Raw genomic sequence first — 53,215 nt, forward strand, 5'->3', positions numbered from 1 at the left:
GCCGAGCTGGGTGTCCGGCAGGGTGACCGTGGCGGGGGCCACCCCCGCGCCCATCATGGTGGCCTCGCCCTTGTCGAAGCCGAACCGGTGGATCTTGCGGTAGTTCTGGGCGAGTTGGCCCTCGGGGTCGAGCACCAGCGAGGTGTTGAACAGGGTGCCGTCGGTGGCCCGCTCCACGATCGAGCCGGCGTGCAGCCAGGCGCCGGCCTGGCGCGCGGCCTCGGACATGACCTGGAAGGTGGGGCCCTCCAGCAGTTCCGCGTGCTCGTCGAAGAGGTCGTAGGCGAAGGCCCCGACCGGCCAGAGTTCGGGGAGGACCACGAGGTCGGCGTCCTTCTGTGCGGCGACGAGGTCACCCACACGTGTCCGACGGTCCTCGACCGTTTCATCCGGGTTGACGTCGATCTGGAGGAGCGAGGCGCGCACCGTATCACCGTCCATGGAATCCAGAGGGTTGTATGGGCCTACGATCGTCACCGCAAACCACTGCCACCATGCCCTGGTGCAGCGTAACTTGAGGGCATCCGACCCGCATGGCACATGCCCAGACCATTGAACGATCCGTACCGTCGAGGGGTCCCGTGACCGACCATCCAAGTCTTCAGCCCTATGCCGACGCCTGGACCCAATCCATCGAGGCCATATCGGAGTTGGTGGGTCCGCTCACTGAGGGGGAGTGGAACCGCCGCACGGAGATTCCGGGCTGGTCGGTGCGGGATGTGGTCTCCCACGTGATCGGGGTGGAGTGCGAGTTGCTGGGGGATCCCCGGCCCATCCACTCGCTGCCCCAGGACCTGTTCCACGTGACCGACGACTTCACCCGGCACATGGAGATACAGGTCGACGTACGTAGGCACCACACCGCGCCGGAGATGACCAGCGAGCTGGAGTACACCATCATCCGCCGGTGCCGGCAGCTGCGGAACGACAGCAGGTCCCCGGAGGCGGAGGTGCACTCGGTCCTCGGGCCCAGGGCGGGCAAGGTGACCCTGGAGCAGCAGCTGCGTTTCCGGGTCTTCGACGTGTGGGCCCACGAACAGGACCTCCGCAGGGCGTTGGACAAGCCCGGCAACCTGGACTCCCCCGCCGCCCTGATCGCCCGGGACGTCCTGGTGGAGGGGCTGCCCAAGGTGGTGGCCGGCCGGGCCGGGGCGCCCGCCGGGTCGGCGGTGGTCTTCGACATCAGCGGGCCGGTGGAGTTCCTGCGCACCGTACGGGTGGACGAGGAGGGTCGGGGCACGGTCGACGGCAGCCCCTCCCTGGGCCCGCTGGCCACCCTCGGTACGGACTGGGAGACCTTCCTCCGGCTCGCCTGCGGGCGGGTACGGCCCAAGGCGGTCGAGGAACAGGTCACCGTCGAGGGGGACAAGGACCTCGCCGACCGCATCCTGCACTCCCTCGCCCTGACGCCGTAACCCTCTCCCGTACGAGCCGTGCCACCCGTACGACGAGCCCGAGGGCCGTCACCGCCGGGGTGCCTGGCGCCCCGGCGTACGGTCGGCGGCCCCGCCGCTGGCCCAACCGCCCCCGCGCGGCGGGGAGTTGGGCCAGCTCGCACCCTCGGGCAGGGCCGGCGGCCGGCGTGACCTGAGGCGTGGGATGCCCCTCGGGGTGGTGGACCGGGGGGTTCACGCCGGTACGTGCACCGCCTCCACCCGGCTGGCCACCAGCCGCTCCTGTTCCCGGCGGTGGGCGCGGCGCCGGAGGCGGAGGATCTGCCAGGCGCCCAGTGCCTGGAGGACGAAGACGCTGCCGAAGGCGACCCGGTAGTCGTCGCCGCTGAGGTCCAGCAGGACGCCCACGGACAACAGGGTGGCCATGGAGGCGGTGAAGCCGCCCATGTTGACGATGCCGGAGGCGGTGCCCTGGAGGGAGGGCGGGTTGGCCGGACGGGAGAAGTCGAACCCGATCATGGAGGCCGGACCGCAGGCGCCCAACACCACGCACAGCGCGGCCAGTACGCCCACCGGGGCGTGCCCCGGCCAGTAGACGGCGGCGGCCCACAGGACGGCGGTGGTGGCCACCGTACCCAGGGCGATGGGGGCCCGCGCGGCGTGGTGGCGGGCGATGACCTGGCCGAAGACCAGCCCGACCACCATGTTGGAGGCCACGATCAGGGTGAGCAGTTCGCCGGCGTCCTCGCGGGACATGCCCTGCGCCTCGACCAGGTAGGGCAGCCCCCACAGCAGCAGGAAGAACATCATCGGGAACTGGGTGGTGAAGTGCACCCACAGTCCCAGCCGGGTACCTGGTTCGCGCCAGGCACCGGCTATCTGCCGCCGCAGTCCGCCCAGCCTGGCGCGGGGCGCCGGTTCGGGCGCGTGGCCCTCGGGGTGGTCCCGCAGGAACGCCAGCACCAGTACCAGGACCACCACCCCGGCGAGGGTGCTGCCCAGGAAGGTGGTCGTCCAGCCCAGCCGGTCCAGCGACCGGGAGAGCACCAGGGTGGAGACCAGGTTGCCGGTCATGCCGATCAGCCCGGCGAACTGGGCCACCACCGGCCCCCGTCGGGCGGGGAACCAGCGGGTGCCCAGCCGGAGCACGCTGATGAAGGTCATGGCGTCGCCGCAGCCCAGCAGGGCGCGGGCGGCCAGGGCCGTGCCGTAGGTCTGCGACAGGGCGAAGGCCAGCTGCCCGGCGGTGAACAGCGCGGCGCCGGTGATCAGCACCTTCTTGGTGCCCAGCCGGTCGACCAGCAGTCCCACCGGGATCTGCATCCCGGCGTACACCAGTAGTTGGAGGATGGAGAAGCTGCTCAGCGCGGAGGCGTTGATGTGGAACCGCTCGGTGGCGTCGATCCCGGCGACGCCCAGGCTGGTGCGGAAGATGATCGCGACGAAGTAGACCGAGACGCCGACCGACCACACCAGCACCGCGCGACGTCCGCCGAGTCCGCTGTCGGCGTCGGTACGGGGCCTGGGGATCGACGGGGTGGGTCCGGCGCTCACCGCACTTCTCCGCTGGCCAGGTTGCGTACCCAGCTCACGTGGCGGCCCACGGCCTCCACGGCCGCGTCGGCGTCGCCGTCCCGCAGGGCCCGGAGGATCTCCGCGTGTTCGGCGATGGTCTTGGCGATCCGGTCCGGGTGGGCGTGCATCACGGCCACCCCCATCCGCAGTTGCCGGTCCCGCAGCTGGTCGTAGAGGCGGGAGAGGATCTCGTTGCCGGTACCCCGGACGATCTCGGCGTGGAAGCACCGGTCGGTGACCGCGACCGCCGCCAGGTCGCCGGCCTCGGCCTGTTCCCGCTGGCGTTCCAGCAGTTCGCTGAGCCGCTCGATCAGGGCGGGGGCGGCGGGCACGGCCTTGCGGGCCGCGTACTGCTCCACCAGCAGCCGGGTCTCCACCACGTCGGTGATCTCCCGGGCGGACACCGGCAGCACCAGGGCGCCCTTCTTGGGGTAGAGCCGGATCAGTCCCTCGACCTCCAGCCGCAGCAGGGCCTCGCGCACCGGGGTGCGGGAGACGCCGACGGCTTCGGCCAGTTCGCCCTCGGTGAGCAGGGTGCCGCCCTCGTACTCGCGGTGGAGGACCGCCTGTTTGACGTGGGCGTAGACCCGCTCGGCGGCGGGCGGACGCTTGGCGCGGGGTGCCGCCGGGGCGTCGGTGGTGTCGTTGGCCGGAGTGGTGTGGGTGTCGGTACCGGAAGTGGTCGCCAGGGCCATGCACTCACCATAGATACAACATGTGCGCGTCCGGCAGGACTGTCCGCGATACGGAACGGCACATCGGTGTACGTGGGTTCACGGACGCGCGTACCGATGTCCGCGCGCCCCCTGCCGGGGGCGTCCGTACGTCAGCCCGCGTCCCGCACCCGCCCCAGGTCGGGCCGGTGGTCCCCCTTCGGCCGGCCCGGGGGTACGGGCGTGGGGTGGCCGCCGACGCGGCTGAAGAGGGCCCGGAGAGGGGAGAGGCCCGGTGACCCGGAACACCCCGCCGAGCCGGCCCACACCCCCCGGGTCACCGCCCCCGGGGCCCTCCTCCGTCGCGGAGCGCGGCGCCACGTCGCGTGCCCCGGCCAGCGGGCGAGGTCGCCGTTGGCCGCCGAGCGGTTGCCGAGGGGTTGCCGGTGGTCGCCGAGGGGTCGCCGAGGGGTTGCCGGTGGTCGCCGAGGGGTTGCCGTTGGCCGCCGATGGGGGCGCCGTTGGTCGTGCGGGTCGCGGTGTGGGCGGGCCCTCGGCGTGGTTGCCGGTGGTCGTGCGGGTCAGAGTCACCGGTCAGGGCGGGCCCTCGGCGTGGTTGCCGGTGTCCGGGGCGAAGGAGGCCTGGTAGGCGTCGAACTCGGCGCGTTCCCGGGCGACCTGGGAGTGGTCCTCCGCGTAGACGTGGTCGAAGATCGCCGTCGGGTCGGGGTCGGGCATCTCCCGTACGGTCCCGCGCACCCTGCGGGCCAGTTCCTCGCTCTCGGCGTCCACCGACGACCAGAAGTCCTCGTCGGCCAGCCCCTCCCGCTCCAGGTGGCGCCGCAGCCGCAGGACGGGGTCCCGTCGCCGCCAGGTCTCCCGCTCCTCCTCCGACCGGTATCGGCTGGGGTCGTCGGAGGTGGTGTGGGCGCCCATCCGGTAGGTGAACGCCTCGACCAGGGTGGGCCCCTCGCCCGCGCGGGCGCGCCGTAGGGCGTCGCGGGTGACGGCCAGGCAGGCCAGTACGTCGTTGCCGTCCACCCGTATCCCGGGGAAGCCGTAGCCGCTGGAGCGGCGGTACAGCGGCGCCCTGCTCTGCAACGTGGTGGGCTCGGAGATGGCCCACTGGTTGTTCTGGCAGAAGAAGACCACCGGGGCCTGGTGGACGGCGGCGAAGGTGAAGGCCTCGGCCACGTCGCCCTGGCTGGTGGCGCCGTCGCCGAAGTAGGCGATCACCGCCGAGGGCCCGCCGCCTGTGGGGGCGTCCATCGCGGCGCCCATGGCGTAGCCGGCGGCGTGCAGGGCCTGGGAGCCGATCACGATGGTGTACAGGTGGAAGTTGTTCTCCCCGGGGTCCCAGCCGCCGTGGTTCACGCCCCGGAACATCCCCAGCAGCTTGGTGGGGTCGACGCCTCGGCACCAGGCGACGCCGTGCTCGCGGTAGGTGGGGAAGACGTAGTCGTCCTCGCGCAGTGCCCGGCCGGAACCGATCTGGGCCGCCTCCTGCCCGAGCAGCGAGGCCCACAGGCCCAGTTCGCCCTGGCGTTGCAGCGTGGTGGCCTCGGCGTCGAACCGTCGGGTGAGGACCATGTCCCGGTACAGGCCGCGCAGCAGCTCGGGGTCGGCGTCGACCGTGTACGGGGGGTGGGGGCGGCGCTCGCCCTCGGGGGTGAGCAGTTGTACGGCGTCCTCCGGCGGCGCGTCCGTACCGTCCGGGGTGCCTCGCGGTGCTGTGGCGGTGCTGTCCACGGTCACGCCTCTCCTTGGTCCGTCCGACCCCGGGGACCGCCCGGTGGTGAGGGGACTCACCCGGTGTCCGTCGAGGGGGCCGCCGGGTGGGGAACGGGAGTCCCGCGTGTTCGGTTGCCGGGGCCCACGTCGGGGCCCACTTCCCAGTGTGCGGCGGTGTGGAGGCTCACGTCCTGTCCGTGGCGGTACACCTGCGGAGCGCGGGCGGCCCTGGAACGGCCGCGCGCTTTGCGCGGGTGCCCGAGCGACCTCTCGTGGCGGGCTTCGGTGGCCGGCTTACGACCCGGCTGACCCTTCGCGACCGAGCGCCGCCGTGGCCGCCATGGTCGTCGTGGCCGCCATGGCCTGCGTCGGCGTCCTCGGGAACCTCGCGCCGTCCCGACGCCGCACCCGCATCGGGACGTGGCCCCCGGGACGCGCGCTCACCACCGGAGCGGCACCGTACGGCCGGATACGGCGACACCGGGCGCCGGCCACGGCCGGGTACGGGGTGCCGTCACAGCGGCGAGGCCCACCCGGGAGGGCCGGTGAGCCCGGTCCGGGTGGACCTCGAAGGGGTGGGGGCGGGCCCGGGGCGGGCCGGGGCGTCAGCCGCCGGAGGCGCCCACGTCGTCGCCGCCCTCGTTGCCGTTGGAGGTGGCGCCCCCCTCGTTGCCCCCGCTCTGGGAACCGGTGGGGTCCGGGTCGCCGCCGTTGCCCCCGTTCCCGTTGTTCCCCCCGTTCCCGTTGCCGCCGTTGCCTCCGTTGCCCCCGTTTCCGTTTCCGCCGTTCCCGTTGTTGCCACCGTTGCCGTTGGTGCCCCCGTTGGCGGTGCCGCCGTTGGACGGGGTGCCGTCCGGGGGGTCGGTGTCGCTGGTCTCGGGCTCGGACGGTTCGGTCTCGGTGGTCTGCGGGTCGCTGGGGGTGAACGTGGGCTCACCGCCCACGGCCCCCTCGTCCTCGGTCTGGGTGGGGGAGGTGTCCGGTTCCTCGGTGTCCTTGGTCTTCGTCGGCGAGGAACTGGAGGGGCCGGGGTTGGGGTTGTCGTCGTCCTTGCCGCTCTGGAGGGCGAAGAAGATGCCGGCGGCGATGGCGATCACGGCCAGGAAGGCGATCAGCGCGTACTTCAGTCCGCCGCTCCTGCGCGGCTCCTGGTACGGGTAGTCGTCGTCCTCGTTGACCGGGCGCCCCATCACCATCGGGGCCTGGGTGGCGTCCGAGCGGTTGACGTCGGTGCCCATCGGGGGCGTGTGCCCCCCGCCGGTCGGCACGGTCGGGCCGGTGTTCCACAACCCGCCGGTGTGGCTGCCCTGTTCGTGGAGCATCCGCAGGCCGTACTGGGTCAGCCCCCGCATCTCCTCGGCCGTCTGGAAACGGTCGTCCGGGTCCTTCGCCAGCGAGCGGGCCACCAGCCCGTCCAGCTCGGGCGGTGCCTCGTCGGACACCTCGGAGGGCAGCGCCGGGACGTCCTGGACGTGCTGGTACACCACCGACAGCGGGGTCTCGCCGACGAACGGCGGCCGGCCGGTGAGGAGTTCGTACAGCAGGCAGCCGGTGGCGTACAGGTCGGAACGGGTGTCCACGGTCTTGCCGAGGGCCTGCTCCGGGGAGAGGTACTGCGGGGTGCCCATCACCATGCCGGTCTGCGTCATGGTGTTGGAGGCGCCGTGCAGGGCGCGGGCGATGCCGAAGTCCATCACCTTCACCGCGCCGTTGTTGGTGATGATGACGTTGGCCGGCTTGATGTCCCGGTGGACGATGCCGTGGTGGTGGCTGTACGCCAGGGCCTCCAGCACCCCCGAGACGATGATCAGCGCCTGGTCCGGCGGCGGTGCCTCGGCGTTGAGCAGCAGGTCGCGGATGGTGTGGCCCTCGACCAGCTCCATCACGATGTAGGGGATGACGTTGCCGGCGACCATCTCCTCGCCGGAGTCGTACACCGCGACCACGGCGTGGTGGTTGAGCCCGGCCACCGACTGTGCCTCGCGGGTGAAGCGGGCCTTGGACACCGGGTCCTCGGCCAGGTCGTTGCGCAGCAGCTTCACCGCCACGGTGCGCCCCAGCCGTACGTCGTCGGCGGCGAAGACCTCGGCCATGCCGCCCCGGCCGAGGCGGCGGGTCAGCCGGTAACGGCCGTCTCCGACCAGCCCGTTGTTGCCCCACATCTCGGGTGAGTCGGACATGGAGGGGCCCTGGCCGTCCGGGTCGTCGGGGTCCGAGGGGCCCCCGGCGGCTTGCGTCTGTGCCATCAGTCCTCGCCGTCCTGCCGTCCGTGCTGCCGATACCGCCGTCCCCGTGCGACCCCACCCGTGCCGGTCCCGGGCCGTCCGCCGGACCGCTGTCGTCCGCGGGCGCCTGCCCCGCGTGCGCACCGTCATGGGAGGCTACAGGTTCGGGTGGACGGCGTGGCTGACAAGCCATCCAAGTACCTGCCGGGGACGGCTCGCAAGTTCGCTGGGCGGTACGTCTGATGACGACAGGAACAGCACAGCTTCGAGACGGTGCCGTGACGGGCCGGGGTGAAGATGTCGTAGGGGTACCGCCTCCGCCACCGCCCCACCGGGGGGTCGAGGGTGACCTCTTGAGATAGTCAGAGGGCCGACCGGCGCACGTCGTGCGCGGAGTCCGCGTGGGGTCACGGAACGGGCAACAAGCTTGACGTGTCGGTGCCCTCGGGCAAACTTGGCCGAGGTGGCCGGGAGGTCGGTACGTCATCACCGGTAAGCGAGTAGGTCGAGCACCCATCAACATCACGGGGGCAGTGCCGCCGAGGGGGAAGCAGAGCTAATGAGCGACGAGGGCGCGCAGGCAGCGCACTACTTGGGTCGCACGGTCGGCAACGGGCGCTTTCAACTTCAGTCCCTGCTGGGCGCGGGCGGGATGGCCTCGGTCTTCCTCGCCTACGACTCGGTGCTCGACCGCCGTGTCGCGGTGAAGACCCTGCACACCGAGCTGGGCCGGGAGCAGTCCTTCCGCGAGCGGTTCCGTCGCGAGGCGCAGTCGGTCGCCAAGCTGACCCACACCAACATCGTCTCGGTCTTCGACTCCGGCGAGGACGAGATCGACGGCGCGATGGTGCCGTACATCGTCATGGAGTACGTCGAGGGCAAGCCGCTGCGCTCGGTGCTCGACGAGGACATCGCCCAGTACGGCGCGATGCCCACCGAGAAGGCCCTCAAGATCACCAGTGACGTGCTGGCGGCCCTGGAGGTCAGCCACGAGATGGGCCTGGTGCACCGGGACATCAAGCCGGGCAACGTGATGGTGACCCGGCGCGGTGTGGTCAAGGTGATGGACTTCGGCATCGCCCGTGCCATGCAGTCCGGTGTGACCTCGATGACCCAGACCGGCATGGTGGTCGGCACCCCGCAGTACCTCTCCCCGGAGCAGGCCCTCGGACGTGGGGTGGACGCCCGCTCCGACCTGTACTCGGTCGGCATCATGCTGTTCGAGCTGCTGACCGGGCGGTTGCCCTTCGACGCGGACTCGCCGCTGGCCATCGCCTACGCGCACGTGCAGGAGGAGCCGGTCGCCCCCTCCTCCATCAACCAGACCATCCCCCCGGCCGTGGACCAGCTGGTCGCCCGGGCGCTGCGGAAGAACCCCAACGAGCGGTTCGCCAGCGCCGAGGAGATGTTCCAGGAGACGCAGCGGATCAACGGTTCCGGTGCGACCTCCGGCGCCACCCCGCTGATCATCAGCGAGGGCCCCCGGGCCGCCGGCGCGGGCGTCGCGCAGTCGGTGTTCCCTCCGGTGGACGCCCACGGCACCCCGCCGCCGCCCGCCCACTCCGGGTACCAGCAGTACAACAGCGGGGGTTACGGCCCGGCGACCCCGGCCCCGTACGCCACCCCCGCTCCGTACGGCATGGGTTCCCAGACCCCGCCGCCGACCTACGGCCCGCAGGTCACCGGTGGTTCCGGTGGGAGCGGCGGTGGCAAGAACAACACCGCGGTCCTGGTGGCCGTGGCGGTGGTGGCGATAGTGGCGGTCACCGCGGTGATCGTCGCCATGACCCTCAGCGGCGGTGACGACAAGAAGCCGGAGAGCAAGCCGGAGAACTCGCCGTCGCAGCAGACGGTCGAGGAGCCCCAGGAGTCCTTCAAGCCGGAGGACAAGAGCCGCACCATCAGCGCCGAGAAGTGCACCGACGCCTACCGCCACTACACCGACAAGAAGAAGAAGTCGATGCCGGACTTCTACACCAAGAACCTTTCCTCGGTGAAGGAGTGCATCCGCAAGGCCGGTTGGCAGTTGGACACCAACATCTCGTACGAGGACGAGAACGAGTGGGGCAAGAACGCCGTCCTGGAGCAGACCCCCAAGGAGGGTGACGCGCTGGACCCGGAGAAGGACAAGATCACCCTCACGGTGTCCACCGGCAAGCCCAAGTGACCCGGCCGGCCCGCCGAGCGGGCCGGACCCGAGCGCACCACGAGGGAGGGCGCCCACCCCACACGGGGGTCGGGCGCCCTCCCTCGTGACGTGTCAGGTCGTCTCCGGTGAGCGTCTTCCGGCGGGCGGTCCGGCCGGTGACCGGCCCCCGGTCAGAGGTACGGTCCGCCGGAACGCGGGTTGGGGGTGCCGCCGGACTCGCCCTCCTCGGGCAGCACCCCCGGGGGCAGCGCCCGGCGCATCTGCTCCAACTGGGCCCGGGCCGCCATCTGCTGGGCGAACAGCGCGGTCTGGATGCCGTGGAAGAGGCCCTCCAGCCAGCCCACCAACTGGGCCTGGGCGATACGCAGTTCGGCGTCGGTGGGGACCTTGTCCTCGGTGAAGGGCAGCGACAGCCGCTCCAGCTCCTGGACCAGTTCGGGGGCCAGCCCCTCCTCCAACTCCTTCACCGAGCTGTGGTGGATCTCCTTGAGGCGGGCCCGGCTCGCCTCGTCCAGCGGGGCGGCCTTCACCTCCTCCAGCAGCTGCTTGATCATGCTGCCGATACGCATCACCTTGGCGGGCTGCTCGACCATGTCCGTCACCGGAAGCTCGGTCCTCTCGTCGCCCTCCCCGTCCTTGCCGGTGCCGGAGCTGCCGAGGGCCATCCCGTCGGGGCCCACGACCAGGACGTGCGCGTTCTCCGCAGACTGTTCGTTGCTCGGCTGTGTCATACCCCCATTCTGCACACCCGGGCAGGTCGTCCGTCGGGCGGCCGAGGGCCCGCGGTACGGCTGGTGGGGGCCGGTCCGTCAGCGGCTCGGCGCGCCCCGGCCCCGTGCCGGTGTCCGGCCTCGCGGCCCTCCGTGGGTGGGGGCTGGGTCAGAGGCGTACCGGCCGACGGATCAGGCGTCGTCGGGTGGGCCGGATGGATATGGGGTTGGGGGCCTCCCGCTCAGTCCCGCCACTCCCGTTCCTCCTGGCCCTGGCGGAGCCGTATCGCCACGAAGGCGAGCCCGACCCCGATGGACGTCAGCCCGGCCCCGAGGGGGAAGACCGCGTCCGAGGAGTCCCGGCTGTCGGCCGCGTTGCCCATGTCCTGGGCGGGGGCCGTCGACCCGGTGTCGGTCGGTGTCGTCGCGCGGGGGTGGGCCCGCTCCGGTCCCCGCTGGTCGCTGACCGTTGCCCGCAGGGTCGGCCGGGTGTGCGGGGGTACCGGGGTCCGCTGGCCCGGTGTGGCCTGGGCCTCCCGGTCACCCCTCTCGGGGGTCGTCGAGGGAGTACCGCCGGGGGAGGGGGTGCCGTCCGGGGCGGTGTGCCCCTGGTACGGGGCCTGGCTGGACGGGGCGGGGGAGGAGGGCGACCGGGGGTGGCCGCTCGCGGGAGGGATCCCCGCCTCCGGCGACCAGGGGGGAGTGGGCGCGGTGCCGTCGTCCTCCTCGTCACCCTCGCCGGGGGTGTCTCCAGGGAGGTCCTCGGGGGCGGTCGCGCCGTCGGTGGGGGTCGCCGGGTCCGGTTCCGGGGAGTCGGCGGAGGCGGCCGGGGCGGCGAGGGCCAGTACGGTGAGCACCGCGAGCAGCGTCAACAGGGCGCTGAGCGCAGGGTGGTGGAGGCGTTGCTGCTGTGGGTTCCCCACGGGTGTGCCCCTTGAAGCGGTGACGGTGGGCCGTGACCAGCGTCACATATCACCACAAGTCAGGCATCCGGGAAAGCCGCCCCACCCATGCTCCCTCTCCCCGGTACCGGGCGTCCCCCGAGGTCAGAGGCCCCGGAAGCGATCGACCCGCTTCCCCCGTACGGCCCACCCCGGCAGGAGCCGGGCCCGTGCCCCCCGGGGCGGTGCCCGACGTCACGGAATCCCGGGACGTACGGCCCACCTCCGGCGACGGGAGCCGCCCCGTACCCCTCCACCAACTGCGAGGCGGGCGCCCCACGTCACGGCCACCGGGGGCGAGGCGGCGCCCCCCTGCACGACCACCGAAGGTGTACGGCCCGTACCCCCCTTGCCGGCGGCGAGGGGGCACCCGTTGTCACGGTTCCCCGGCGGTGAGGCGGTGCCCGTTGTCACGGCCACCAGGGGCGCGCACCGTACCCCTCACCACTGCCGAGGCGGCGCCCCCTGTCACGGACACCAGCGGCCTCCGACCCACCCCGGAGGGCACCCCCGGAGGGCCGTACCGTCAGGCCACCGGGGGCACTCCCCGTACCTCCTCCAGGCCGAGCACGACCTTCCCCACGTGGCCGCTCTCCTCCAGGATGCGGTGCGCCTGGGCGGCCTCCCACATGGGCAGCACCCGGTCCACGACCGGACGGACCCGACCGTCGGCGAGCATCGGCCAGACCTTCTCCCGTACCTCCGCCACGATGGCGGCCTTCTCCTCCGGGGGCCGTGCCCGTAGCGAGGTCGCGGTGACCGAGGCGCGCTTGGCCAGCAGGGCCCCCAGGTTCAGCTCGCCCTTGACCCCGCCCTGGAGTCCGATGACCACCAGCCGTCCCCCGGTGGCCAGCGCACGGACGTTGTCCGGCAGGTACTTGGCGCCCACCACGTCCAGGATCACGTCCGCGCCCCGGCCGTCGGTGGCCTTCCGCAGCTCCTCGACGAAGTCCTGTTCCCGGTAGTTGATCAACACCTCCGCGCCCAACTCGGCGCAGCGCTCCAGCTTCGCCGCGCTGCCGGCCGTCACCGCCACCCGCGCGCCCAGCGCCCGGGCCAGCTGGATCGCCATGGTGCCGATCCCGCTGCCCCCGCCGTGCACCAACAGCGTCTCCCCCTCGCGCAGTCGGGCGCCGGTGAACACGTTGGACCACACGGTGGCCGTCACCTCCGGCAGTGCGGCGGCCTCGGCGAGCCCCAACCCGTCCGGTACGGGCAGCAGTTGGCCCACCGGCACGGCCACCCGCTGCGCGTAGCCGCCCCCGCTGAGCAGCGCGCACACCGGGTCGCCGACCTCCCAGGCGGGGGCGCCGGGGGCCTCGCCGACGCCCGGGCCCAGGGCGAGGACGCGCCCGGCGCACTCCAGCCCCGGGTAGGGGGAGGCGCCCGGCGGGGGGTCGTACAGCCCCTGACGCTGGAGCAGGTCCGCCCGGTTGACGGCGCTGGCCGCGACCTCGACCAGCACCTCGCCCTCGGCGGGCTCGGGTTCGGGCACCTCGGCCCAGACCAGGGAGTCGGGGCCGCCGGGTTCGGTCACGGTGATGGCATACATGGCTCCGACGCTACCGGCCCCCGATCGCCTCCGCCGGGGCCCACGCCGTTCGCCGGGGCGGGCCGCCGCGTCCCCGGTGGGCGCGGCACAGGGTTCACCCCTCGTTCATCGGGTGGCCGTCCGCTGGCGTACCCGCCCCCCTAGCGTCACGGACCGCAAAGCAACGCACATCGCGTGCCGCGTACGTCACCGGAGGAACCATGCGAAAGCTGCTGCCGCTGATCGGCACGCACGGCAAGAGGGCCGCACTGACCTGCCGTTACCGCTGTGGAGACGCCTGCGCCCACGAGCCGCCCAACACCAGCGACAACGGCTACCTCGGCGACGCCGTCGCCCGCGCCCTGTCCCGCCGCAACGTGCTGCGCGCCGGCGCGGTGGTCGGGGTGGGCGCCGGAGTGGGCACAGCCGCCCTGGGCCCGGTGAACCCGGTGGCCGCCGTGGTGGGCGAGAAGGGCCGGGGGCACCGTCACGGGGGCGCCCGGGGCCTGCGCTTCGAGCCGGTGGAGCCCAACACCGACGACCGGGTGACCGTTCCCCGGGGGTACGAGCAGAAGGTGGTCATCCGCTGGGGCGACCCCATCCTGCGCGGTGCCCCCGAGTTCGACGAGAAGCGGCAGAGCGCCCACGCCCAGGCCCGCCAGTTCGGCTACAACAACGACTTCCTGTCCCTGCTCCCCCTGCGCGAGCACCGACGTCAACTCCTGGTCGCCAACCACGAGTACACCGACGAGGTGCTGATGTTCGCCGGCTACGACGAGGACCAGCCGACCCGGGAACAGGTGGAGATCGGCCTCGCCGCCCACGGGCTGTCGGTGGTGGTCGTGGAGGAGGACCGCCGCAGCGGCGCCCTGACCCCGGTGGTGGGTCACCGGCTGAACCGTCGGCTGACCGCCCGCAGCGAGTTCGAGCTGACCGGCCCGGCGGCCGGCAGCGAGTGGCTGCGCACCGGGGCGGACCCCACCGGCACCAGGGTGTACGGCACCCTCAACAACTGCGCCGGCGGCACCACCCCCTGGGGCACCACGCTGCACGGCGAGGAGAACGTCGACCAGTACTTCGCCAACACCGAGAAGGTGAAGGACACCGAGCACCGCGAGCGGCTGGAGCGGTACGCCCTCAAGGGCACCGACACCGACCGCAAGTGGGAGCGCTTCCACCCCCGGTTCGACGTCACCAAGGAGCCCTACGAGCCGCACCGCTTCGGCTGGGTGGTCGAACTCGACCCGTACGACCCGGACTTCACCCCGCGCAAGCGCACCGCCCTGGGGCGGTTCAAGCACGAGGCGGCCCAGCCCCGGCTGACCCGGGACGGGCGCGCGGTGGTGTACATGGGTGACGACGAGGCCTTCGAGTACCTCTACAAGTTCGTCTCCCGCGAGCGGATGCGGCACGGGAACTCCCGGGCCGCCCGGGAACACAACCTGAGCCTGCTGGACGAGGGCACCCTCTACGTCGCCAGGATCACCGGTGACTCCCCGCCGGAGGAGATCGACGGCAGCGGAACCCTGCCCGAGGACGGCGAGTTCGACGGTTCGGGACGTTGGATCAGGCTGGCCAGCGGCGACACCTCCCACGTCGAGGGCATGACCGCCGAGGAGGTCTACGTCTTCACCCGGATCGCGGCCGACAAGGCCGGGGCCACCAAGATGGACCGGCCCGAGGACGTGGAGCCCAGCCCCCGCAGCGGCAGGGTCTACGTGGCGCTCACCAACAACAGCTCCCGTGGCACCGAGGGCAAGGCCCCGGCCGACGAGGCCAACCCCCGTGACGAGAACAAGCACGGGCAGGTCCTGGAACTGCGGGAGTGGGGCGACGACCCCTCGGCCCAGCGCTTCCGCTGGCGGCTGTTCCTGGTGTGCGGGGACCCGGAGGACCCGGCCACCTACTTCGCTGGCTTCCCCAAGGACCAGGTCAGCCCCATCTCCTGCCCGGACAACGTGGCCTTCGACCACTACGGCAACCTGTGGATCTCCACCGACGGCAACGCCCTGGGCAACCACGACGGGCTGTTCGGGGTCGCCACCCGGGGCGCGTGTGAGGGCGAGCTGAAGCAGTTCCTCACCATGCCCAAGGGGGCGGAGACCTGTGGTCCGGTCATCCAGGACCGGCGGGTACTGGTCGCCGTGCAGCACCCCGGAGAGGTGGACGGGGCGAGCGTGGAGGAGCCGGCGTCCGTCTGGCCCGACGGCCCCGGCCGGATCGTCCGGCCGGCGGTGGTGTCGGTCTGGCGCGCGGACGGCCGGGACATCGGGGTCTGACCCTCGGTTCGCGGGGGTGGGGCGGAGACGACCGGCCGCCCCACCCCCCCGCCGGGATTCAGGGGCTTTACGGTCCTTTGTGGGGCTCTTCGGGGGCGCGCGGTCCCCGGGTCGCAACCCCTGTGTGATCGAACGGTCTGCTCGTCCCGGTGAATCCGCGCGTTCCCGGGTGACCCGGGGTCGACGGGTTCGGTTGGCTCAGGTCATGGGAAACACAGCGATCGACGAGGTGGGCCCCTCCGCCCCCGAGGCGCAGTCCCTGGGCTGTGCCCACACGGAACCGATCTTCACCCAGCTGGTGTCCGAGTGGAGACGTCAGGGCCGCACCCTGCCCCGCGCGCCCGAGCCCAAGTGGGTACGGGTGGGCGCGGGCGACTCGGCCCGGGAGAAGAAGGGGGCCAAGAAGGCCTGACGTCCCGGTACGGCGACCCCTCGCGGAAACGGTTCGTCGCACCCATCCGCTCCCCACCGCACCCCCACACACCGACCTCCCCCGACCCCCCACCGTCCCCGACCCCGTACCGCCCTGGGCCCACCCGGCCCTACGACAACAAGGGGGGCCGCCCCTCCCCAGAGGCGGCCCCCCTCACCGTCCCCGGAGGGACGGCCCCGGACCGTCGCGCCCCTCCGCCGGTGCGCTCGGTCCAAGTCGTGGCTGGTGCTCAGTCCGTCGGTCCGACCGGCGTCGCCCCCTCCTGGAGGCCCGACTTGGTCTTCAACGGCACCTCCTTGATGCACAGCACCAGCAGCAGTGCCAGGGCGGCCACCGGGGCGGAGAAGAGGTAGACGTCCGCGATGCCGTGCCCGTACGAGGTCTGGATCACCGAGCGCACCGGGCCGGGCAGGGCGTCCAGGTGGGGGATGGAGCTGCCCTTGCCGCCGGTCGGCCCGCCGTGGTCCATGCCGAGCCGGCCCATGCCCTCCTGGACGTAGTCGGTGATGCGGTGGGCCAGTACCGCGCCCATCGCGGAGACGCCGACCGCGCCACCCAGGGAGCGGAAGAAGGCCACCGTGGAGCTGGCCGAGCCCAGGTCCGACATCGCCACCTGGTTCTGGGTGGCCAGCACCAGGTTCTGCATCAGCATTCCGACGCCCAGTCCGACCAGCGCCATGTACAGGGCCAGGTGCCAGTACGGGGTGTCGTAGCGCATCGTGCCCAGCAGCCCCAGGCCGCCGGTCATGCTGACCCCGCCGGCGATCAGCCAGACCTTCCAGCGGCCGGTGTGGCTGATGACGCGGCCGGAGATGGTGGAGGAGACCGCGAGGCCGGTGATCATCGGGATGGTCATCACCCCGGACATGGTCGGGCTCTCCCCCCGGGCCAGCTGGAAGTACTGGCTGAGGAACACGGTGGCGCCGAACATCGCGATGCCCACGAACATCGAGGCCAGCGAGGCGAGGGTGAGGGTGCTGTTGCGGAACAGCCGCAGCGGGATGATCGGCTCCGCCGCCCGCGACTCCACCAGCACGAACAGCAGCGCCAGCGCCACGGCGAGGGCGACGAGCAGGTAGCTGGTGCCGGAGTTCCAGTCGTAGCGGTCACCGGCCAGGGTCACCCAGATCAGCAGGGTGGAGGCGGCGCCGGCCACCAGCGTCGCGCCCAGCCAGTCCACCTTGGCGTCGGGGCGCCGGACGACCGGCAGGTGCAGGGTCCGCTGGAGGACGATCAGCGCGATGACGGCGAAGGGCACCCCGACGTAGAAGCACCAGCGCCAGCCCAGCCAGGAGGTGTCGGTGATGACGCCACCCAGCAGCGGACCGCCGACGGTGGCGACGGCGAAGGTGGCGCCGAGGTAGCCGCTGTACCGGCCGCGCTCCCGGGGGGAGATCATCGCGGCCATCACCACCTGGGCCAGCGCGGTCAGACCGCCCATGCCCAGGCCCTGGAAGGCGCGACAGGTGATCAGGGTGGCGGTGTTCTGCGAGAGTCCGGCCCCGGCCGAGGCCAGTACGAACAGCACGATCGCCGACTGCACCAGCAGCTTCTTGCTCGTCAGGTCCGCGAGCTTGCCCCACAGCGGGGTGGAGGCGGTCATGGTGAGCAGGGAGGCGGTGACCACCCAGGTGTAGGAGCTCTGGCTCCCGCCCAGGTCGGAGACGATCCGAGGGAGGGCGTTGGAGACGATCGTGGAGGACAGGATCGCCACGAACATGCCGAGCAACAGCCCGGACAGGGCCTCCATTATCTGGCGGTGGGTCATCGCCGGAGCGGGGGTGGGGGCGCTCTCCGTCCCGGTGCGTCCCGGCTCCGGCGCGCGCACGCCTGTACTGCTGGTGGACATGCTCTTCCTTAGCTGCTGGTCTGTGCGGATGAGGTCTGGGGGGAGGTCGCGGGAGAAGGGGCGACTTCCGGGCTGGTACGGGGTTCGGCCACCCCCCGGGCCGGTGTCTGGGGCGGGGGATCCTCGATGAAGGACTCGTGGAGCCGGCCCAGCAGCTCGCTCAGCCGGTCGATGTCCTCGGTGGGCCAGTGGGCCAGGCGTCGTTCGAGGATCAGTACCAGCTCCTCGCTGCGCTGGTTGACGAACCGCTGCCCCTTGGGGGTCAGGCGTAGCGTGCGGGAGCGGCGGTCCAGGGGGTCGGGGGCCCGGCTGAGCCAGTCCTGTTCCACGGCGTGGGTGACGTGACGGCTGGCGACGGAGATGTCGGTCCCCATCAGTTCGGCCATCCGTCCCAGGCGCATCTCTCCGTGTTGGTGGACCAGGCTGAGGGCCCACATCGCGGCCGGGGGGCAGTCGTGCGGCAGGGCCCTGGCCAGTTCGCGGTTGACGGAGTTGACGGCCCGGAGTCGTCGTGCGAGTTCCCGGTAGAGGGAGGTCCCCTGGGGGGTGCCCTGGGAGGTGGGGCCGTCGGACATGGCGCCGGACATCCTTTCGTTGCTCTGGGCAACGATAGGAGCTGTTAGTTGCCGTAGGCAAATGAAATCTGGCATTCCCCGGCAAACAATCGTTAAAGCCTCGGTGTGCCTCCCCCCAAGCTGGCGAAGGCCTGATCAGGGCTGTCTCCAGCGGGGCCCGCTGGGCTAGGGTCCTGGCCCATGGCTCACAATCCCCAAGCCCCGCAGGGCCCCCAGGGAGAAGACCCGGCGGGCAACACCCAGATGTTCCGTGCCTTCGTGGACGAGGGCGGCACTCCCGACCCCGGCCCGACGGCCCAGAGCGGTCCCCGTACCGGGCTGATCGTCGGCGTGGTCGCCGTGGTGGTCGTCCTGGTACTCGTCGGCTGGCTCGCCTTCGGCTGAACCGGGCGCCGGCCCGAACACACCTGAGCCGCCGGAGTGGGTACGACACTACCCCGGCGGCCGTCGGTGCTTCTCATGGCTCAACAGGCGGTCGGCGCGGGCCCGTTGGTCGGAGGTGAACGGACAGTGCGGTGATGTGGTCACCCTCCCCCGCATCCGTGTCAGTCCTCCGAGACCAGTCCCTCCCGCAGTTGGGCCAGGGTCCGGGTCAGCAGCCGGGAGACGTGCATCTGGGAGATGCCGACCTCCTCGCCGATCTGTGACTGCGTCATGTTGCCGAAGAACCGGAGCATGATGATCTGCCGCTCCCTGGGCGGGAGTTTGGCCAGCAGCGGCTTCAACGACTCGCGGTACTCCACCCCTTCGAGGGCGCTGTCCTCGTACCCCAGGCGGTCGGCCAGGGAGCCCTCGCCGCCGTCCTCCTCCAGGGAGGGGGAGTCCAGGGAGCTGGCGGTGTAGGCGTTGCCCACGGCCAGCCCGTCCACCACGTCCTCCTCGGACACGCCCAGGGCGGCGGCCAGTTCGGGCACGGTGGGGGAGCGGTCCAGCCGCTGCGACAGCTCGTCACTGGCCTTGGTGAGGGCCAGGCGGAGTTCCTGGAGCCTGCGCGGCACCCGCACCGACCAGGAGGTGTCCCGGAAGAAGCGCTTGATCTCGCCCACCACGGTCGGCATCGCGAAGGTGGGGAACTCCACCCCGCGGTCGCAGTCGAAGCGGTCGATCGCCTTGATCAACCCGATGGTGCCCACCTGGACGATGTCCTCCATCGGCTCCATCCGGCTGCGGAACCGGGCCGCGGCGTAGCGGACCAGGGGGAGGTTGAGTTCGATCAGGGTGTCTCGTACGTAGGTGTGCTCCGCGCTCTCCGGCTCCACGGCTGCCAGCCGTTGGAAGAGGGAGCGCGAGAGGGTGCGGGTGTCGATGGCGTCGCTGTTGGTGGGAACCAGCGGTGCTTCGGGGGTCGGCGTCTCGCCAGGCACCTTCGAGCTGTCCAGTTCTACGGACATGCCACTCCCTAGAGGTCGCGGACGGTTCGCGGGCGGTCTTCTCGGGGAGTGAGGCCGAGCCTCGGTGGAACACCGCCTTCACGTGAATACCGGCAGTAGGGCTCCGGCAAACGCGTCTCTCGCAGAATGTCACAAGTCATTAACACGATGTAGTGCCTTGTCGACAAAGCGTGCGCGATAAGGGAGTTGAGGGAGTGTGAGGAGTGACGGGTGTGCTCGATCCGGTCAGGCGTCGATGGGGTTGGCCGCCCTGAGGCGGGCGAAGCTGCGGGACAGCAGCCGGGAGACGTGCATCTGGGAGACCCCGAGTTCGGCGCTGATCTGCGACTGCGTCAGGTTGCGGTAGTAGCGCAGCAACAGGATGCGCTGCTCCCGTTCGGGGAGCTGGACCAGCAGGTGGCGCACCAGGTCACGGTGCTCCACGCCGTCCAACTCCGGGTCCTCGTAGCCGAGTCGGTCCATCAGGCCCGGCCCGTCGTCCCGTTCCTGTGCCGCCTCCAGGGAGGTGGCCCGGTAGGCGCGGCCGGCCTCGATGCAGGCCAGCACCTCCTCCTCGCCCAGGTTCAGCCGTTCCGCGATCTCCCGGGTGGTGGGGGAACGGCCGTGCAGGGTGGTCAGGTCCTCGGTCGCGCCGCTGACCTGCACCCACATCTCGTGCAGCCGCCGGGGGACGTGGACGGTGCGTACATTGTCCCGGAAGTAGCGGCGGATCTCCCCGACGATGGTGGGCATCGCGAACGTGGGGAACTGGACCCCGCGTTGGGGGTCGAAGCGGTCGATGGCGTTGATCAGGCCGATGGTGCCGACCTGTACCACGTCCTCCATGGGCTCCATCCGGCTGCGGAACCGCGCGGCCACGTAGCGGACCAACGGGAGGTTGGCCTCGATCAACTGCTCGCGCACGCTCTCGTAGGCGGAGGTGCCACGGTCCAGTCGGGCCAGCTTCTCGAACAGCCGCTGGGTGAGCGCCCGAGCCTCCGCGCCACGACTCTCGCGGGTCTGGGTCGCTGCCACCGGCCACCACTCCTCACGACCTCGGTCGGAATCCGGTCATTCAGGAAAAGCGGTCATAGCATCACAATTCATGAGCACTCTGTGCAAGCACCGTATAGCTACGTGTTGCTGGCCGAGTTGGGGTGAAAAGGATCAAGGGTGCGGACGCCAAACGGTGTTGACCGCGCCGGAGAACAGCTCCGTACGCCTCCGACCACCGGGAACGCGCGAGGTCAGCGCACCAGGTCGGCCACCATCGACCCCACCCCGTGGGCCGCGTCGGACAGTCCCTCGAAACCTATCTGGACCAGGTTCGCCGACCGAACGGGCCAGGCGATGATCGCGTACAGCACGAAGACCGTGACCATGTACAGGCCCAACCTCTTCGCCTGCGCCATGTCTCCGCCTCCCACGCCTCGGCCCCCGCGAGGACGCGAGACTCTCACCACGCCCCCGCCGCCGTCCAGACACCGGCGCCGCCTGCTCGCGACGCGTTCCCGAAGCCCTCGTGGTGCGCCCCCCGCCGGCCCGGCGCACAGTGGGAGAGAACCACCCCACCGGAACGAAGGGGGCGCCCCGCCATGACCGCCGGCACCCACACCGTCCACCCCGACCACACCCACGAGCACGGGCCGGGTTGCGGTCACGTCGCCGTACCCCATGGCGACCACGTGGACTACGTCCACGACGGCCACCTGCACCGGGTGCACCAGGACCACGTGGACGAGTGCGAGGAGAGCGAGCACCTGGAGCACTCCGACCACACCCACGAGCACGGGCCGGGCTGCGGTCACGTCGCCGTACCCCACGGCGACCACGTCGACTACGTCCACGACGGCCACCGCCACGCCGCCCACGACGGCCACTGGGACGACCACTGAACCACCGCCCGGTCCGGCGCCACCCTTGACCCCGACCCCCACCGCGTACTTAGGTGTACCTAAGTTGATGTTGCCTCGGGGAAGTCGGAGAAGGGGACGGTATGAGCGAGGACGGGGAGCGGCCACAGCCCGGTGCCGGCGAACGACTGGTACGGATGATCTTCGGCACCACCATCGCCCACTCCGTCGGAGCCGCCGCCCGACTGCGGGTGGTCGACGCCCTGGGCGACACCGAGCGGGAGTACGCCGAGGTGGCCCGGGAACTGGACGTCGACCCCCAGGGCCTGCTGCGCCTCCTGCGCGCCCTCACCGGCCTGGAACTGCTCACCGAACCCCGCCCCGGGGTCTTCGCGGCCACCGAGTTCGGCCGACTGCTGGGCACCGACCACCCCCAGTCCCTCGTGGCCTTCGCCGAGGTGTTCACCGACCGACTGATGGTGCGCTCCTGGGAGGACCTGGCCGACTGCGTACGCACCGGCCAACCCGCCTTCCCCCAGCACTTCGGCAAGAGCTACTTCGACTACCTGGAGGAGCGCCCGGAACTGTCCGCCCGCTTCAACGCCTCCATGAGGGAGTCCACCCGCGGCACCGCCAAGGTCCTCCCGGACGCCTTCGACTTCTCCACCGCCAGCACCCTGGTCGACGTCGGCGGCGGTGACGGCAGCCTGCTGGCCGCCGTACTACGGAGGTACCCGGACCTGCGCGGCACGGTCTACGACACCCCCGGCGGCCTCGCCCAGGCCGCGAGCACCATGGCCGAGGCCCAGGTGGCCGACCGCTTCCACGCCGAGACCGGCGACTTCTTCACCTCGGTCCCCGAGGGCGCCGACCTGTACCTGCTCAAGAGCGTCATCCACGACTGGAGTGACGACCAGTGCGTCACCCTCCTGGGCAACGTGCGCGAGGCGCTCCCCGAGCACGGGCGGGTGCTGATCCTGGAGCCGGTGATGCCCCCGGTCGCCCGCCCCGAGTGGGCCGGCGGCTACCTCAGCGACCTCAACATGCTGGTCAACCTCGGCGGCCGGGAGCGCACCGAGGCCGACTACGTCCAGCTGTGCCAGCGGGCCGGGCTGCGCCCCCCGACGCTCACCAGGCTGCCGGGCGGCAACGCCTTCTCCCTGATCGAGACCTCCCGGGCGTAGGGCGCGTGAGGAAACCCGGGCCCCCGTGAGGAGCCCGGGCCCGGTTCCCCGACCGGGCCCGGGCGGACCGCGCTCTCGGGGTCAGCCGGGCACACCCATCGCCTCGGCCAGCCGACGGTGGGGGCCGGCCTCGGTCGGCCGGCTGAGCCGCTCCAGGGTGCGGCCCAGCAGCAGGTGGGCGTAGGCCTCGGCCGGGTCCCGCGCCAGCACCTCGCGCAACTCCCGCTCGGCGCGACGGAGTTGGGCGGAGTGGTAGAGGGAACGGGCCAGCAGCAGCCGTACCGACAGGTTCTCCGGCGCCGCCCGCACCACCTCGGCCAGCAGGCGACTGGCGGTGATGTGGTCCCCGGACTCGAAGAACAGCAGGGCACGCTGGTACCTCTCCGCCAGGTCCTCCCTCCCGTGGGCGCCCGTGAGGGGTGCCGTCGTCGGGGCGTTCCGCAGGGTGTCCATCAACGCTCCTCCCTCCGCTCGGAGTTCGTTCCCCGGTCCACGGGCTCGTCGGCCGTCGTACGGTGGGCCAGCTCCTCGGGGGCCGAGGCGCCGAGCCGGCCGGACTGGAAGTCCTCCACGGCCTGGAGGATCTCCGCCCGGGTGTTCATCACGAACGGCCCGTACCGGGCGACCGGCTCCCGGATCGGCAGTCCGCCCAGCAGCAGGACCTCCCAGCCGTTGCGTGAGCCGTTGTGGTCCTGGAGGGCCGAACCGGTCAGGCTCAGCGCCTCCCCGGGGCCCAGCACCGCCAACTGGCCCTCCTCCAGGGGCCGTTGCTCCGCCCCGACGGTGCCGCGTCCGGCCAGCACGTAGACCAGCGCGTTGAACTCGGCCGGCCAGGGCACCGTCAGTCGGGCGCCCGGGCTCACGGTCGCGTGCACGTAGCTGATCGGCGTACGGGTCACCCCGGGCCCCTGGTGGCCGTCCAGTTCGCCGGCGATCAGCCGCAGCAGGGCGCCGCCGTCCGCGCTGGACAGCAGTACGGTCTCGCCCGCCCTGATGTCCTGGTACCGGGCCGGCGTCCACTTCAGCGAGCGGGGCAGGTTGACCCACAGCTGCACCCCGTGGAACAGCCCACCCCGGGTGACGAAGTCCTGCGGGGGCAGCTCGGAGTGCAGCACCCCGGCGCCGGCGGTCATCCACTGGGTGGCGCCCTCGGTGATCAGGCCGCCGCCCCCGGTGGAGTCACGGTGCTCGAAGGCCCCGTCCAGCATGTAGGTCACGGTCTCGAAGCCCCGGTGCGGGTGCCAGGGCGCGCCCTTGGCCTCGCCCGGCCCGTACTCCACGGCTCCCAGGTGGTCCAGCAGCAGGAAGGGGTCGGCCGCCGCGAGGTCCGTTCCCGGGAAGGGGCGGCGCACCTGGAAGCCCTCGCCCTCCAGCTGGCGGTGGGCGGTGACGACCTTGGCCACCGGGCGGACGGTCGCGTCCGCTGGCTGGCTCACACGGGGCAGGGTCAGGGTGTCCGCGGTGACGGCTGGCATGGCGTCCTCCTGTCCGAGGGGGCCCGGGGTGCCGACGGGAGCTGACGGGCCCGGGTGGCCCTGTTCGCACCCACGCCAACATGGTTGAAACTTTAACTATTCCCGGCGTCCGTCCCGTGTGTCCGTCGCCCCCGTGGCGGACGCGCGAGGAGGCGGGGGCACCCGGCCCCCGCCTCCTCGTCGGCGTCACCGCTCAGCTCAACAGGCCTGCTGCGGCCCGGAGTTGGTGGTACCCACCCGGCCCACCACGGTCTCGTCACCCAGTTCGGTGCCCGCACCGTGGTTGACGTAGCAGGAGTACTTGGTCTTGTTGATGACCTCCAGGTGGGTGTGGACGCCGGTGTCGCCGTTCACCTGGTAGCACTTCGAGGCGCGGAACCGACCGGTCTCACCCAGCTTGGTCCAGGGGCCGACGGTCGCCCCCACCACGATGTCGTCCGGCTTGTTGTCCACGTGCATCACGTCGGCGCGGCCCACCACCTCGCCGGTGGCGTCGTTCTTCGCCTCCAGGCCGACGCGGTAGCCGCCGTCGGCCAGGTCGCCGGTGGCGCACCCGGGCTGGACCGTCACCACCTGGACGGACACCGGGCTGCCGCCGGCCGTCTTGCTGCCGAACGGGGACACCAGGGTGGCCCCCGGGGTCTGGTAGATGTCCACGGACCAGTCGTTGAGGTAGTCCCAGTTGTAGAACACCCGGTGGTGCGAGGAGGGGGGCGTCTCGCCGAACCGGTCCCAGGTCGAGGCTCCCTGGATCGGCGGGTACACGTTGACGGTGTCGGTGGCCCTCGGCTGTGCGCCCTCGGTGTCCTGGGCCTGGGACGCGGACGCGGCGAGCAGTGCGGACGACGCGACAAGGGCGCCGGCCGCCGCCAGGCGGGCAACGGTGACGAGTCTCAACTTTCGCTCCGAGCGGTGAGAAGTGGGGGGACGTGGGGGCGGCGTACCGTTCGGGTTTCTGTGAAGACGTCCCGGAGGTACGTCGGGCAGTGAGTAAAGCACCGCGCCACCCCTACAGCCAGGCCTTGGGCCGGCGTTCGGGACTACCAGAGCCCTCCGGGCTTCACCCCGCACCCACCAGAACGCCACAATCCGCCCCTGGCGTTCCACTTCGCCCGCCGCCTGTCGGCCGTCGTTCGTCAACGGGTGTGCGGCGTCCGTGCGTTCACCCGGCCCGTACGAGGGCGACCGTGGTGGCGGGTGGCCCGCCACCACGGCGCGAGCGGGGGATCGTCGAGGGTCAGCCGCCCGCCGCCTGGCGGACGTGCGCGTACCAGGAGTCCGGGCCGTCACCGTTCACCGGTACGGCGTTGAAGTACTCCCAGCCGGCCACGCCTCCGAAGCCCTGGTGCCTGTCCTTCAACGAGCCCAGGGTGGCCGCGAGTTCGTCGGGTTCGACGTACCCCTGGCAGTTGGCCGGATTGGTGAGGGCCCCGGCGACGACCCGGGAGGGGCTGAAGCCGTTGTCGATAACGTTGTCATAGCTGGTGGTGTCGCCCAGGTCCCCCCAGCCGCAGTAGAACTGGCCGGTGTAGAAGCTGATCTTGTCGCCGGCCTCCCGCTCCAGCTGGGCGTAGTCGAACCCGCCGGAGAAGTTGCTGGAGCCGGCCAGGTCGCTGGCCACCGGGGTCAGGATGACGTGGAAGTCCTCGCCGAAGTCCGTACGCAGCCGGTCGATGAGCTTCTTGGTGTTCTCCAGCGAGAAGGTCTCCTCGATGTCGAGGTCCACCCCGTCGAGGCCGTACTTCTCCACCGTGTCGTGCAGCGGCTGGTAGTACTTCTCGAAGTCCTCGGCCAGGTTCTGGTACGTCCCCTGGGCGGCGCCCCCGAGCAGGGCGTGCACCTTGGTGCCGGACTCCTGGAGTTCGGCCACGTCCTTCCAGACCTGGTCGAACCTGGGGTCCGACGGCGGTTCGTCGTTGAGGTGGATCGAGCCGTCGTCGTTGAGGTGGAAGGCGGCCACCTCCACGTCCGTCGCCACTCCCTTCAGGGGCAGCGGCGAGACGTAGGAGTCGTCCTGGTACTGGGTCTGGTAGTACGCCAGGACGCGCGGCGACTCCGCCTCGGCGCGCGGGGCGGAGTCGGTGGCCTGTGCCGCGGGGCTGAGGGCGAACCCGACGATCGCGGAGGCGGTGAGCACCGCTCCGAGACCCGTGAGTGCGCGTCGTCTCTCCATGCTGTCCTCCAAGGACGGTGGGGGGTGGCCGAGTGGGCCCGGGAGAAACCACGGGGACCGGTACCGGAACAACGGTCTCCGGGTACGAAACAGACCCTAGGTCACCCTCCGTGCCCCTGACCGCCCCTCGCCCCAACTCGTCGCGGAACCAGCGGTGTTCGCCTCTTCGGGGTGGGGTGGGGGTGAGGTGGGGGAGGCGGCCCGGCGGGGGCCGGGCCGGGTCGGGGTGAGGTGGGCGTACGGGTGTCCTGGTGCCGCAGCCGCCCTGTTCCGGGGCTGGGCGAACACGTCTGCGTTCGCTGCCCGATGCTGCGGATGGACCCGGGCCAGTGGAAGAGGCTGTTCGAGATCAATTCACAGCCTCACCGGCCGCATCAAGGAGGCGAAGTCCAACGGCCGGCTCGGCGAAGCAGAAGGACTCCGGGTCAGTCTCCAATCCGCCAGCAAGAAGCTGACCGCAATGGATCAGGCCCGGGCGCGAAGCGGGACTCACGTCGCTGACCTCGGGCTTTCTCAGATCCGACGCACGTGAAACCGTGCCGGGTGCGGCGGCCCCCATGGCCGACTTCAGTAGGGCACGAAGAGAGCACAGCTCCGTTCAGGGGGGCGACGAGGTCATGCTCAGCCTCGGTTGGGAGTGCCATGGGGAACATCGCGTGAGTCAAGAAGTGCGGACAGCCGGGCGGCTTGGCGCTCGGCCGTTCCTGGCGGATTCCGAGGATGCTGAGGGTCGTCGAAAGCCAGGAGGAACAACCACACGAGTGCCAGCAGCCTGCGGCATTCCGGCAGCCGCGCGCGTTCCGCGTCGCTCAGGTCGAACAGATCGAGGAACGCCTCCACATCGAGAGGCGGCCCGACCCAGCTGGCCACGTGTTCCGTGATCTCAGCCAGCTCGAAGGGCCGGTCGCTGAGTCCAGAGTCCTCGAAGTCGACGACCCGCACACGAGAGCCGTCCCACAGATAGTTGGCGAGGTTGCCGTCGCCCGGACCGAAAACCGTCGGGACGTCCGGTCGGCTGGCTCCCTCCAGGCCTGAACCGGTCAGCCAGTCAAGGCCGCGGTGCATTGCCTCGCCCACCTCGCCACCCACCCGTGAGCGAGCCTTCGGCACCCAGGCCCGGATCTGGGCGATGAGCTCATGCTGCTGGCCAGGCCGAACCGGGAGCGCAGCCAGGACATCCGCTGGCACAGCCGCATACATCTCGCTCGCTGCCGCTGCCAGAGCCTCTAGCTGCTGATCACCAAGCGGCTCTCCTCGCAGCGGCTCACCCGGCAGGCGCGACATCACCACCACCGGCTCCTCCGCCACGGTGTCGGCGCTTTGAGGGGCGGGAGCCAGGCCCGGTGCGTACGCGGCGAGCAGCGTCAGCGCACGCCACTCCCGCTCGCACGCTCCACGACTCTCACGCCGAAACCTCTTGGTCACGCTGTCAGCCCGGAGCTCGACAGCGTGAGTACTCCAGGGAACGGAAGTCATGAGACGCGATCATCCCAGCAGGCAGATCTCCACAGCAGCCCTGGTCCGGGAAACGGCTTCAAGGCGATCAACGACACGCACGGCCATGCCGCCGGGGATGCGGTGTTGCGGTGTGCCGCGTGTGGCCTGGGCGATGCCGTGGACGGTCGGGGTCCGGTCGGACGGCTGGGCGGGGACGAGTTCGCCGCCGTCGTACCGATACCAGCCCCTGCCGGAGTGCCGTGGCTGCTGCGCGGTCTCCACGAGGTGCTGACGACTCCGACGCACACCGAGGGTCGGACGCTCACGGTCGGGGCGTCGATCGGCGCGTGCTGGACGGGTGAACTTCCGGCTCCGACGCTGCCGTTGGCGCTGCGTCGGGCGGATGAGGCGATGTACGTCGTCAAGCGTGGCGGGGGCGGTTGGCTCGCCGCCGACGGCACCGTCACGACCCGCGGCACGGTCAACGGCCGCCGCGCCGGACGAGGCGGCACCCACGCGGACCGCGACGGGGGTGCGGCATGACGGTGTCCCTCACCAAGAACGCCACCGGCCCCGCGTCGGTTCAGGGTTCGCGTTGTGGCGACGGATGGGGGGCGTACGACGAGGGGCCCGGTCCGTCAGGACCGGGCCCCTCGTCTACCTGCGGTAGCGGTGGGATTTGAACCCACGGTGGAGTTGCCCCCACACTCGCTTTCGAGGCGAGCTCCTTCGGCCGCTCGGACACGCTACCGAGAGGGAGCCTAACCCATCGGTCCGCTACTGCCGAAATCGGTGCCGGTCACCGTTCCTCGGCCCGGCCGGAGCGGAAGAACTCGGTCAGCAGGGCACCGCACTCGGCCTCCCGTACCCCGTGGACGACCTCGGGGCGGTGGTTGAGGCGGCGGTCGCGCAGCACGTCCCAGAGCGAACCGGCGGCGCCGGCCTTCTCGTCGACGGCGCCGTATACGACCCGGTCGAGGCGGGCCAGTACGAGGGCGCCGGCGCACATGGTGCACGGTTCGAGGGTGACCAGCAGGGTGCAGCCGGTCAGGCGCCAGCCGTCGTCGCGGCCCTGGGACCGCAGGGTGGCGGCGGCCGAGCGCAGGGCGAGGACCTCGGCGTGGGCGGTGGGGTCGCCGGTGGCCTCGCGGGCGTTGTGGCCGGTGCCCAGGGGCTGGCCGTCGGGGGAGAGGACCACCGCGCCCACCGGTACGTCCCCGAGGGCGGGTGCCCTGCGGGCCTCGGCGAGGGCCAGCCCCATCGGGGCATACCAGGGGTCCCGTACCGGGTCGGACGGGGCCGCCGGTACGGGTGGGGGATCGGTCAGCGACTCGGACGGTGGGGCCATGGCCCCAGTGTGCCCGGCCGGGGCGGGGTGGCTGGCGCGCCGGTCAGCGCACCGCCTCCAGCATCTCGGTGCAGCCCAGGGCCTCGGCCACCTCGCTGAGGGCGTCCTCGGGGTCGAGGGCGCGGATGTCGGCGGCGGTGAGGCCGAGGTCGGCCAGCAGGTTGGCGTCGCCCAGCGGGCCGGCGGGCATGGGGGACTCGGCGGAGTCGAGGTCGCTGTCGTCCTCGGTGCCGTCCTCGGTGCCGTCCAGGTTCACCAGGGCGTTCAGGTCCTCGGGCTCGCGGCCCAGGAGTTCGTCGGTCAGCAGCAGTTCGCCGTAGGAACTGCGCGTCGCGGCTGCCGCGTCGGAGACGTAGACCCTGGGGTCGTCCTCACCGTCCACGCGTACCAGTCCGAACCAGCTGCCCTCCTGTTCCAGGCAGACCAGTACGGTCTCATCGTCCTCGGAGGCCTGCCGGGCCAGGTCGGCCAGGTCACCCAGGGTCTGCACGTCATCGAGCTCTGTGTCGCTCGCTTGCCACCCGTCTTCGGTGCGCGCGAGCAGTGCGGCGAAGTACACCGTGACTCTCCCACTTGTTTCAGGTGTGCCCGAGTAGTGATGGGCGAGGGCCCGCCCTGTGGGAATCGTGGCAGAAATACGGCGACTTGGAAGGGTCTTCCCTGGTGCGCCGTGTGCTGTTTTCGGACTTTGCCCGAGGGGCGGCCGTCCGTGGTCTCGCTGCGTGACCCGTACTCACCGGTTGATGGCTGTGGGTGACCGTTGCCCGGTCACCGCCGTACGGCGGACGCCCGCCTCACCACCGGAAGGTGCGCATCCGCAGGCTCTGCCGCATCCGCGCGGCGCGGGCGCGACGGGGCTGTACCCGTTCGCGCAGCGCCTTGGCCTCGTTCAGCTCCCGCAGGAAGCGGGCCCGGCGGCGCAGCCGCTCGGGATCGGGGTCGGACTCGTGCGCTGGGCGCATCGGACACCTCCGCGTACCGCCTACCAGGCTCACTGTCCCGCCTTCGCCCGGGGTACGCCACCGCGGAGCCCTTCGATACTGTCGGCGGATGCGGACCCATGTCATCGACCACCCGCTGGTGGCCCACAAGCTGACCACGTTGCGCGACGAGCGCACCGACTCCCCCACCTTCCGTCGGCTCACCGACGAACTGGTGACGCTGCTGGCCTACGAGGCCACCCGGGAGGTCCGTATCGACCGGGTACGGGTCGCCACCCCGGTCACCGAGACCGAGGGGGTGCGGCTGTCCCACCCGCGCCCGCTGGTGGTGCCGATCCTCAGGGCCGGACTGGGGATGCTGGACGGGATGACCCGGTTGCTGCCCACCGCCGAGGTGGGGTTCCTGGGCATGATCCGGGACGAGGAGACCCTGACCGCCTCCACCTACGCGACCCGGATGCCGGACGACATCTCCGGCCGTCAGGTCTACGTGCTGGACCCGATGCTGGCCACCGGCGGCACCCTGGTCGCCGCGATCCGGGAGCTGATCTCCCGGGGCGCGGACGACGTGACCGCGCTGTGCCTGCTGGCCGCCCCGGAGGGCGTGACCGTGATGGAACGGGAGCTGGCCGGCACCCCGGTGCGGGTGGTGACCGCCTCCCTGGACGAGGGGCTCAACGAGTCGGGCTACATCGTGCCGGGCCTGGGCGACGCCGGCGACCGGATGTACGGCACGGCGGGCTGAGGACCGCCTCCCGCCACGGGCGCGACGGGGGACGACCCCCGCCCGCCGGTGGGCGGCCGGTTCAGCAGCCGGACGGCTTGGGCGAGGGGCTGGCCAGGGCCTGGAGGGCCTTGTCGGCCCGCCCCTCCTTGGCGAGGCCGGTGAACTTGTCGCCGATCACCAGGTCGACGTCCTCGCCGTCCCGGTCGTCGTGCCGGGTGTCGGCCTTGGCGAGCTGGGTGCCCAGCACCCGGAAGCGGCCGGCGGTCTCGGCGCCCGGGGCGGCCCGCAGCAGTCCGGTGCCCTTGACTTTCTTGTCCAGGTCGTCGGGAGCGTTGTCGACCTTGCCGACGCGGAAACCGCGCTTCTTGAGCTGGTCGGCCGTCTTCTTGGCCAGGCCCTTCTTGGTGGTGGCGTTGTAGACGTTCACCTTGATCGAGGAGGGCTTGGGCAGGGAGTCGGCGGCCTTGTCGGGGCGGGGCTTGGCGTCGGCCACCTTCTTCTCGCAGCGGGCCCGGTCCCGGGCCTCGGCCTGTCGGGAACCGTCCTCCCCGCTGAAGACGTCCACCAGCTGGAAGGTGCCCCAACCGAGTACACCGAGCGCCGCCACGGAGGCCACCACGGCCAGTGCGGCGCGGGGGCGTCGGCGGGGGCGCCGCATCCGTGGGTATGCGTTCCCCTTGATGCGGTATTTCCCGCCCATACCGGGGGGCGTCAGCATACTCATGAGCGGCAGGGTAATGCCGGGGGGAGACCGTGCCTACCGAATGATCAGCGAACCGGGGGCCGGGGCGCTCAAAAGAGGCAATCCGCTACGGATGATGGTCGAATGCCGGATTCGGGCCGCTCGCGGCCGATGTGTGGAGGGCGTGTCCGGTCGACGTGCTCAGTCGACGTCCAGCACCCGGGCGTGCAGCACCTGGCGCTGTTGGAGGGCGGCACGGACCGCGCGGTGCAGGCCGTCCTCCAGGTAGAGGTCGCCGCGCCACTTCACCACGTGGGCGAACAGGTCGCCGTAGAAGGTGGAGTCCTCGGCGAGCAGGGTCTCCAGGTCGAGCTGACCCTTGGTGGTGACCAGTTGGTCAAGGCGTACCGGGCGTGGCGCGACGTCGGCCCACTGCCGGGTGCTCTCCCGGCCGTGGTCGGGGTACGGCCGGCCGTTTCCGATTCGCTTGAAGATCACACGGAAAGCCTACCGGGCGCCGGGGTCCGGGCGCAGCCTTGTCGCACACCGTGGAATGGGGCGTAACGTCACCCACCGGGGCATAGCAGATCGATGGACCGTTTCTTCATGTCCCCCGGACGGTGGCCCGCTACGACCCGCCCCTCTCCCCGTCACGGCCCGCCCCGCCGCGCCGGGCCGGGTCGGCGCCCCGGTGGCCCCCGAGGCCGCCCCCCCAACAGGCCTCGCGGTCGCCGGAGTTGACCGGGGGCCGCCCGCGTGACCCTTCGTACCGAAGCCAACTCCCGCCCCTCCGGGGACGGGTGGCCACCCACCGGGGGCTCGGGCGACACCGAAGACCGGGGGAACCGATCACCCACGGCCACGCTCCGCTCTAAGCTCCTCACATGCCGTACGAGGGGGAGCGCACAAGGGCCGGGGCCTCGGCCGCCCGGCAGGCCCGCCAGGCACGGGACCAGGAACGCCGGCTGTGGCGGGAGTGGCGGGCCGCCCGGGGGCGGGCCGACCGCTGGGAACGGGCCTCCGAGGGTGAACGACGGGTGGCCGCCCACCTGTTGTGGCTGGAGGAGAGGGGCTGGCGGTTGCTGGTGGACCGCCGCTGGCCCGGTACCCGGGCGGCCAACGTCGACATGCTGCTGGTCGGCCCGGGCGGGGTGTTCGTCGTCGACGTCAAGAACTGGCGGGCCCAGCCCACCGTGGAGGACGGCCACCTGGTCAGCGCCGGGGAACGGCGCGACCACGAGCTGGAGAAGCTGCTCGCCGTCACCCGCGCCACCCGGCGCTGCCTCGACGGTCTGGGCCTCAGCCCCGTCGCCGTACAGCCGCTGATGGCCTTCGCCGGGCGGGAGTGGGACACCCGGCTGGACGGGGTACGGCTGCTGGGCGAGCGGCAGTTGGCGCCCACCCTGTCCCGGGAACCGCGCCGGCTCACCGCGCCCCTGGTCCGGCTGATCACCGAACACCTGGAACACTCCTTCCCCGCCTACGAGGATTCCGGCCCCGGCCCCGAGCCCTCCGAGGAGGCCGGCCCCCTGGTCGAGGAGGAGAGCCTGTTCACCCTCGACGCGCTGCGGGACGCCGCCCTGGCCGAGGCCCGCAGGCAGCCCATCGAACGGTGGATGACCTTCCTGCACTCCGACCAGAACGCCCTGGTGCGCCGCGACTGGTCCGGCCCGGCCCGGATCAGCGGACCGGCCGGCACCGGCAAGACCGTGGTGGGTCTGCACCGTGCCGCGTATCTGGCCACCCGCACTCCCGGGCGGGTGCTGTACGTCACCCACGCCCGCAACCTCCCCCGGGTGCAGGCGACCCTGCTGGCCACCATGGCGCCCTCGGTCGCCGACCGGGTCGACTTCCACAGCCTGCACGCCTGGGCCATGGAGTTCCTCCACCAGCACGAACGGCCGGTGCGCATCCACAAGGCCAAGGCCGACACCGCCTTCCACCGCGCCTGGGGCGAGTGGGGCCGGGGCAGCTGCCTGGACGAGATCGACACCGGGCCCCGCTACTGGGAGGAGGAACGCGAGTACGTCATCAAGGGGCGCGGCCTGACCCACTTCGCGCAGTACGCGGCCGTGGAGCGCCGACGCCGCCGGGCGCCCATGGCCGAACGGCACCGACGGCGGATGTGGAAGCTGTACGAGGAGTACGAACGGCGCCGTACCGAGGCCGGCGTACACGACTTCCAGGACGTGCTGTCCCTGGCCGGCCAGCTGCTGCGGGAGGACCCTTCGCGGTCACCGTACGAGGCGGTGATCGTCGACGAGGTACAGGACCTGACCCTGGTGGGACTGCGACTGCTGCACTCCCTGGTGGGCGACCGCCCCAACGGGCTGCTGCTGATCGGCGACGGCCAACAGGCCGTCTACCCGGGCGGGTTCCGGCTGTCCGAGGCCGGCGTGGACGCACGGGGACGCGGCCAGACCCTGTCCATCAACTACCGCAACGCCCGCGAGGTGCTCGACGCCGCCCTGGAGGTGGTCGCCCAGGACCCCTACGAGGACCTGGACGGGGAGCCGGCCGGCGGACGGCGCGAGGTGCACCTCACCTACGAGGAGGGGCGGGTGGTGCGCGCCGAAGCCGAGGACGACGCCGCCCACGACCGGGCGCTGCTGGAGGCGTTGGAGGAACTGCGCGGCCGGGAGGGCTGGGCCGACAGCGCCCTGCTGTGCCCCGACAAGCGGTCCCTGGACCGGTACGGCCGGCTGCTGCACCAGGCCGACATCCCGGTCTGCCCCCTGGAGCGGTACGACGGTCGGCCCGACGAGGGCCTCAAGCTGGGCACCTACGTACGGGCCAAGGGGCTGGAGTTCAAGCGGGTGTACCTGCCCCGGCACGACGCCGCGCTCACCGAGGCACGGCAGACCACCGACGCCCAACTGGCGCGGGAACGCGGGCAGTTGGGCCGCAGTCAACTGTTCGTCGCCATGACCCGGGCCCGTGACCTGCTGTGGCTGGGCAGCGTGACCCGGTGACCGGCCCGGGGAGAGCGCGCGGGGACGGCTTCCGGGACGGCGACCCGCCTCGGGTGGGCGACGGAAAGTAACCGTTTGGCCGGGAACGGCTCGGCGGGAGAGGCTGAACCATGCGCATCAGAGAGGCCACCGAACAGGACTGGGCGGCGATCTGGCCGTTCCTCCAGCGGATCACCGCCGCCGGCGACACCTTCACCTACCCCACCGACCTGGACCACGACAGCGCCCGCGACCTGTGGATGCTGCCCCCACCCGCCCGGGTCGTGGTGGCCGAGGACGAGGACGGCACCGTACTGGGCACCGCCAAGTCGTACGCCAACCAGGCCGGCCCCGGCTCCCACGTGGCCAGCGCCAGCTACATGGTCGACCCCGACCGGCACGGCCGGGGCGTGGGCCGCGCCCTGTGCCAGGACACCCTGCGCTGGGCCCGCGAACAGGGGTTCCACGGAGTGCAGTTCAACGCCGTCGCGGAGACCAACGTCCACGCGGTACACCTCTACCGGTCCCTCGGCTACGAGATCGTCGGCCGGGTCCCCGGCGCCTTCCACCACCCCGCCAAGGGCTACGTCGACCTGCTGGTGATGTACCACCGGTTCTGACCGGCAGCCGGCGCCCGACGACCGGTGTGCGGTGCCCGGCCCGCGGTGGGGGCTCCCCCTCCGAGGGGGATGCCCACCTGCTTCGGCGGGGCGTTGGCGCAGGTCAGGGCGCCGTATCGGAGTTATCCACAGGCCGCGCGGCCGTCCCGGCGATGCGACTACACTCGGTGAACGAATCAGAGAGGGCGGGGCCCGGACCCGCCGAGTTCGACCCGTGATGGAGGACCTCATGGCCACCTCGCCCGTGGTGCTGGGCATCGAGTCGTCCTGCGACGAGACCGGCGCAGGCCTCGTCCAGGACGGCCGGCTGCTGGGCCACGCCCTGTCCTCCAGCATGGAAGAGCACGCGCGGTACGGCGGCGTCGTCCCCGAGATCGCCGCCCGCGCCCACGTGCACGCCCTGATGCCCGTCGTCCACCAGGCCCTGGAGAACGCCCAGCTGACCATGGGCGACATCGGCGCCGTGGCGGTCACCACCGGCCCCGGACTGTCCGGCGCCCTCCAGGTCGGCCTCGCCGGCGCCAAGGGCCTGGCCTACTCCCTCGGCCTCCCGCTGTACGGCGTCCACCACCTCGCCGGCCACGTCGCCGCCGACACCCTGGAACACGGCCCCCTGCCCGACCCCTGTGTCGTCCTCATCGTCTCCGGCGGCCACACCTCGCTGCTGCTGGTGCGCGACCTCGTCCGGGACCCCATCGTCCACCTCGGCGACACCCTCGACGACGCCGCCGGCGAGTGCTTCGACAAGGTCGCCCGCGTCTTCGGCCTGCCCTACCCGGGCGGCCCCGCCATCGACCGTACGGCCCGCGACGGCGACCCGGCCTCGGTACGGTTCCCCCGACCCCTCACCGGCCCCCGCGACGCCCGGTACGCCTTCTCCTTCTCCGGCCTCAAGACGGCCGCCGCCCGCTGGGCCGAGTGGCACCAGGCGCAGGGCCTCGACCTGCCCGTCGCCGACGGCGCCGCCGCCCTCCAGGAAGCGGTCGCCGACGTCCTCACCCGCAAGGCCGTCGCCGCCTGCCAGGAACACCAGGTCGACACCCTCGTCGTGGTCGGCGGAGTCGCCGCCAACTCCCGGGTGCGCTCCCTCGCCGAGCAGCGCTGCCAGGACAAGGGCATCACCCTGCGCGTCCCACCCCTGCGGCTGTGCACCGACAACGGCGCCATGATCGCCGCCGTCGGCGACCTGCTGGTGCGCTCCGGTGCCCAGCCGGCCCCCCTGGACCTGTCCATCGACCCCTCGGCCCCCCTGGAGTACGCGGCGCTCACCCCGCTGACCACCGAGCCCCAGGCCGCCTGAACCGCTCTACCACCCAGGGGAGTTCGCCTTGCGCACCGCCGACATCCGCACCCGTTTCCTGGACTACTTCGCCCAGCGCGGCCACACCGTCCTGCCCAGCGCACCCCTCCCCACCCCGGACCCCGCCCTGCTGTTCGTCAACGCCGGGATGGTCCCCCTCAAGCCCTACCTCACCGGGGAGACCCCGGCCCCCTGGCCCCGGGCCGCCAGCGTGCAGAAGTGCGTCCGCACCCTGGACATCGAGGAGGTCGGCAAGACCACCCGCCACGGCTCGTTCTTCCAGATGAACGGCAACTTCTCCCTGGGTGACTACTTCAAGGAACAGGCCGTCGCCTACGCCTGGGAGCTGTCCACCGCACCCCTCGCCGACGGCGGCTTCGGCCTCGACCCGTCCCGCATCTGGGTCACCGTCCACCACTCCGACGACGAGGCCCGCCAGCTGTGGCAGCGCGTCGCCGACCTCCCCGCCGAGCGGATCGTCTCCCGGGGCGACGAGGACAACTTCTGGTCCATGGGAGCCCCCGGCCCCTGCGGCCCCTGCTCCGAGCTGTACTACGACCGGGGCCCCGCCTACGGCCCCGAGGGCGGCCCCGCCGTCGACGAGGACCGGTTCATGGAGTTCTGGAACCTGGTCTTCATGCAGTACGAGCGCGGGGAGGGCACCGGCAAGACCGGGTACCCCATCCTCGGCGAACTGCCCCGCCGCAACATCGACACCGGCATGGGCCTGGAACGCATGTCCGTCCTCCTCCAGGACGTCGACAACCTCTACGAGATCGACGAGACCCGCCCCCTCCTCGACCACGCCGCCGAACTCTCCGGCGTGCGGTACGGCACCGACCACCGCCAGGACGTCCTCCTGCGCGTCGTCGCCGACCACGTCCGCACCGCCCTGATGCTGCTCGCCGACGAGACCGCCCCCGGCAACGAGGGACGCGGGTACGTACTGCGCCGCATCCTGCGCCGCGCGGTCCGCTCCATGCGCCAACTCGGCTACCACGACCCGGCGTTGCCCGAGCTGCTGCCGCTGGCCCGCGACCTGATGTCCCCCAGCTACCCCGAGGTCCGCGACAACTTCGCCTCCATCAGCGAACGCGCCTACGGCGAGGAGGACACCTTCCGCTCCACCCTCCGCCAGGGCACCACCGTGCTCGACGGCGCGGTGGCCCGGGTCAAGGAGAGCGGGGGCCGCTCCCTCCCCGGAGACCAGGCCTTCCTCCTCCACGACACCTACGGCTTCCCCATCGACCTCACCCTGGAGATGGCCGCCGAACAGGGCGTCGAGGTCGACCGCGAGGGCTTCACCGCCCTGATGAACCAACAGCGTGAACGCGCCCGCGCCGACGCCCGGGCCCGCCGCTCCGGCGGCATCGAGGCCACCGCCCACCTGCGGACCGTCCTCGACCAGTACGGCCCCACCGACTGGCTCGCCTGGGACACCCTCCGCACCGAGTCCAAGGTCCTCGCCCTCCTCGACGCGAACGGCACCAAGGCCGCCGCCACCACGGGCGAGATCGTGCACGTCGTCCTCGACCGCACCCCCTTCTACGCCGAGTCCGGCGGCCAGGACAGCGACGCCGGCCACCTCAGCGACTCCACCATGGAAGCCGAGGTCCTCGACGTCCAACGCCCCCTGCCCGGCATGGTCGTGCACCAGGTCCGCGTCACCGCCGGCGAACTCGTCCGCGACCAGCGGGTGTTCGCCAGCGTCGACCCCGAGTGGCGCCTCGGCGCCCGACAGGCGCACTCCGGCACCCACGTGCTGCACGCCGCCCTCCGCCAGGTGCTGGGCCCCTCCGCCCTCCAGTCCGGCTCCTACAACCGCCCCGGATACCTCCGCCTGGACTTCCCCTGGCGCGGCGGCCTCAGCCGCACCGTCCGCAGCGAGGTCGAGGAGGCCGCCAACCGCGCCCTGCGCCGCGACCTGCCGGTGGAGGTGCGGTGGATGCCGCTCCCGCAGGCACGGGAGGAAGGCGCGCTGGCCCTCTTCGACGAGAACTACGGCGAGGAGGTACGCGTGGTGGAGATCGGCGGCGCCTGGTCCCGGGAACTGTGCGGTGGCACCCACGTGGAGCGGGCCAGCCAGGTCGGCGTGGTGGCCCTCACCTCAGAGGGTTCGGTCGGAGCCGGGATGCGCCGACTGGAGGCCGCCGTGGGGGTCGAGGGGTTCGGGTACCTCGCCCGTGAACGTGACCTGGTCGCCCAGATCGCCGAACAACTCCAGGCCCCGCACGCCGAGTTGCCGGACCGGGTCGCCGGACTGCTGGAGCGGCTGAAGGCCGCCGACCGGGAGCTTGCCCGCCAGCGGGAGCGCACCACCGCCGCCCGCGCCGCCGAACTGGCCGCCCAGGCCAGGGACCACGCCGGCACCCTCGCGGTCACCGCCCGGGAGAAGGGCGACGCCAACAGCGCCCGCTCCCTCGCCCAGTCGGTGCGCGACCAGCTCCCCTCGCGCACCCCCGGAGTGGTGGCGGTCGGTGCCGAACTGGACGGCAAGGTGTCCGTGGTCGTCGCGGTCAACGGCGCCGCCCGGGAGGCCGGCCTCTCCGCCGCCGACCTGGTCAAGGGGCTGCTCGGTGGTCGGGGTGGCGGCTCACCCGAGATCGCCCAGGGCGGGGGCATCCCACCCGCCGATCTCCCTGGCACCCTCGACCAGTTGGGCAAGCGCCTGAGTACGCGCGCGTAAGGGCGCCCCAGGAGCACCGCCCACACCACCGAGGCCCCTCGTGCCCGGGGACGCCCTTCCCGAGAGGGCACCCCGGAGCGCGTTGGGGGACCGACGGGTGCGGGGGCGCCGCGATATGGCTCCCGCCAGGTCACCGAGCGGCCCCTGACCGAGCCCGGTCTTCGCCGCCGCCTCAGCCCCACGAGGGGACCGGGCCACCCAGGGAGGGCCGCGAGGCCGCGAGTTCGGGGCGCCACCGCCCGTACGGAACCTCGGTCCTGTCCGCGCCGCACACCGTTGCCGGGGGCACCGTGGCCACCACAGGGGTGGGGCTCGGCTCCTCACCGAATGTGAGGCTGCCCGGATGGGGTCAGCGGGCCGGCCACCTTCGGGCGCGGTGTGTGGGGTGTCGGGTTGTGGTCCTGAGCCGCCGTGCGCTCGCCCATGGGGGCGGGGGCCGCGAGGTGCCGTGGGGGGGAGCCGCCCGGGCGAGTAGCCCCGTTGCCCCACGAGCCTGTGCCCGCCAGCCCGTCAGCTTGCCCGGTTCGGTAACCCACCCCCTCGGGCGCGGCGTGGGGTGGTTGAGGCGGTGGCGAAGGTCGGCTTCCGGGCGGGGGCCACGAGGTGCCGTGGGGCGAGCCGACCGGGCAACTGTGAGCGCCGGGAGTTGGGTGGTCGGCGGCTCGGGGGTGCCCTCGTTGTGGCAGGGCAGGACAGGACCTGGGGGGTGGGACGGTGGTGCAACGGTGGGTGTTCCAGGCCGGGTTTGCCGGTCAGTGGGTTCCCGAGGCCGGTCGTTGACCGGACTCCCGGCCCTGCACCCCCTGTTCCCGTCCCCACCCCCGACCGCCTCGGCTCGTGGGTTCCGTAACCGCTCTGGGGTGGTCGTACCGGGCGGGCACCGTCCACCGGGGGACCCGGGTAGCACCGTTGCCCCACGAGCCCGTGCCTGCCAGCCCGTCAGCCCGCCAGCTTGCCCGGTTCGGTAACCCACCCCCTCGGGCGCCGCGTGGGGTCGGGTTGTGGTCCTGAGCGGCCGGGCCCTCGCCCATGGGGGCGGGGGCCATGAGGTGCCGTGTGGGGCGAGCCGACCGGGCGAGTAGCCCCGTTGCCCCACGAGCCCGCAGCCCGCCAGCCCGCCAGCTTGCCCGGTTCGGTAACCCACCCCCTCGGGCGCGGCGTGGGGTGGCTGAGGCGGTGGCGAAGGTCGGCTTCCGGGCGGGGGGCCACGAGGTGCCGTGCGGGGGGAGCCGACCGGGCAACCGTGAGGGCCGGGAGTTGGGTGGTCGGCGGCTCGGGGGTGCCCCGTTCGTGGTCACGGTCGCTGCCGACCCCCACAGCCCAGGGCCGGCCCACATGAAGGAACCGGCCGCCTGGCACGCGACGGGCCGGCCACCCGGGCGTGTGCCCTCCGCCACCCCGACGGTTCACGATGAGCCGGTACCCGGCCTCCGCCGTGGGCCGGCGTCAGCCACCCCGGCCCGACCTTCCCCGGGGGCCCAGCCCTCGCCCGTACCGTGGGCGGGCCGGAAGGGGGGACCCTGGACTTACTAGGACGTCCAGCTATATGTTGCGGACGTAAGGTCCGCGGTGCAGGGAAGCTGGTGAGAGTCCAGCACGGTCCCGCCACTGTGACCGGGGAGTACGGCCGCCACCCACTGGAAGATGCCAGGGCCACTGACGCGAGTCGGGAAGGCCGGCGGAGGTGCTGAGATCCGGGAGTCAGGATACCGGCCGCGGATGATCAGCCCTTTCCACGAGGATGGAGCAGGCACATGACACCGGTATCCCCCCGCATCTGTGGTGATCCCACGGGGGCCAGCGCCACACCGGCGCCCTGACGCCCCCGGACCACGTCCCAAGCGCCCACCGGGCCACCGCCACCAGGACACCGACCCCCACTCCGTACGCCGTAGCGCGCCCAACGCGCCAGGACCCCGGACCGCCACGCCCCAGGCAGCGGCACACACCGGGCGACGGCCCCACGGAGCGGACGTCGACGTCCCGGTACCGGCCGTCCCTCGCGTGCGCCCCACAGTGGTCCACCCCCCGGCACCGGCGACGACGGCCACGCACCCCCGCCTGTCCGCGCCCCGGAAGCCGGCGCTCTGCTCACCTCGACCACACCACCAGAGAGCGGGTTGTCCATGGTTCGCGAACTCACCCACTTCGTCGCAGGCAAGCGGGTCCCGGAGGTCTCCGGGCCCTTCGGCGACGTGTACGACCCCAACACCGGCCAGGTACAGGCGCGGGTCCACCTGGCCGACCGCACCCAGACCGAGGCGGCCATCGCCGACGCCGAGGCGGCCCAGCCCGAATGGGCGGCCTGGAACCCCCAGCGCCGCGCCCGGGTCCTGCTGAAGTTCCTGCGCCTGGTCGAACGCGACCAGGACGAACTCGCCGCGCTGCTGTCGGCCGAACACGGCAAGACCCTCGCCGACGCCCACGGCGACATCCAACGGGGCCTGGAGGTCGTGGAGTTCGCGGCCGGCATCCCCCAACTCCTCAAGGGCGACTTCACCGACAACGCCGGCGGCGGCATCGACGTGTACTCGATGCGCCAGCCGATCGGCGTCATCGCCGGCATCTCCCCGTTCAACTTCCCCGCCATGATCCCGCTGTGGCAGTGCGCCCCCGCGCTGGCCTGCGGCAACTCCTTCGTACTGAAGCCGTCCGAGCGGGACCCCTCGGTGCCGCTGCGCCTGGCGGAACTGTTCGTCGAGGCCGGCCTGCCCCCGGGCGTGTTCAACGTGGTCAACGGCGGCAAGGAAGCCGTCGACACCCTGCTCACCGACCCCCGCGTGGGCGCCGTCGGCTTCGTCGGCTCCACCCCCATCGCCGAGTACGTGTACGCCACGGCCAGCGCCCACGGAAAGCGCGCCCAGTGCTTCGGCGGCGCGAAGAACCACCTCGTCGTGATGCCCGACGCCGACCTGGACCAGGTCGTCGACGCCCTGGTGGGCGCCGGCTACGGCTCGGCCGGCGAGCGGTGCATGGCCATCTCCGTCGCCGTACCCGTCGGTGAGGAGACCGCCGACGCCCTCGTCGCCCGCCTCCGCGAACGCATCGCCACCCTGCGGGTGGGCCGCAGCGACGACCCCGAGGCCGACTTCGGACCCCTGGTCGCCCAGAGCGCCCTGGACCGGGTACGCGAACTGATCGACGCCGGAGTGGAGGAAGGCGCCGAACTGGTCGTGGACGGACGGGACTTCACCCTGGACGGCCACCCGGACGGCTACTTCCTGGGCGCCTCCCTCTTCGACCGCGTCACCCCCGACATGCGGATCTACCGCGAGGAGATCTTCGGCCCGGTGCTGTCCGTGGTCCGCGCCGCCGACTACGAGGAGGCCCTGCGCCTGCCCACCGAGCACGAGTACGGCAACGGGGTGTCCGTCTTCACCAGGGACGGCGACACCGCCCGCGACTTCACCCGCCGGGTCGGCGTCGGCATGGTCGGCGTCAACGTACCCATCCCGGTACCGGTCGCGTACCACTCCTTCGGCGGCTGGAAGCGCTCCGGCTTCGGAGACCTCAACCAGTACGGCGAGGACTCCATCCGCTTCTGCACCCGCACCAAGACCGTCACCTCCCGGTGGCCGGCCGGCGGGGTCCGGGAAGGCGCCAGCTTCACCATCCCCACGATGCGGTGACGGCCATGCTGACACTCACCGAGGACCAGCGGGCCCTGGCCGAGACGGCCGAGGACTTCGCCCGCGAACACCTGGCACCCGGCGCCGTGACCTGGGACCAGGACAAGCACTTCCCGGTCGACGTCCTGCGCAAGTCCGCCCAACTCGGGCTGGGCGGCGTGTACGTCGACGAGGACCACGGAGGCAGCGGCCTCAGCCGACTGGACGGAGTGCTGGTCTTCGAGGCGCTCGCCACCGGCTGCCCCTCCATCGCCGGCTACCTGTCCATCCACAACATGGTCGCCTGGATGCTGGACCGCTTCGGCGACCAGCGGCAACGCGACCGCTGGCTGCCCGCCCTGTGCTCCATGGAAGCCCTGGGCAGCTACTGCCTCACCGAAGCCGGCGCCGGCTCCGACGCCGCCGCCCTGTCCACCCGCGCCCGCCGCGACGGCTCCGGCTACGTACTCGACGGGGTGAAACAGTTCATCTCCGGCGCCGGCACCTCACAGGTCTACGTCGTCATGGCCCGCACCGGAGAGGCGGGCCCCCGAGGAGTCAGCGCCTTCGTCGTCGAACGCGACGACCCGGGAGTCTCCTTCGGCCCCAACGAACGGAAGATGGGCTGGAACGCCCAGCCCACCCGCCAGGTGATCCTCGACGGCGTACGACTGGACGAGGACCGCCGACTGGGCCCCGAGGGCGACGGCTTCCGCATGGCCATGCACGGCCTCAACGGCGGCCGGCTCGGCATCGCCGCCTGCTCACTCGGCGGCGCCCGATCCGCCCTCCAACGCGGCGTCGCCTACCTGCGCGACCGGGAGGCCTTCGGCGCCAAACTGATCCGCGCCCAGGCACTCCAGTTCCAACTCGCCGACATGGACACCGAGTTGGAAGCCGCCCGCGCCCTCCTCTGGCGCGCAGCCCACGCCCTGGACGAAGGACGCCGCGAGGCGCCCCGACTCTGCGCCATGGCCAAGCGGTTCGTCACCGACACCGGCTTCGACGTCGCCAACCGGGCACTCCAACTCCACGGCGGCTACGGCTACCTGTCCGAGTACGGAGTGGAGAAGATCGTACGTGACCTGCGCGTACACCAGATTCTGGAAGGGACCAACGAGATCATGCGAGTGATCGTCGCCCGCGAACTCACAGGAGCCGCCTGATGGAGAACACCGCCGAACCCGAGGTGCTGTCCTGGCGGGACGGACGGGCCGGCCACATCCGCCTCAACCGACCCAAGGCCCTCAACTCCCTGACCCACACCATGGTCCGGGAGATCGACCGGGTGCTCCACACCTGGGAGACCGACCCCGACATCGACCACGTGGTGATCACCGGCGCCGGTGAACGCGGCCTGAGCGCCGGCGGCGACATCCGCGCCATCTGGGAGGACGCCCGCACCGGAGGCACCGCCTCCGCCGACTTCTGGCGCGAGGAGTACCTCCTCAACGCCCGTATCGCCCGCTACCCCAAGCCGTACGTCGCCCTCATGGACGGCATCGTCATGGGCGGCGGCATCGGCGTCTCCGCCCACGGCAGCGTCCGCGTCGTCACCGAACGCTCCAAACTCGCCATGCCCGAGACCGGAATCGGCTTCGTCCCCGACGTCGGCGGCACCTACCTGCTGGCCCTCGCCCCCGGCGAACTCGGCACCCACCTCGCCCTCACCGCACAGGCCGTCGGCGCCGCCGACGCCCTGCTGTGCGGACTGGCCGACCACCTGGTCCCCTCCGACCGGCTACCCGAACTACTCGCCGCACTCTCCGCACACACCCCCGCCCAGGTCCTCCCCGATCTCGTCCAACAACCCCCACCTGAGGGGAAGTTGGCCGGCCAACAGGAGTGGATCAACCACTGCTACGCCGCCGACACCGTGGAGGAGATCCTCGACCGGCTCCACACCAGCGGCCAGCCCGAGGCCAAGGAAGCCGCCGAGATGATCAGCGGCAAGTCCCCGGTCTCCCTCAAGGTCACCCTGCGCGCCCTGCGCCAGGCACGCCACCTGGGCCCCCTGGAACAGGTACTCGCCCAGGAGTACCGCACCTCCTGCGCCTCCCTGCGCTCCCCCGACCTCGTCGAGGGCATCCGCGCACAGGTGATCGACAAGGACCGTACCCCCCGCTGGAACCCGCCCACCCTGGGCGAGGTCAGCCCCGAACTCGTCGACAGCTACTTCGCCGAACTCGGCGACCGCGAGCTGGTGTTCGGCGACGACCACACCGGCAACACCGAGGAGGAACCATGGTGAGCCGCATCGCCTGCATCGGACTGGGCAACATGGGCGGCCCGATGGCCGCCAACCTCGTCAAGGCCGGCCACCAGGTCACCGGCTACGACCTGGTACCCGAGGCGGTGACAGCCGCCGAACAGGCCGGAGTCAAGGCCACCCCCACCGCCCGCGAGGCGGTCACCCAGGCCGACGTCGTCCTCACCATGCTCCCCAGCGGCCGTCACGTCCACCAGTGCTACGCCGACGGCGTCCTGGCCGCCGCGCCCGCCAACACCCTGTTCGTGGACTGCTCCACCATCGACGTGGCCGACGCCCGCCAGGCCCGACAGGACGCGGTACGCGCCGGACACCGCGCGGCGGACGCCCCGGTCTCCGGCGGGGTGGTGGGCGCCACCGCCGGCACCCTCACCTTCATGGTGGGCGCCGAGGACGAGGACTTCCCCGTACTGGAGGAACTGCTGTCCGCCATGGGCCGCAGGGTGGTGCACTGCGGCGGCTCCGGGGCCGGCCAGGCCGCCAAGATCTGCAACAACATGATCCTGGCCACCTCGATGATCGCCGTCAGCGAGGCCTTCGCCCTGGGGGAGAAGCTGGGGCTCAGCCACCAGGCCCTGTTCGACGTGGCCTCCACCGCCTCCGGCCAGTGCTGGGCGCTCACCACCAACTGCCCGGTGCCCGGCCCGGTACCCACCAGCCCCGCCAACAACGACTACCGCCCCGGGTTCGCCGCCGCCCTGATGCACAAGGACCTCGGCCTGGCGGCCAACGCCGTACGGTCCACCGGCACCCACGCCGAACTGGGCCTGCACGCGGCCCAGTTGTACGCCGACTTCGTCGAGTCCGGCGGCGGCGACCTGGACTTCTCCGCCATCGCGCGCACCATCAGCGCACACGGCGGGGAGGCGGACGGCGGACCTGACGGCGCCTCCGACGGCGCTTTCGACGGTGTTTCCGAGGGCGCTTTCGACGGCGAAGCACGTGACCCACATGGCGAGGAGCGCTAGATGAGCGAGTACGACACCATCCTGGTCGAACGGCGAGGAAGGGTGGGAGTCCTCACCCTCAACCGGCCCGAGGCGCTCAACGCCCTCAACCTCCAGGTCATGGAGGAGGTCGTCCAGGCGGCCACCACCCTCGACCGCGACCCCGAGATCGGCTGCCTCCTGCTGACCGGTTCCGACCGGGCCTTCGCGGCGGGCGCCGACATCAAGGAGATGCGCCCCCAGAGCTACATGGACGTCTACCTCGCGGACTGGTTCTCCACCTGGGACCGCCTGGCCGAGATCCGCACCCCCACCGTCGCGGCCGTCGCCGGCTACGCCCTGGGCGGCGGCTGCGAACTGGCCATGATGTGCGACGTGTTGCTGGCGGCCGACACCGCCAAGTTCGGCCAGCCGGAGATCAAGCTCGGTGTCATCCCCGGCATCGGCGGCTCCCAGCGGCTGACCCGCGCCGTCGGCAAGGCCAAGGCGATGGAACTCTGCCTGACCGGCCGCACCATGGGTGCCGAGGAGGCCGAGCGGGCCGGCCTGGTCTCCAGGGTCGTGCCCGCCGACGACCTCGCCGCCGAGGCGCACCGCACCGCCGAGACCATCGCCGAGATGTCCGCGCCGGTCGCGATGATGGTCAAGGAGAGCGTCAACCGCTCCTTCGAGACCTCCCTCGCGGAGGGCGTCCGCTTCGAACGGCGCGTCTTCCACGCCACCTTCGCCACCGAGGACCAGAAGGAGGGCATGGCCGCCTTCGTGGAGAAGCGGAAACCCCACTTCCGGCACCGCTGACCCCCCGGTTCGCTCCGCCTCCTCGGCTTACGGCCCCCTGGCTCCCCCCGCTTCACCCCGGTGGGAGTCGGGGGGCCGGTGTGGTGTCGCCGGGGGTGGGGTCGCTTGTCGGGTGCGGGGTTTCGGTGTGGAGGGTTCGGGGGCGGGTGGTGGGTGGGTTGGTTCCGGTGTACGAGGGGTCTGGCCGGTGTTCCGTACGGGGGCCTCGGGGGTGCTGGTGCGGTGTCTTCCCGGGGGCTCGCTTGTTGGGTGCGGGGGTGTGGTGTGGTGTCTTTGGGGGCGGTGGTGGGGTGGGTCGGTTGTCGGGTGTGGGGCTTCGGTGTGGAGGGTTCGGTGTGGAGGGTTCGGCGTGGTGCCTCCGACGGTTGGTGTGCGGACCCGTCCACTTTCTCCGTGGGGCTTCTTGGGGCTCCGGTGCGTCACGCGTGCGGTCACTCCGTACGCCGCCTCGCTTCACGTGTCCCTCGCCACACCCGCGAGCGACACGTGAAGCGAGGCGGATCGGCCGGCGACAGTCAGCCCCCTGGACAACCCGAAGGTGAGTGACGGTCAGCCAACGACCGGTGACCAGAACCGGAACAGGACCGGCCTCCCACCCCCGCGCACAACCGGCGACCTGGACCTGACGGCCCCTGGTATGACATTCCCACCGACGGTACGATGCGCCGGGCTCCTCAGGGGCCGGCACAGAACAGGCGAGTCGCCTCCAACTTCATACGCGAACGACCACCGGGCCGCCGCCAGCCGGCGCCCGTAACCGATCGCGGTGCCCCCGGTGGCCAACTTGCCGCCACGGCACCGCCGTTCACAGCCATGGTCCGCGCAACGGGAACCACCACACCCGTCCCTCCGCCCCCCGCCACAGCCGGTGAGGGGCTGGCGGTGCGGAGGCAGGGGCCCGTCGCGACCCCGACTGGAAGGTGCAGGATGGTGCGTGCCCTCCTCACGAGGCTCACCACAGGCGCCACAGCCTCTCCCACCCTCACCCACAAGGCGGTTCGCGCGTCCACGGTCCTGGCCGCCGCCCTCGCCCTGTTCGCCACGCCGGCCACCCTCGCCCACGCCGACCCGCGTGGCCCCACAGCCGGCCCCTCCCAGGCGGAGGACGGCCCCTGCCGGGACGACGACGGAGTCACGGTGATCGTGGACTTCGGGAACCTGGGTGACACCCTCGCCCGCTGTGTCGAAGGCCCCCAGTCCAGCGCGTTGACCGCGCTCACCAGTGCCGGCTTCACCGTTCAGGGGACCGCCCGCGACGTCTCCCGCGTCTGCCGGGTCGACGGCAAGCCGGAGGCGGAGGCCGAATCCTGCGCGGTTCCATACCCCACCAGCCAGGGGTGGACCTTCTGGAGCGCCAGCGAGGGCGGTACCTGGTTGCGGAGCGGCCGGCTCGACCACACCCACCATCCGGTGCGGAGTGGCGCGTTCGTCGGCTGGGCCTTCCGTACCGGTACGCGTACTCCCACCGCCCCGGACATGTCCCCCAAGCGTGAGGCGCCCGAGGAGAAGCCGAAGGAGGACCGTGAGGAGAAGGGGGACAGGAGTCACCGGACCCCCGCGCGGAGTTCCTCGCCGACCCCGGCCCCCAGTGGCGGTGACGAGGTCGGGCAGGAACAGGTCGTACCCCAGGAGTCGTCGTCGCCGAGCAGCAAGGCGGCGGCCAAACCCCCTCGGGACGTCGACTGGACTGGCGGCGAACGCCTCTCGAACGAGGCGCCTCCCGGTATATCCCTGACCACGTTGGCCGCCGGCATGAGTGTTCTTCTGCTGTTCCTGGTGGGCCTCACCCACCTGTGGCGTCGCCGTACCCGGAAGCGCTGAAGGGCGGCTTGGCTGCTGGGGGTTGGGTTCCGGCGTTGGGGTGGGGCTGTGGTTGGGGTGTTGGGTGAGGGGGTTAGGCCTGGAGGTTTGGGGTGAGCTGCCGTTGGTGCGTTGGTGCGTTGGTGCGTTGGTGCGTTGGTGCGTTGACGTTGGTTGCGGTTGGTGGTGGGGCGTTGGGGTGGGGGGTTGGGAGTGGGAGCGGAGGCTGAGGTGTTGGCGTTGGGCTTGAGTTCGGGGTTCGCGGTCCGGGGTTGTGGGGCTGAGGGGCTTGGTGGGTGAGGTTGGTGGGGTGCTGGCGGGTTGGGGCGGGTGGTGTGGAGCCGTCGGGAGTGGGGCTCGGTTTGGTTGTGGGGGATTTTCCCCGGCCCCCCTTTCCCCCCAAGCCCACCCTCCACCACCTCCTCCGAGACGCCCGAGGGTGCGCACAAACCGGTCCTCAGGCGTGGACGATCTCCGCTCCACCCGTTGTCCACGACGCCGCCCCTGCCCCTCTACGCGAGGAGGGACAGAAGTAGCCGGTCACAACGAGCCCGCACGGTGCACGAACGGAGATCACCGCGGCACCCCCATCATCACCCACCCACCAAAAACCCCCGAAGTTATCCACAGCCACTTATCCACAGGCCCCCACCAAGCAGCCCCAAGCCCCACCGGCCCCATCCCCACCCCAAACCCGCGCCCGCCCCACCCAAGGCACCCCGCCCCACCCAAGGCACCCCGCCCCACCCAAGGCACCCCGCCCCACCCAAGGCACCCCGCCCCACCCAAGGCACCCACTCACCGAACGCCAACCCACCCCCCCCTCACCTCCCTCACCCCACCCCCAACCAGTCGACCACCTGGCGGGGATGCTGGTCGGGGGGAAAGACCGGGTACCACACGTGCTCGATCCGGCCGTCCCGCACCAGCAGGGTGAGCCTGCGGAACAGGCGTTGCCCGCGCGCCTCGAAGGTGGGGAGCCGTAGCTGTCGGGCCAGCCGTAGGTCGGGGTCGGACAGCAGGGGGAACGGGAGGTGGAGCCGTTCGACCACTTCCCTCTGGTACTCCACGTCCTGGCTGGACAGCCCGTACACCCCCTCGGCGCCGGCGGCCAGCAGTTCCTGGTGGTGGTCCCGGAAGGCACAGGCCTGCGGGGTGCAGCCCCGGGCACCGGGGATGGCGTTCCACTCCGGGTCCTCGCCCTGGTCCGGCCGCCGGGTCATCGGGTACAGGTACAGCACCCAACGGCCGGGGCCCAACTGGTCCAGTCGTACCGTCCGGCCGTCGGTGGCGGGCAACTCCAGGGCGGGCAGGGGGAGTTGGGGCAGGTGGTCGGCGGCGCCGTCGTCCGGGGGAGCCGGTAGCCCGGTGGGCAGCTCGGTGGACGCCGTACCGTCCTCGCCGTGGTGTTCCGGCGAGGGCGGTACGGGTTGGGCCCGAGGATCGGGCACGGTCATCTCCGGTTCCGGGAGCGGGCGGTCACCCCTGGCTTCCCGAGGTGGGGACCTGGGCCGGAGGCTTGTCCATGTACGGGTCCGGGGGCTGCGGTACCCGGGTGGCGTTGGCCACGTCCAGGCCGATCTCGGCGCGTGGGGTGCCCAGTTTGCCCTTGGGGTGCCAGGTACCGGTGACGACGACCCAGCTGTCGGCCGGTGGGGCCGGCGTACCGTGCATCCGTACCTTCATGGTCTCGGCGTCCGCCGCGCAGCAGCTGACCACCAGGCGCGACAGGTACCACCCGTCGCCGGACTTCGCCGGGGTGACGAACCCGGTGAGGGCGACCTGCCGCTTCTTCAGGCTCAGCTTGCGGTCCTTCTGGAGCCGCAGGGAGAACTCGCTGATCGTCAGAGGAGCCGGCGCCTTGCCGGGGGGCAGCGGGGAGAAGCGCAGTACCTGGTCCTCCTTGGTCTGCTGGCTCGCCGCCGGTTTGTCGTCGCCCCGGGAGGCGGTGTACGAGCCCAGCGCGGGCGGCGAGAAGAACAGCAGCGCCAGCGCCGGGAGGAACAACAGCCAGGCCACGGCCGGCCCCTGGCTGTGGTCGTGACCGTGACCGCTGCTGCCGCTGCCGCTGTCGTGGTCGTGACCCTGGTCAGAGGAGGTGGAGGCGGACGCCGAGGTGGCCTGGCTGTGGCCACTCTCCTCCGCGAGCCCCCGGCTGACCAGTGGGAAGCCGTCCCGTACCGCCCCGATCGCGCCCATGAGCAGCAGGATGGCGGCGGACAGGATCAGGTAGGGGCGCAGTCCGTCCTTGACGTAGCGCAGAGAGACGTCGCTCAGCACCGTGGAGTGCAGCAGCCCGGTGCCGATCAGCAGCATCAGTACGGTCTGGATGTTCCGCTTCACAGCAGCCACCACCCCACGAGCGCGCTGCAGGCCACGGCGACCACGGCGGTCACGGTGGAGAAGCGCAGTGCGAAGGACCGGCCGAAGGTGCCGGCCTGGAGAGCGATCAGTTTCAGGTCCACCATGGGCCCGACCACCATGAACGCCAGCCGCGCGGTGGGGGAGAACCCGGTGAGGGAGGCGGCCACGAAGGCGTCGGCCTCCGAGCAGACCGCCAGCATGATGGCGAGCGCGGCCAGGAACAGCACCGACAGCCAGGGGGAGTCGGAGAAGATCTCCAGCCAGGAGCGGGGCACCGTCACGTTGAAGGTGGCCGCGGCCATGGCGCCGACGACCAGGAAGCCGCCGGCGTGGAGGAAGTCGTGTTGGAACCCGAGCCGGAACTCCTCCCAGCGGCTGCCCCCTTCCTGGTGACCGGTGTGGCGCCGGGGCATCCGCAGCAGCTTGTCGCTGCCGAAGCGCAGCCACAGCCAGCCCATCAGGATGGAGGTGGCGAGCGAGGCCAGCAGTCGGGCGGCGACCATCTCGGGGCTGTTGGGGAAGGCCACGGCGGTGGACACCAGCACGATGGGGTTGACCGCCGGGGCGGACAGCAGGAAGGCGAGGGCGGCGGCCGGTACCACTCCGCGTCGGATCAGGGAGCCGGCGACCGGTACCGAGGCGCACTCACAGCCGGGCAGCACGACTCCTGCGGCGCTGGCCACGGGTACGGCCAGGGCGGGCCGTTTGGGCAGGGCGGCGGTGAACACCTTCGCCGGTACGAAGGCGTTGATGGCCCCGGAGATGACCGTACCGAGTACCAGGAAGGGAATGGCCTGCACCGTGATGGCGACACAGATGGTCTGCCAGGTACGGAACCCGGGGTGGGTGAGCCAGCCGACCTGTGCCAGTACCACGGTGGTCAGGGCGAGCAGCAGCAGCGCGCCACCCACCAGTGCGGTCCTGGTGGGGCCTGGCGGTCGGTCGGGTGGGGGCGGGGGGTGGTCCGTGGTGGCCGCGGGTTCCGGGCGCGACGTGTCGGTGCGCGTTCCCGCCGCGAGGTCCTCGGTGGCGTCCAAGGGGGCTCCGTAGGTCAGGCGGACTGCGTGCGGTGAGGCGATACGTACGATAACCAGCGAATCCCTCGGTGAGGCCCAGGGAGTTTCCGTGGGGGTGTCGGCCGGCGGCCGGGCACCTCCCAACGTGTCCGTTTTTGGGCCGAGTTGGAGCGCGCTCCTCGGGTGGGCGTGCGGCGGGGCGCGGCGGGTCGTCCGTGCGCTCTCCCCTGATCCGGTGAACCGTCCCCCGGCGTCCCGGACGACCCATGTTGATGTTCCTCGTCCGCTTCAGGCGCTCTTGTCGGAGTGGCCGGAGATGGGCACAGTCAGAGGTGAAATCGATTTCCCGACGCGTCGGCCCACTGAGGCCGGCCCGATCCCGAGGAGTCGTCTTGCCTCGTACGTCACGAAGCCCCCGAACCCCCCGACCCTCCCCCGCTTTCCGGCGCTCGCGGCGCCTCCACCCACCCCGCCGGGGCCGGTTCCGGCTGCTGGCCGTACTGGTGGCGGCGCTGTCGTTGCTGCTGACCCCGCTCGCCCACGCCCAGGCGGAGCCGGGACAGAGACCAGTACCGACCCGAGCCGGGAAGTCCCCGACCTCCGACCGGGCCGCCACCGTGGTGAAGACCCAGCACAGAGCCGGCCGGACGGTGGATCTGACCATCGACTCCCCGGCGCTGGGGCGCGAGGTGATGACCCGGGTGCTGACCCCGCCCGGGTACGAGGAGGAGCCGGACCGCAGCTGGCCGGTGCTGTATCTGCTGCACGGCTGCTGTGACGGCACCGGCGGCTGGAACGACTGGACGGACGCCACCGACGTCGAGGGGCTCACCGCTGACCTCGGGGCGCTGGTCGTGATGCCCGAGGGCGGGCCGGTGGGCTACTACAGCGACTGGTGGAACGGTGGCAACGGCGGCGCTCCCGCCTGGGAGACCTTCCATCTCACCGAGTTGCCGGGCCTGTTGGCGAGCGACATGCGCGCCAGCGACGTCCGGGCGGTGGCCGGGCTGTCCATGGGAGGCACCGGGGCGCTGTCGTACGCGGGTCGGCACCCGGACTTCTTCCGCGCCGCCGCCTCGTTCAGCGGGCGCCTGGACACCCAGGTCGACCCGCAGGGGGTGATGAACCGGCTGCCCCAGTTCGGTGAGGACCCGCTGGCTCTGTGGGGTGACCCCGAGGCGCAGCGTCAGGTGTGGGCGGACCACAATCCGTTGGCCCTGGTGGGCAAGTTGCCGCCGGGGTTCCCGGTGTACGTCTCCAGTGGCAACGGCGTACCGGGTCCCCTGGATCCGCCGGACGCCGGACACGACCCCCTGGAGGAGCAGTTCGGGCACATGGCCGAGGCCTATGTGGCGGCTGCCCGGGAGCACGGTCTGGCGGTGACCGAGGGGCTGTACGGCGCGGGAACGCACACCTGGCCGTACTGGGAACGTGAACTGGGCGCCGCCCTGCCGATGTTGCGCGAGGCCCTGGGGGCCTGAGTACTGCGGGGCGCCCCTGCCGAAAGGCGAGGGCGCCCCGGTGGCCCGGTGGCCCGGTGGCCCGGTGGCCCGGTGGCCCGGTGGCCCGGTGGCCCGGTGGCCCGGTGGCCCGGTGGCCCGGTGGCCCGGTGGCCCGGTGC

Annotated in this window: 45 protein-coding genes, 1 tRNA gene, 1 pseudogene and 1 riboswitch (1 of these 48 running past the window's edge); of the genes and pseudogenes, 20 read left to right on the forward strand and 27 right to left on the reverse strand. The window is 71.8% G+C overall.

Features of this window, described 5'->3' with window-relative positions; genetic code table 11:
• Positions 1 to 426, reverse strand: the 5' portion of a protein-coding gene (locus tag ABZT14_RS12040; protein WP_356300193.1) for a carbon-nitrogen family hydrolase. The gene continues 351 nt to the left of window position 1, outside the view; the window shows 426 of its 777 coding nt (coding positions 1-426); the start codon lies at positions 424 to 426; its stop codon lies off the left edge, out of view.
• Between the two features lie 155 nt (positions 427 to 581).
• Between ABZT14_RS12040 and ABZT14_RS12045 the strand changes: the two genes are divergently transcribed.
• Positions 582 to 1,415 (forward strand): maleylpyruvate isomerase family mycothiol-dependent enzyme, encoded by an 834-nt coding sequence (locus ABZT14_RS12045; protein WP_356299979.1) that lies wholly within the window; start codon positions 582 to 584, stop codon positions 1,413 to 1,415.
• 213 nt (positions 1,416 to 1,628) lie between these two features.
• Here ABZT14_RS12045 and ABZT14_RS12050 read toward each other — a convergent pair whose 3' ends face one another.
• The 4 genes from ABZT14_RS12050 to ABZT14_RS12065 form a co-directional block, all read right to left on the reverse strand.
• Positions 1,629 to 2,948: an MFS transporter gene (locus ABZT14_RS12050; protein ID WP_356299982.1), complete on the reverse strand. Its 1,320-nt coding sequence runs from the start codon at positions 2,946 to 2,948 to the stop codon at positions 1,629 to 1,631.
• Complete coding sequence (locus ABZT14_RS12055; protein ID WP_356299985.1) at positions 2,945 to 3,664, reverse strand: GntR family transcriptional regulator; 720 nt, start codon at positions 3,662 to 3,664, stop codon at positions 2,945 to 2,947. The genes ABZT14_RS12050 and ABZT14_RS12055 overlap by 4 nt, the downstream gene beginning before the upstream one ends.
• A 552-nt stretch (positions 3,665 to 4,216) precedes the next feature.
• Positions 4,217 to 5,377, reverse strand: a complete 1,161-nt coding sequence (gene pdhA, locus ABZT14_RS12060) for a pyruvate dehydrogenase (acetyl-transferring) E1 component subunit alpha (protein WP_356299988.1) — start codon at positions 5,375 to 5,377, stop codon at positions 4,217 to 4,219.
• 581 nt (positions 5,378 to 5,958) lie between these two features.
• Complete coding sequence (locus tag ABZT14_RS12065; protein WP_356299991.1) at positions 5,959 to 7,599, reverse strand: protein kinase; 1,641 nt, start codon at positions 7,597 to 7,599, stop codon at positions 5,959 to 5,961.
• Between the two features lie 538 nt (positions 7,600 to 8,137).
• On the opposite strand from ABZT14_RS12065, the gene ABZT14_RS12070 reads away from it, so the two are divergent.
• A complete protein-coding gene (locus ABZT14_RS12070; RefSeq protein WP_356299994.1) occupies positions 8,138 to 9,745 on the forward strand; it encodes a protein kinase in 1,608 nt (535 codons plus the stop codon).
• Positions 9,746 to 9,897: 152 nt separating this feature from the next.
• Here the strand turns inward: ABZT14_RS12070 and ABZT14_RS12075 are convergent, their stop codons facing one another.
• The 3 genes from ABZT14_RS12075 to ABZT14_RS12085 form a co-directional block, all read right to left on the reverse strand.
• Positions 9,898 to 10,458: a bacterial proteasome activator family protein gene (locus tag ABZT14_RS12075; protein WP_356299998.1), complete on the reverse strand. Its 561-nt coding sequence runs from the start codon at positions 10,456 to 10,458 to the stop codon at positions 9,898 to 9,900.
• 221 nt (positions 10,459 to 10,679) lie between these two features.
• The gene (locus tag ABZT14_RS12080; protein ID WP_356300001.1) at positions 10,680 to 11,360 is read right to left on the reverse strand and encodes a hypothetical protein; all 681 of its coding nucleotides are present in this window, start codon (positions 11,358 to 11,360) and stop codon (positions 10,680 to 10,682) included.
• Between the two features lie 544 nt (positions 11,361 to 11,904).
• Positions 11,905 to 12,930, reverse strand: a complete 1,026-nt coding sequence (locus ABZT14_RS12085) for an NAD(P)H-quinone oxidoreductase (RefSeq protein ID WP_356300004.1) — start codon at positions 12,928 to 12,930, stop codon at positions 11,905 to 11,907.
• A 200-nt stretch (positions 12,931 to 13,130) separates the two neighbouring features.
• Between ABZT14_RS12085 and ABZT14_RS12090 the strand changes: the two genes are divergently transcribed.
• Together ABZT14_RS12090 and ABZT14_RS12095 are read left to right on the forward strand one after the other, a co-directional pair.
• Positions 13,131 to 15,188, forward strand: a complete 2,058-nt coding sequence (locus ABZT14_RS12090; protein ID WP_356300006.1) for a PhoX family protein — start codon at positions 13,131 to 13,133, stop codon at positions 15,186 to 15,188.
• 205 nt (positions 15,189 to 15,393) lie between these two features.
• Positions 15,394 to 15,600 carry a hypothetical protein gene (locus ABZT14_RS12095; RefSeq protein ID WP_356300009.1) on the forward strand — a complete coding sequence of 69 codons (207 nt, stop codon included), beginning with the start codon at positions 15,394 to 15,396 and terminating at the stop codon, positions 15,598 to 15,600.
• 250 nt (positions 15,601 to 15,850) lie between these two features.
• On the opposite strand, the gene ABZT14_RS12100 is transcribed toward ABZT14_RS12095, so the two are convergent.
• Together ABZT14_RS12100 and ABZT14_RS12105 are read right to left on the reverse strand one after the other, a co-directional pair.
• Positions 15,851 to 17,389, reverse strand: coding sequence for an MDR family MFS transporter (locus tag ABZT14_RS12100; protein WP_356300196.1), 1,539 nt, complete (start codon positions 17,387 to 17,389; stop codon positions 15,851 to 15,853).
• An 89-nt stretch (positions 17,390 to 17,478) separates the two neighbouring features.
• A complete protein-coding gene (locus ABZT14_RS12105) occupies positions 17,479 to 18,045 on the reverse strand; it encodes a MarR family winged helix-turn-helix transcriptional regulator (protein ID WP_356300012.1) in 567 nt (188 codons plus the stop codon).
• A 180-nt stretch (positions 18,046 to 18,225) separates the two neighbouring features.
• On the opposite strand from ABZT14_RS12105, the gene ABZT14_RS12110 reads away from it, so the two are divergent.
• On the forward strand, positions 18,226 to 18,429 hold the full coding sequence (locus ABZT14_RS12110) for a hypothetical protein (RefSeq protein WP_356300014.1): 204 nt from the start codon (positions 18,226 to 18,228) through the stop codon (positions 18,427 to 18,429).
• 161 nt (positions 18,430 to 18,590) lie between these two features.
• Here the strand turns inward: ABZT14_RS12110 and ABZT14_RS12115 are convergent, their stop codons facing one another.
• The 3 genes from ABZT14_RS12115 to ABZT14_RS12125 form a co-directional block, all read right to left on the reverse strand.
• Positions 18,591 to 19,436, reverse strand: coding sequence for an RNA polymerase sigma factor SigF (locus ABZT14_RS12115; protein WP_356300017.1), 846 nt, complete (start codon positions 19,434 to 19,436; stop codon positions 18,591 to 18,593).
• A 225-nt stretch (positions 19,437 to 19,661) separates the two neighbouring features.
• Complete coding sequence (locus tag ABZT14_RS12120) at positions 19,662 to 20,450, reverse strand: RNA polymerase sigma factor SigF (RefSeq protein ID WP_356300020.1); 789 nt, start codon at positions 20,448 to 20,450, stop codon at positions 19,662 to 19,664.
• Positions 20,451 to 20,662: 212 nt separating this feature from the next.
• A complete protein-coding gene (locus ABZT14_RS12125; protein ID WP_356300022.1) occupies positions 20,663 to 20,827 on the reverse strand; it encodes a hypothetical protein in 165 nt (54 codons plus the stop codon).
• 183 nt (positions 20,828 to 21,010) lie between these two features.
• Here ABZT14_RS12125 and ABZT14_RS12130 point away from each other — a divergent pair, with 183 nt between their 5' ends.
• Together ABZT14_RS12130 and ABZT14_RS12135 are read left to right on the forward strand one after the other, a co-directional pair.
• The gene (locus tag ABZT14_RS12130) at positions 21,011 to 21,310 is read left to right on the forward strand and encodes a hypothetical protein (protein WP_356300025.1); all 300 of its coding nucleotides are present in this window, start codon (positions 21,011 to 21,013) and stop codon (positions 21,308 to 21,310) included.
• 101 nt (positions 21,311 to 21,411) lie between these two features.
• Positions 21,412 to 22,452, forward strand: a complete 1,041-nt coding sequence (locus ABZT14_RS12135) for a methyltransferase (RefSeq protein ID WP_356300028.1) — start codon at positions 21,412 to 21,414, stop codon at positions 22,450 to 22,452.
• An 81-nt stretch (positions 22,453 to 22,533) separates the two neighbouring features.
• Here the strand turns inward: ABZT14_RS12135 and ABZT14_RS12140 are convergent, their stop codons facing one another.
• The 5 genes from ABZT14_RS12140 to ABZT14_RS12160 form a co-directional block, all read right to left on the reverse strand.
• Positions 22,534 to 22,905 carry a tetratricopeptide repeat protein gene (locus ABZT14_RS12140; protein WP_356300031.1) on the reverse strand — a complete coding sequence of 124 codons (372 nt, stop codon included), beginning with the start codon at positions 22,903 to 22,905 and terminating at the stop codon, positions 22,534 to 22,536.
• Positions 22,905 to 23,927, reverse strand: a complete 1,023-nt coding sequence (locus ABZT14_RS12145; protein WP_356300034.1) for a pirin family protein — start codon at positions 23,925 to 23,927, stop codon at positions 22,905 to 22,907. The genes ABZT14_RS12140 and ABZT14_RS12145 overlap by 1 nt, the downstream gene beginning before the upstream one ends.
• Before the next feature lie 198 nt (positions 23,928 to 24,125).
• The gene (locus tag ABZT14_RS12150; protein ID WP_356300037.1) at positions 24,126 to 24,824 is read right to left on the reverse strand and encodes a hypothetical protein; all 699 of its coding nucleotides are present in this window, start codon (positions 24,822 to 24,824) and stop codon (positions 24,126 to 24,128) included.
• Positions 24,825 to 25,164: 340 nt separating this feature from the next.
• A complete protein-coding gene (locus ABZT14_RS12155; protein ID WP_356300040.1) occupies positions 25,165 to 26,100 on the reverse strand; it encodes a glycosyl hydrolase family 18 protein in 936 nt (311 codons plus the stop codon).
• A gap of 621 nt (positions 26,101 to 26,721) precedes the next feature.
• Positions 26,722 to 27,576, reverse strand: coding sequence for a phosphotransferase (locus ABZT14_RS12160; RefSeq protein WP_356300043.1), 855 nt, complete (start codon positions 27,574 to 27,576; stop codon positions 26,722 to 26,724).
• On the opposite strand from ABZT14_RS12160, the gene ABZT14_RS12165 reads away from it, so the two are divergent.
• Complete coding sequence (locus ABZT14_RS12165) at positions 27,550 to 28,080, forward strand: GGDEF domain-containing protein (protein ID WP_356300046.1); 531 nt, start codon at positions 27,550 to 27,552, stop codon at positions 28,078 to 28,080. The two genes, ABZT14_RS12160 and ABZT14_RS12165, sit on opposite strands and share 27 nt — an antisense overlap.
• A gap of 121 nt (positions 28,081 to 28,201) precedes the next feature.
• Here ABZT14_RS12165 and ABZT14_RS12170 read toward each other — a convergent pair.
• From ABZT14_RS12170 to ABZT14_RS12185, 4 genes are all read right to left on the reverse strand, one after another.
• Positions 28,202 to 28,288, reverse strand: a tRNA-Ser gene (locus ABZT14_RS12170).
• A 48-nt stretch (positions 28,289 to 28,336) separates the two neighbouring features.
• Positions 28,337 to 28,885, reverse strand: coding sequence for a nucleoside deaminase (locus ABZT14_RS12175; protein WP_356300049.1), 549 nt, complete (start codon positions 28,883 to 28,885; stop codon positions 28,337 to 28,339).
• A 43-nt stretch (positions 28,886 to 28,928) separates the two neighbouring features.
• Complete coding sequence (locus ABZT14_RS12180; protein WP_356300052.1) at positions 28,929 to 29,444, reverse strand: hypothetical protein; 516 nt, start codon at positions 29,442 to 29,444, stop codon at positions 28,929 to 28,931.
• 235 nt (positions 29,445 to 29,679) lie between these two features.
• On the reverse strand, positions 29,680 to 29,847 hold the full coding sequence (locus ABZT14_RS12185) for a hypothetical protein (protein WP_356300055.1): 168 nt from the start codon (positions 29,845 to 29,847) through the stop codon (positions 29,680 to 29,682).
• Between the two features lie 88 nt (positions 29,848 to 29,935).
• Between ABZT14_RS12185 and upp the strand changes: the two genes are divergently transcribed.
• Positions 29,936 to 30,571, forward strand: coding sequence for a uracil phosphoribosyltransferase (gene upp, locus ABZT14_RS12190; protein WP_356300058.1), 636 nt, complete (start codon positions 29,936 to 29,938; stop codon positions 30,569 to 30,571).
• A gap of 61 nt (positions 30,572 to 30,632) precedes the next feature.
• Here upp and ABZT14_RS12195 read toward each other — a convergent pair whose 3' ends face one another.
• Together ABZT14_RS12195 and ABZT14_RS12200 are read right to left on the reverse strand one after the other, a co-directional pair.
• Positions 30,633 to 31,277, reverse strand: a complete 645-nt coding sequence (locus tag ABZT14_RS12195; RefSeq protein WP_356300060.1) for a LytR C-terminal domain-containing protein — start codon at positions 31,275 to 31,277, stop codon at positions 30,633 to 30,635.
• A 159-nt stretch (positions 31,278 to 31,436) separates the two neighbouring features.
• Positions 31,437 to 31,733: a type II toxin-antitoxin system VapB family antitoxin gene (locus tag ABZT14_RS12200; protein WP_356300063.1), complete on the reverse strand. Its 297-nt coding sequence runs from the start codon at positions 31,731 to 31,733 to the stop codon at positions 31,437 to 31,439.
• Positions 31,734 to 32,119: 386 nt separating this feature from the next.
• Here ABZT14_RS12200 and ABZT14_RS12205 point away from each other — a divergent pair, with 386 nt between their 5' ends.
• From ABZT14_RS12205 to ABZT14_RS12250, 10 genes and pseudogenes are all read left to right on the forward strand, one after another.
• Entirely contained in the window at positions 32,120 to 34,207 is a 2,088-nt protein-coding gene (locus ABZT14_RS12205; RefSeq protein WP_356300066.1) for a UvrD-helicase domain-containing protein, read from the forward strand.
• A 110-nt stretch (positions 34,208 to 34,317) separates the two neighbouring features.
• A complete protein-coding gene (locus ABZT14_RS12210) occupies positions 34,318 to 34,806 on the forward strand; it encodes an N-acetyltransferase (RefSeq protein WP_356300070.1) in 489 nt (162 codons plus the stop codon).
• Positions 34,807 to 35,035: 229 nt separating this feature from the next.
• The gene (tsaD, locus tag ABZT14_RS12215; RefSeq protein WP_356300073.1) at positions 35,036 to 36,106 is read left to right on the forward strand and encodes a tRNA (adenosine(37)-N6)-threonylcarbamoyltransferase complex transferase subunit TsaD; all 1,071 of its coding nucleotides are present in this window, start codon (positions 35,036 to 35,038) and stop codon (positions 36,104 to 36,106) included.
• Between the two features lie 28 nt (positions 36,107 to 36,134).
• Positions 36,135 to 38,792, forward strand: coding sequence for an alanine--tRNA ligase (alaS, locus tag ABZT14_RS12220; RefSeq protein ID WP_356300076.1), 2,658 nt, complete (start codon positions 36,135 to 36,137; stop codon positions 38,790 to 38,792).
• A gap of 1,543 nt (positions 38,793 to 40,335) precedes the next feature.
• Positions 40,336 to 40,525, forward strand: a riboswitch (cobalamin riboswitch).
• Positions 40,526 to 40,918: 393 nt separating this feature from the next.
• Positions 40,919 to 42,421 (forward strand): CoA-acylating methylmalonate-semialdehyde dehydrogenase, encoded by a 1,503-nt coding sequence (locus ABZT14_RS12225; protein WP_356300079.1) that lies wholly within the window; start codon positions 40,919 to 40,921, stop codon positions 42,419 to 42,421.
• Between the two features lie 5 nt (positions 42,422 to 42,426).
• Positions 42,427 to 43,566, forward strand: a complete 1,140-nt coding sequence (locus ABZT14_RS12230; protein WP_356300082.1) for an acyl-CoA dehydrogenase family protein — start codon at positions 42,427 to 42,429, stop codon at positions 43,564 to 43,566.
• A pseudogene (locus ABZT14_RS12235) lies at positions 43,566 to 44,591 on the forward strand (enoyl-CoA hydratase/isomerase family protein); the annotation flags it as partial. The gene ABZT14_RS12230 and the pseudogene ABZT14_RS12235, both read left to right, overlap by 1 nt.
• Positions 44,525 to 45,637 carry a 3-hydroxyisobutyrate dehydrogenase gene (gene mmsB / locus ABZT14_RS12240; protein ID WP_356300199.1) on the forward strand — a complete coding sequence of 371 codons (1,113 nt, stop codon included), beginning with the start codon at positions 44,525 to 44,527 and terminating at the stop codon, positions 45,635 to 45,637. The pseudogene ABZT14_RS12235 and the gene mmsB, both read left to right, overlap by 67 nt.
• On the forward strand, positions 45,638 to 46,414 hold the full coding sequence (locus tag ABZT14_RS12245) for an enoyl-CoA hydratase (protein WP_356300085.1): 777 nt from the start codon (positions 45,638 to 45,640) through the stop codon (positions 46,412 to 46,414). It begins immediately after the preceding gene.
• A gap of 927 nt (positions 46,415 to 47,341) precedes the next feature.
• Entirely contained in the window at positions 47,342 to 48,235 is an 894-nt protein-coding gene (locus tag ABZT14_RS12250; protein ID WP_356300088.1) for a hypothetical protein, read from the forward strand.
• 812 nt (positions 48,236 to 49,047) lie between these two features.
• On the opposite strand, the gene ABZT14_RS12255 is transcribed toward ABZT14_RS12250, so the two are convergent.
• The 3 genes from ABZT14_RS12255 to ABZT14_RS12265 are packed head-to-tail and all read right to left on the reverse strand — an operon-like array spanning position 49,048 to position 51,462.
• Positions 49,048 to 49,665 carry a peroxiredoxin gene (locus ABZT14_RS12255; RefSeq protein ID WP_356300091.1) on the reverse strand — a complete coding sequence of 206 codons (618 nt, stop codon included), beginning with the start codon at positions 49,663 to 49,665 and terminating at the stop codon, positions 49,048 to 49,050.
• 28 nt (positions 49,666 to 49,693) lie between these two features.
• Positions 49,694 to 50,557 carry a TIGR03943 family protein gene (locus ABZT14_RS12260; protein ID WP_356300095.1) on the reverse strand — a complete coding sequence of 288 codons (864 nt, stop codon included), beginning with the start codon at positions 50,555 to 50,557 and terminating at the stop codon, positions 49,694 to 49,696.
• Complete coding sequence (locus ABZT14_RS12265) at positions 50,554 to 51,462, reverse strand: permease (RefSeq protein ID WP_356300202.1); 909 nt, start codon at positions 51,460 to 51,462, stop codon at positions 50,554 to 50,556. The genes ABZT14_RS12260 and ABZT14_RS12265 overlap by 4 nt, the downstream gene beginning before the upstream one ends.
• Positions 51,463 to 51,986: 524 nt before the next feature.
• Here ABZT14_RS12265 and ABZT14_RS12270 point away from each other — a divergent pair.
• The gene (locus ABZT14_RS12270) at positions 51,987 to 53,075 is read left to right on the forward strand and encodes an alpha/beta hydrolase family protein (RefSeq protein ID WP_356300098.1); all 1,089 of its coding nucleotides are present in this window, start codon (positions 51,987 to 51,989) and stop codon (positions 53,073 to 53,075) included.
• Positions 53,076 to 53,215 lie beyond the last annotated feature (140 nt).

The organism is Streptomyces sp. NPDC005438 (genome assembly GCF_040606315.1).
In the GTDB taxonomy this organism is placed as follows: domain Bacteria; phylum Actinomycetota; class Actinomycetes; order Streptomycetales; family Streptomycetaceae; genus Streptomyces.

Bases quoted from the DNA above. Each gene is read 5' to 3' on its own strand.
- ABZT14_RS12090 (WP_356300006.1), top strand. From the start codon at position 13,131: ATGCGAAAGCTGCTGCCGCTGATCGGCACGCACGGCAAGAGGGCCGCA.
- ABZT14_RS12250 (WP_356300088.1), top strand. From the start codon at position 47,342: ATGGTGCGTGCCCTCCTCACGAGGCTCACCACAGGCGCCACAGCCTCT.
- ABZT14_RS12195 (WP_356300060.1), bottom strand. From the start codon at position 31,277: ATGAGTATGCTGACGCCCCCCGGTATGGGCGGGAAATACCGCATCAAG.
- ABZT14_RS12145 (WP_356300034.1), bottom strand. From the start codon at position 23,927: ATGCCAGCCGTCACCGCGGACACCCTGACCCTGCCCCGTGTGAGCCAG.
- ABZT14_RS12110 (WP_356300014.1), top strand. From the start codon at position 18,226: ATGGCTCACAATCCCCAAGCCCCGCAGGGCCCCCAGGGAGAAGACCCG.
- ABZT14_RS12075 (WP_356299998.1), bottom strand. From the start codon at position 10,458: ATGACACAGCCGAGCAACGAACAGTCTGCGGAGAACGCGCACGTCCTG.
- ABZT14_RS12115 (WP_356300017.1), bottom strand. From the start codon at position 19,436: ATGTCCGTAGAACTGGACAGCTCGAAGGTGCCTGGCGAGACGCCGACC.
- ABZT14_RS12100 (WP_356300196.1), bottom strand. From the start codon at position 17,389: ATGACCCACCGCCAGATAATGGAGGCCCTGTCCGGGCTGTTGCTCGGC.
- ABZT14_RS12230 (WP_356300082.1), top strand. From the start codon at position 42,427: ATGCTGACACTCACCGAGGACCAGCGGGCCCTGGCCGAGACGGCCGAG.
- ABZT14_RS12160 (WP_356300043.1), bottom strand. From the start codon at position 27,576: ATGACTTCCGTTCCCTGGAGTACTCACGCTGTCGAGCTCCGGGCTGAC.
- ABZT14_RS12225 (WP_356300079.1), top strand. From the start codon at position 40,919: ATGGTTCGCGAACTCACCCACTTCGTCGCAGGCAAGCGGGTCCCGGAG.
- ABZT14_RS12095 (WP_356300009.1), top strand. From the start codon at position 15,394: ATGGGAAACACAGCGATCGACGAGGTGGGCCCCTCCGCCCCCGAGGCG.
- ABZT14_RS12185 (WP_356300055.1), bottom strand. From the start codon at position 29,847: ATGCGCCCAGCGCACGAGTCCGACCCCGATCCCGAGCGGCTGCGCCGC.
- ABZT14_RS12135 (WP_356300028.1), top strand. From the start codon at position 21,412: ATGAGCGAGGACGGGGAGCGGCCACAGCCCGGTGCCGGCGAACGACTG.
- ABZT14_RS12205 (WP_356300066.1), top strand. From the start codon at position 32,120: ATGCCGTACGAGGGGGAGCGCACAAGGGCCGGGGCCTCGGCCGCCCGG.
- ABZT14_RS12065 (WP_356299991.1), bottom strand. From the start codon at position 7,599: ATGGCACAGACGCAAGCCGCCGGGGGCCCCTCGGACCCCGACGACCCG.
- ABZT14_RS12155 (WP_356300040.1), bottom strand. From the start codon at position 26,100: ATGGAGAGACGACGCGCACTCACGGGTCTCGGAGCGGTGCTCACCGCC.
- ABZT14_RS12085 (WP_356300004.1), bottom strand. From the start codon at position 12,930: ATGTATGCCATCACCGTGACCGAACCCGGCGGCCCCGACTCCCTGGTC.
- ABZT14_RS12175 (WP_356300049.1), bottom strand. From the start codon at position 28,885: ATGGCCCCACCGTCCGAGTCGCTGACCGATCCCCCACCCGTACCGGCG.
- ABZT14_RS12055 (WP_356299985.1), bottom strand. From the start codon at position 3,664: ATGGCCCTGGCGACCACTTCCGGTACCGACACCCACACCACTCCGGCC.
- ABZT14_RS12070 (WP_356299994.1), top strand. From the start codon at position 8,138: ATGAGCGACGAGGGCGCGCAGGCAGCGCACTACTTGGGTCGCACGGTC.
- ABZT14_RS12125 (WP_356300022.1), bottom strand. From the start codon at position 20,827: ATGGCGCAGGCGAAGAGGTTGGGCCTGTACATGGTCACGGTCTTCGTG.
- ABZT14_RS12105 (WP_356300012.1), bottom strand. From the start codon at position 18,045: ATGTCCGACGGCCCCACCTCCCAGGGCACCCCCCAGGGGACCTCCCTC.
- ABZT14_RS12140 (WP_356300031.1), bottom strand. From the start codon at position 22,905: ATGGACACCCTGCGGAACGCCCCGACGACGGCACCCCTCACGGGCGCC.
- ABZT14_RS12130 (WP_356300025.1), top strand. From the start codon at position 21,011: ATGACCGCCGGCACCCACACCGTCCACCCCGACCACACCCACGAGCAC.
- ABZT14_RS12245 (WP_356300085.1), top strand. From the start codon at position 45,638: ATGAGCGAGTACGACACCATCCTGGTCGAACGGCGAGGAAGGGTGGGA.
- upp (WP_356300058.1), top strand. From the start codon at position 29,936: ATGCGGACCCATGTCATCGACCACCCGCTGGTGGCCCACAAGCTGACC.
- tsaD (WP_356300073.1), top strand. From the start codon at position 35,036: ATGGCCACCTCGCCCGTGGTGCTGGGCATCGAGTCGTCCTGCGACGAG.
- ABZT14_RS12210 (WP_356300070.1), top strand. From the start codon at position 34,318: ATGCGCATCAGAGAGGCCACCGAACAGGACTGGGCGGCGATCTGGCCG.